The organism is Sandarakinorhabdus sp., from assembly GCF_040398665.1.
GTDB lineage: Bacteria > Pseudomonadota > Alphaproteobacteria > Sphingomonadales > Sphingomonadaceae > Sandarakinorhabdus.
Genome location: NZ_JBBATQ010000007.1, coordinates 111545 through 164991 on the forward strand (window position 1 = coordinate 111545; position 53447 = coordinate 164991).

A 53447-nucleotide genomic window follows, 5' to 3' on the forward strand; every position below is an offset into this window, starting at 1 on the left:
CGCGACGACAAAAGCTTCCCGTTCATCCTGCTGCGCGACGATCATGAATTTGCCCGCATTTCCAAACATCGCGGCGCGCGGGTGGCCAAGGGCAACTATTATGGCCCGTTCGCCAGCGCCGGTGCGGTCAACGCCACGCTGAATGCCCTGCAGAAAGTGTTCCTGCTCAGAAGCTGCACGGACAGTTTCTTTGCCAACCGCACCCGCCCCTGCCTGCTGCACCAGATCAAGCGTTGCTCCGCCCCCTGCACCGGGCGCATCGATGCCGAGAGCTATGCCGAGCTGGTCTCCGACGCGAAGGGCTTCCTGTCGGGCCGCACCCAGGAGGCGCAGAAGAAGCTGGCCAGCGCCATGCAGGGCGCCGCCGAAACAAGGGATTATGAACGCGCCGCCGTCATTCGTGACCGGCTGAAGGCGCTGACCTTCATCCAGGGCAGCCAGGCGATCCACGCCAGCGATGACACCAGCGACGCCGATGTCATCGCCATGGCGGTGGATGGCGGCGCGGTGTGCGTGCAGATCTTCTTCATCCGCGGCGGCCAGAATTGGGGGCATCGCAGTTTCTTCCCCAGCCACACCGATGGCGTCGATGAAGCCGAAGTGCTGCAAAGCTTCCTGGCGCAATTGTACGAGGATCTGCCGCCGCCGCGTGAGCTGCTGCTCGATCGCGCCCTGCCCGAAGCCGCGCTGCTCGCCGAGGCGCTGAGTGTGAAAGCCGAGCGCAAGGTGACCATCCGCCATGCCCAGCGCGGACCGGGCAAGCGCCTGGTGGAACAGGCGCAGCGCAACGCCGAAGAGGCGATCCAGCGCCGTCGCGCCGAAACCACCACCCAGGCGAAATTGCTGCGCGAACTGGCCGAGATTTTCGATCTCGACGCACCGCCGACCCGCATCGAGGTGTATGACAACAGCCATATCCAGGGCACGAGCGCGCTGGGTGCGATGATCGTCGCGGGGCCGGAAGGCTTCCGCAAGGGCGAGTATCGCAAGTTCAACATGAAGGACGAGGCGATCACGCCCGGCGACGATTTCGCCATGATGAAGGCCATGCTGTCCCGCCGCTTCACCCGGCTCGACCGTGAAGACCCGGACCGGGAGACCGGCAATTGGCCCGATCTGTGCCTGATCGACGGCGGCAAGGGCCAGGTGTCGGCGGTGCTGGCGGCACTGGAGGAGCTGGGCGTGGCCGACGTCGCCATCGTCGGCGTCGCCAAGGGCCCGGATCGCAACGCCGGCCGCGAGATTTTCCATCTGCCCTCGGGGCGCGAGATGACGCTGCCGCCCAACGCGCCCGTGCTGTATTTCCTGCAACGCCTGCGCGACGAAGCCCACCGCTTTGCCATCGGCGCCCACCGCGCCAAACGCAGCAAGGCCATCACGCAAAGTCTGCTGGATGACGTGCCCGGCATCGGCCCGGCCCGCAAGAAGGCGCTGCTGATGCATTTCGGCACCAGCCGATCGGTGAAGGGCGCCACCCTGGCCGATCTGGAGAAGGCGCCCGGCATTTCCAGCCAGATGGCGCTGGCGATCTGGCAACACTTCCACCCGAACGGTTGAGGGGGTAGGATGCGCGCATGGCCACGCAGCTGAAATCGCCAGACGACCTTGCGGACGATGCCCCGACCTCCGTGCAGCGCGGGCCGGAGCAGGATGCGGATCTTGCCGGCTGGGCCTTCCACCAGGCCATGCTGCTGCGTTCCGGCCAGCTCCACCTTGCCGATGCAGCGCTGATTGCCGAGGAACTGGAAGACGTGGGGCATGAACAATATGACAAGTTCGAATCCGCGCTGCGGCTGATCCTGGCGCACATGCTGAAATGGGATCATCAGCCGGAGCGGCGTTCGCGCAGTTGGCAGTTGACGATTGCGAACAACCGGGATCGCGCGAGGCGCCTGCTTGAGGCGAATCCAAGCTTCAAATCCCGTCGCGACGATGCGGTTCAAAATGCCTATCGCAGCGGCCGGCGAGAAGCCTATGCGCAAACCAAGCTGCCGCTGGCGACCTTCCCTGATGAATGCCCCTACGGCTGGGCCGATCTGATGAACCGCCGCCACATGTTGGATGGCGAGACGCTGGACCCATGACCCTCACCCTGTTCACCGCACCCACGCCCGATGGTTACAAGATCTCCATCGCGCTGGAAGAGCTTGGCCTCCCCTATGACGTGCGAACGCTCGATCTGGCCGGCGGCGAGCAGAAACGCGCCGAATTCCTGAAGCTGAACCCCAACGGCAAGGTACCGGCCTTGCTGGATGATGGCCACGCCATCATGGAATCCGGCGCCATCCTGATCTGGCTGGCCGAAAAGACCGGGCAATTGCTGCCCGCCGACCCGCGGGCGCGGTCCGAAGCGCTGCAATGGCTGATGCTGCAAGTCGGCGGGGTCGGCCCGATGATGGGCCAGGCCAATCTGTTCGTGCATTACTGGCCGGAAAAACTCCCCGCCGTCGTCTCGCGTTATCAAACCGAAGTGCGCCGCCTGTTCGCCATCCTCGATGCCCGCCTGGCCACGCGCGACCATCTTGCCGGCGACTACAGCATCGCCGACATCGCGCATTTCTGCTGGGTGCGCACCGCCACCTGGAGCGGCGTCGAACTGGCACCCTTCCCCAATCTGGCGCGCTGGAAAGAACGCATCGCCGCCCGGCCCGCGGTGCAGCGCGGCCTGTTGGTGCCGGAAACCTCGCCCGTGAAATACCCGGTCAAATCCGGGGACAGCACCAGCAGCGACAACCGCGCCTTCATCGAACGCACCCGCAAACTGATGGGGCTGGGGCCCAGAGAGGCATAGTCCGAAGCCTGACGCGAGGCGTGATGCCGCCTCAAGGGGCCAGCCGATTGGCAATCGCCCGTCGATAATTCTGCACAATGGCTGCATCCCCAAGGACCTGCACATCAAATTCGCACTGTTGGCGTGCGGCTGCCAGTGGCAACTCGGCACACAGCGCCTTGGCGCGACGCGCACCGATCTTGCGCTGGGATCGGCGATCGCCGATCGCCGGCACGTTGGCACTGCTGCACATGCCGCCCGGCGGCGAAGGCCAATCCCTGTCGGTAAAGGTCGCGGTGCTGGTCCCCGGCTGATAATCAAACAGGCTGGAAGCCGCATCGACCCGCCATGCATCGGCGAATTTGCGGTTGAGTGCCACGTGCCGGTCCGTCAGCGCAGCCGGACGCGGACCAAACCGGCCGCCATTCGGAGCCGACGGCAACCAATCGGGATTGCGAATCACCCCCATGACCCCTTCGCGCGCTGCTGAGCCAATCACATCGACGTCGAGATACCACACCGATTGCGACGGCCAGAAAGCCGGGGTCAACACCACCCGGTCGCCATCGCCGCTGCGCACGTCGAAGCCGGCCCCATCCGCACTGGTCCGCACGCTGGCGCCATTGCCAAGATCGAGCTTGCCCCCGGCGAGCCTGACCGGCCGGCCATCGATCAACAAGATCATCCGTTCCCGTTGCTGTCTGTCACCGGGTTGCACGCTCAGCCGGCGCTTGCCGACGCGTACGGCCGCAGCACTGTTGACACTGACGCAGCCATCGAGCCCGGTATGGGCATTGGGGCCGGCACGGAAACCGGTGAGCACGGGCGTTTGCCTTGTCTGCACTTCAAATCCGGTGGCGCTGTTTCGCAACGCCACGAACTCCCCGGCCGCATGAAAATCATAGGCCACATTGTTGGTGGTCACAATGTGCGGATCGCCCCGATCCGAGGGGCCAGCGGTCGGCGCGAGGTTGCAATCGGCGCGAAACGCGGTGACAGAAGGATCATTGGCCAACGTGCCGCCGGCAAACTGCGGCATGGTGCGGAACACCGCCGGCGTCAGCACCGAACCGCAATAATTGGGGCCATCGCGCAACTCGGTGGACAAATGCGGAAGCCTGCCGCCGCTGGCGCCCTGCTGATGACAGCCTTTGCAATCAGCCGGCACATAGGTCGGGCTGTGCGAAAGCTGGTTCTGCGGCCAGGCCGCCGGCACGATCGGATCATAACGTTGCGGCGCAAACATCGGATAGCGGCTGGCCATGGTTTCCCACACCACATTGCTGGTGCCGGTCGTGACCGCCGTCAGCGTCACTTCCGGATGGACGATATAGGCATTCTCGCCAGCATGGCAGCCGGTACACACGCCGCCGTCGCCGCCCAGCAATTCATTGCCACCCGCCTGATAGCGCCCGAGGGGGTCGATGGCGATGTTTGGCACGCCGATCGGAATCCGATCGGTCGCGTTGAATTCGAAACCGGCGCCGCCCATCTGATTGTCCCAAAAACACACTTTGGACGTGATTTTGGATTGGCAGATGACACCATCAAGCAGCACTCGGGTCTTGCCGGCCCCGGTGTAGCGGGGCAACGCTATGCACATGCCATCGGCGTTCGTGAACACCCGCACTTCGGCCGGCGTGTTGACAATGAACTGGCTGGCTGTGGGAATTTCCCCTTCGATCTTCCAGCCGGTGAGGCCGTTCACGTCCATCTGATTGATCGGCGGCGGGATCGGCACCCGGTTGTTGGCACATTCATTGATATAGGCTTGGCCGCTGTTGAGAGTAGCTAATGCCGCGACGCCCCCCGGCAGCCGCCGTGGTGCCAGCGTGACCCGATCCAGTTGCCTGGCCAGCGCCGCGCTCGGCGTGAAGCGGGCAAAATTCTTGTCGCCGATCACCGTCTGCAAACGATAGCTCAACAGCCGGATCACGCCGAGTTGCCGGTGGTCCACCGCTCCGGCTGGAAGCCGCAAGACCATCGCGTCCAGCACGCGCTGATTTGCAATCAGAGCCTCCTGGCCTTGCAGCGGCAAATTCTGCCGCAACTGCACCTCTTGTGCCAGCACGATGCGCCGGTCGCTGGCGGCAAGTTTGCCCAGCAGCAAACCTCGATACCAGCGCTGCGCCTGCACCGCGCGTTCCAGCGTCAGCTCAACAGGCGCGCCACTGGCATTGAAAAACATGCCGTGGCCGGTGCCGGCAAATGGCGGGGTGCCCTGAGCCTGCGCCTGCGTCGGCGCATCGGCCGTCCACAGCAGCGACGCAGAAACAAGGATCGAAGTGGCCAGTACCCATGATGTACGTCGCATGAAATATTCCCCATCCTGCTGGATGAATTATTCGACGACCCGTTCATCATGTTACATGCGCTAAATAAAGAAATGGTAAAATTTCCCGTGATCCCGGATTACGCTCCAAACCCGATCAGCATCGCGCCCGCGCACACCAGCAGCGCGCCCGCCCAGCGCCGGGCACCCACCGCTTCCTTCAACAACAGCGCCGCCAGCGCGGCCCCAAAAACCACCGATGTCTCGCGCAGCGCGGTGATCGCCCCGATCGGGGCCTGCAATTGCGCCCACAACACCAGCATGAACCCCGCGCTCGATACCGCACCGGCCAGCATCCCCGCCCGCCAACGCCCGGCCGCCGCCACCCGGAAGCCGCCCACGCCGCGCCGCGCAATCACGAACAGGCTGATCGGCAGGAAGGTGAACACTGCGCCCCAGCCCTTGTAGCTGAACACATCGCCATTCACCCGCACGCCCAGCGCATCGACAAGGCTGTAACCAGCAATGGCCACGCCGGTCAGCAGCGCCCAGAAGGTGGCCGCCGGCGGCGCCGCGCGGTTCAGCCCCACCAGCATCACGCCGGCACTGATCGCCGCGATGCCCAGGCCCTGTCCCCAGCTCGGCACCTCGGCGGCAAAGATCACCGCGCCCAGCGTGACCAGCGCCGGCGCCGTGCCGCGCGCGATGGTATAGACATGGCTCATGTCGCCGCTGGCATAGCCCCTGGTCAGCGCCGTCCAATAGACGAGATGGATGGCGCTGGAAGCCAGCACATAGGGCCAGGCCCCCGCCGCCGGTGCGCCGAACAGCAGGATCAGCCCCACGCCGAACGCAGTCCCGCCCAGACCCAGCACCGCCAGATCGATCATGCGATCGCCGGCACGGCCCTTCAGAAACAGATCCCACCCCGCGTGGATCAACGCCGACAGCAGCGTGGCAGCCAGGGCCGCGGCGGGAATCACATCCCGTGGAACTGCGCCCAATCCGCCACAGGCGCACGCGCCGGGCGGACGGCGTTGGCCTTGTCCTCCGGATCGATGAACCCGATCGCCATGCCGGTGAACAGCATGCGCTCGGCCGGAATGCCGATGAAGTCGCCGATGGTCTGCGGATACACCGCCCAGCATTCCTGCGGGCAACTGTCCAGCCCCTCTTCCTTCAGCAGCAGCATCAGCGTCTGCAGATACATGCCGAGATCGCTCCACTGCGGCGGCCCCATGGTGCGCGCCACGCTGCAGAACAGCGCCACTGGCGCACCGAAAAACTGGAAATTGCGGGCAAACCACATGCGCCGCCCGGCCTTGTCCTCGCGCGGAATGCCGAGCCGGGCATAAAGCTCCTCCCCCACGGCAAAACGGTAGCTATTATACGGCTCCGGCAGCACCTTGGGGTAGATGTCATACTCGGTCGGCTCCGGCCCGCCGCCGGCCATCAACTTGCCCATCATGATGCGCTTCAGCTCATCCAGCCGCTCGCCGCCGACCACGTCGATGTGCCAGGGTTGCAGATTGCCGCCCGATGGCGCCCAGGCGGCGCGCTCGACCACACGGCGGATCACTTGCGGCTCCACCGGCGTCGGCAGAAAGCCACGCACCGAACGGCGGCTGAGCACGGCATCAGAAACCTTCATCGCAAACCCCTTCAGCAATTTTCCCGTGTCCACCGGATTGCCCGTGAAGGGCGGTTGCTGTCCAGCCTCCCCAATCTGCGCAGACTCCCTCGCCTCACCGTTCGCCAGGCTTGCGCAGATTGGCCGGCGTATAACATTCGATCACCAGGCTGATGCCGCGCCCATCGGCCAGCCGCAGCACCGCCTTGTGCGACAGCACTGTGCCCGGCGGGCATTCCGCCGCGCGGCCCCGGCGGCTTGCCAACCGCTCACGACGGAAACCGAGCGGGCGCACCACCGTGCCAAAGGGGGTATCGGTGGCCAGCAGCGTGGCGTTCATCGCCGGGGTCAGGCGGGCGGGCACATACCAGTTCTTCGCTTCGGACAGGACCGCTGGCCCGCAGCGCAGGCGGACCTGGCGGAAGGCCACAGGCTCGTCGGCGCCGACGCCCAGCGCGGTTCGGGTCGCGGCGGACGGAGCTTCATGGGCGCTGCGATCGGCGATGGCGACGATCCTGGCGGGCGCTGCGATGCCGCGCGCGGCGCACCACTGGCCAAGCGCGGCGGTGGCACTGTCGTTGGCGGCCAGCGTGCGTTCGAAGCGGCTGAGCGTGGGCGTGCAGGCGGTAAGGGCAAGGGCGGGGGCCAGCGCCCGCATCGGCAGCAACCAGCGCACCGAACGGCGGCCGGGAACGGCATCAGAAACCTGGGCATCAGAAACCTTGATCGCCTGTCTCATCAGCAACTTTCCACTTTGCCCCGGATTGCCTATGAAGGCGCCGTGATGTCCAGCCTCCCCAATCTGCTCACGCTGTCGCGCATCCTCGCCGTGCCTGGCCTGGTGTGGCTGATGTGGGGTCGCAACCCCTGGGAATGGCTGGCGGCCTTCGCGCTCTATACGCTGGCGGCGGTCACCGATTATCTCGATGGCTATCTGGCGCGATCATGGGGCACGGTGTCGAAAATCGGCCAATTCCTCGATCCGATTGCCGACAAGATCATGGTCGCCGCGGTCATCGTCATGCTGGTCGATGCGCAGGTGCTGCACGGCTACAGCGTGGTGGCCGGCCTGATCATCCTGCTGCGCGAGATCATCGTGTCGGGCCTGCGCGAATATCTCGCCACGCTCGCCGTCTCCATGCCGGTCAGCAAACTGGCCAAATGGAAGACCGCCGCGCAACTGATGGCGCTGGGAGCGCTGATCCTGGTCGGCGTCGAGCCGCTGCTGCCCTGGCTGCCGGCGCAGGAGGTCGGTCTCGTCACCCTTTGGGGCGCCGCCATCCTGACGCTGATCACCGGCTATGATTATCTGCGCACCGGCCTGAGGCACATGTGATGCATGTTCCACGCCAGCCTGCGGCACATGTGATGCATGTTCCACGCCAGCCTGCGGCACATGTGATGCAGGTGCTTTACTTCGCCTGGGTGCGCGAAGCGGTGGGCGTGGACAGCGAAACCATCAGCCCACCCGCAGCCATCACCACCGTCGCTACCCTGCTCGATTGGCTCGCCACCCAAAGCGCCGGCCACGCCGCCGCCCTGGCCGATCGCAGCCGCATCCATGTCGCCGTGGACCAGCAGTTCGCGAAGCCCGAAACCCCGATCACCGGCGCGAAAGAAATCGCCATCTTCCCCCCGGTGACCGGCGGATGAGCGACGTGGCAATCCGGGCCAAACTGCAAGCCGAACCGTTCGACGCCGCCGCCGAACAAGCCGCGCTGATCGGCACCCGCACCGATCTTGGCGCCATTGTCAGCTTCACCGGCCTCGTCCGCGCCGACGATGGCCTCATCGCCCTCACCCTCGAACATTACCCCGCGATGACCCTGCCGCAGATGCAAGCCATCGCGGATCAGGCCGCCACCCGCTGGCCCGGCGTGTACGGCACCATCATCCACCGCCACGGCCGCTTGCGCCCCGGCGCCGCCATCGTCCTCGTCCTCACCGCCAGCCCCCACCGCGCCGATGCCTTCGCGGCGGCCGAATTCCTCATGGACTGGCTGAAAACCAAGGCCCCGTTCTGGAAACGCGAAGAACGGGCGGACGGCAGCGCCCGCTGGGTGGAGGCCAAGGCCGTGGACGAGTTGGCAGCGACGCGCTGGCAGCAACCCTGCTAGGCGCACAGAACCAACTCGGCTACACCATCCACAATGCACGCCGCGGCAACAATCGAGGATTTCATCGCCAATTGGCGCGATACCGGCGGGTCCGAACTGGCCAACACGCAAAGCTTCATCAATGGCCTCACCCAATTGATCGGCGTGCCCGCCCCGGCCGGCAGCCGCGCCGATGATACCCATAATGATTATGTCTTCGAACGCCGCGTCTTTCAAAGCAACGGCGACGGCACGCAAAGCTTTGGCCGCATCGATTGCTACAAGCGCGATTGCTTCATCCTCGAAGCCAAGCAGGGCAGCGCGGCTGACCGGGCAGCGGCGGATAAAGGCGAGGACGATCTCGATCTCTTCGGCCAGACCGCCAGCACCCGCATGAAGCGTGGCACGGCCCGGCGCGGCACGCCGGGTTGGGCGCGCGCCATGGTGCAGGCCAAGGGCCAGGCAGAACGCTATGCCCGCGCACTGCCCAGCGATCATGGCTGGCCGCCGTTCCTGCTGGTCGTCGATGTCGGCCATTGCATCGAGGTTTATGCCGATTTCACCGGCACCGGCCGCGCCTATGCCCAGTTCCCCGATCGCGCCCGTTATCGCATCATGCTGTATGATCTGCACGATGATAGCGTGCGGGAACGCCTGCACGCCATCTGGACCGATCCCAACAGCCTTGATCCCACTGCCCGCGCCGCGCGCGTCACCCGCGACATTGCCGATCTGCTCGCCACCGTCGCCCGCCGCATCGAAAAGCGCGGCCATAACCCTGAGCGCACCAGCGGCTTCCTGATGCGCGTGCTGTTCACCATGTTCGCCGAAGATTGCGGCCTGATCCCGGAAGGCAGCTTCACCGGCCTGCTCAAAAGCCAGCGCGCCCATCCGCAGCATCTCGCCCTGCAATTGTCGGCGCTGTGGCAGGCGATGGACGCCGGCGAATTTTCCCCGGCGCTGGGCGTGCCGCTGCGCAGGTTCAACGGCTATCTGTTCAAGGATCGCACCGCCATCGATCTCGACGGCGAAGAACTTGAGGTGTTGATCCGCGCCGCCGAACATGTCTGGACAGAGGTGGAGCCGGCGATTTTCGGCACGCTGCTCGAACGCGCCCTCAACCCGAAGGAACGCGCCAAGCTCGGCGCGCATTACACGCCGCGCGCCTATGTCGAACGGCTGATCGGCCCGACCATCATGGAGCCGCTGCGCGCCGATTGGGATGGGGTGCGCGGCGCCGCGGCCACGTTGATCGACGACGGCAAGGCCGATGAAGCCCGCGCGACGGTGCAGGCCTTCCACGCCCGGCTGGCGCAAACGAAAGTGCTCGATCCGGCCTGCGGCACCGGCAATTTCCTCTATGTCGCCATGGCGCGCATGAAGGAACTGGAAGGCGAAGTCGTCGCGCTGCTGGAGGCGCTGGGCGACACGCAATATGTCGTGGAATTGACCGGCCACACCATCACGCCGGAAAATTTCCTCGGGATCGAAATCAACTCCCGCGCCGCTGCCATTGCGCAACTGGTGCTGTGGATCGGCTATCTGCAATGGCATTTCCGCGTCAACGGCACGGAGCGCGCCCCGCCCGAACCCATATTGCGCGACGTGCGCACCATCGAAAACCGCGACGCGCTGATCGAGTGGAATGATCGGGTGCTGCAACGCGATGAGAATGGCGCGCCCGTCACCCGCTGGGACGGCGAAACCACCAAGCTGCACCCGGTGACCGGCAGACAAGTGCCGGACGAAACCGCGCGCGTGGAGGTGTATCGCTATATCCGCCCGCGCGCCGCCAAATGGCCGGCGGCGGATTTCATCGTGGGCAACCCGCCGTTCATCGGCGGCAAGGATGTGCGCGATCGGCTGGGCGATGGCTATTTCGAGGCGCTGTTCAGCGTGACCGATGTGCCCGAAAGTGCCGATTTCGTCATGCACTGGTGGGACAAGGCAGCGCTGGCGGTGCGCAAGGGCGGCACCCGCCGCTTCGGCTTCGTCACCACCAACAGCATCACGCAAGTCTTCAGCCGGCGCGTAGTGGCGAAGCATCTGGAGGCCAAGGACGGTATCAGCCTGATCTTCGCCACCCCTGATCACCCTTGGGTCGATGAAAAAGACGGCGCCGCCGTGCGCATCGCCATGACGGTATCTGCGCCCGGCAAACAGCAAGGCCGGCTGCTCAGCGTGACCGACGAAAACGATGCGCCGGAGCGCATCGACTTTGCCGAGGCGTTGGGCAGCATCACTAGTGATTTCCGGGTGGGAGCGGACGTAACCGCTACCTTGGCGCTAAAGTCCAATGAGCGACTATCGTCACGCGGTGTGCAGCTGATGGGCGACGGCTTCATTCTCACCCCAGAGGATGCGGCGCGGTTAGTGCCCGATGCTCCGTCCACCGCACGCATCCGCGATGGGTTGGACGCGCAACCGGCTGTGATCTTTGATTATCGAAATGGGTTAGATCTGACAGCACGGCCGCGTGATGTGAAACTCATTGATCTATATGGGCTGAGCGAAACGGAGGTGCGGGACGGTTACCCAGCAGTTTACCAACATCTGCTCGGTGCTGTGAAACCCAAGCGGGACGGCCAAGCTGCCAAGAGCAGTACAGCCGATTCCCGACAATATGCAGCGCAATGGTGGTTGTTCGGTAAGCCCCGTCCGGAACTTCGCAAAGCTCTACGTGGTGTAGAGCGCTACGTCGCTACTGTGGAAACTGCCAAACACCGGGTATTCCAGTTCCTTCCGGTGAATGTTGTTCCTGATAATCGCTTGGTGTGCATTGCACTCTCTGATGCCTATCATCTTGGAATTTTGAGCAGTTCCATCCATGTTTTGTGGACCCTAACGACAGGTGCCACACTTGAGGACAGGCCAATATACACCAAGACGGTTTGCTTCGACCCCTTCCCCTTCCCCGCCGACGTCCCCGAACCGCGCAAAGCCCGCATCCGCGCCGAGGCCGAAGCGCTCGACGCGTTGCGCAAGCGCGTGCTGGCCGCGCAGGACGATCTCACCCTGACCAAGCTCTACAATGTCCTGGAAGCGTTGAAGGCCGGCCGGGCGCTGACCGAGGCGGAGCGCGATATCCATGATCGCGGCCTCGTTACCCTGATCCGCCAGCATCATGACGCCATCGACGCGGCCGTGGCGCAGGCCTATGGCTGGCCGGACACCCTCGACGACGAAGCCATCATCACCCGCCTCGTGGCGCTGAACCAGGCCCGCGCCGCCGAGGAAGCCCGCGGCCTCGTGCGCTGGCTGCGCCCCGAATTTCAGGCGCCAGGCTGGCAGGCGCCCACCGCCATCGGCCTCGATCTGGGCGAGGCACAGCCCGTGCTGCCCAGCAACATCATCCCCTGGCCCGCCACCCTGCCCGAACAGGTCAGCGCCGTGCAGGCCATCCTCGCCGCGGCCCCCGCCCCGCTCGCCGTCGCCGACGTCGCCCGCGCCTTCAAGGCCAAACGCGCCGCCACGGTGAAGCCCGTGCTGGATGCGCTGGCCGGCATCGGCATGGCGCGGCGGCTCGCCGATGGGCGATATGCGGCATAAAAAACCCCTCTCCCTTGACGGGAGAGGCGACTCGCCGACTTCGGCGAGCGGGTGAGGGTGTCCTTCCGCAACCACGGGCGGATTCACCCTCACCCGGGCCGGCTACGCCGCCTCTCGCCTCTCCCGTCAAGGGAGAGGGGAAGGCCAGCCGAACATTGCCGCTGTCCTACAGTTGGCACTTTGGCATAGACTATTGCTCACCAACCGGCCCAGCCGATTGGCCAAAAACCAAGATTTTCAACGCCAGATTCCCGGCGGATTCGTCAAAACCGGCAAAATTGCCTGGCCCGGCACCCGTCATTGCAAGGATGTGAACGATCATGAAGTCCACCCGCGTGCTCGTTCTCGACGGCCATCCCGATGGTGCGTCGCTGTGTGCGGGGCTGGCCAAGGCCGCGGCCGAAGCCGCGCAGGCGCGCGGGGCGGAGGTTCAGCTGATGCAGCTTTCAGCGATGCGCTTCGATCCCAACCTTGCCCATGGCTACAAGAGCCGCATGGACCATGAGCCGGACCTGGCCGCGTTTCTGGACTCGCTGCGCTGGTGCGATACGTTCATCCTCGTCCACCCGATGTGGTGGGGCGCGGCGCCGGCCAAGTTGAAGGGGTTGATCGATCGGGTGTTCCTGCCCGGCATCGCCTTTGCCTATGAAGGCGACGGGCATTTTCCGAAAAAGCTGCTGGAAGGCCGCACCGCCCGCGTGCTGATCACCGCCGACACGCCGCCCTGGTATCTGTGGCTGGGCTATCGCAACGGCTGGCCGAACGTGCTGCGCCGCCAGATCCTGGATTTTGTGGGCCTTAAGGTGACGCAGCTGAAAGTGGTGGGCACCATCCGCGATGCGACCCCGGCGCAGATCGAGGGTTTCTTCGCCGCGGCGCGCAAGCTGGCCGGTTAGAGCGGATGGGCAGGGTTTGCCCATCCGATCCGCCGGAATTCAGAGTTTCGCGCTCAGTTCCTTGATTTCCTTGTTCAGGATGCGGTCGTTGTCGCTGTAATCCACCGGGCAGTCGATCAGGTGGACGCCGGGCGTGTTCAGGCAATGTGCCATCAGGCCGGGCAGCATTTCGGCGCTGGTCACGCGATGGCCCTTGGCGCCATAGGCCTCGGCATAGGCGACGAAATCCGGGTTGCCATATTCCAGGCCCCAATCCTTGAAGCCCATGTTGGCCTGTTTCCAGCGGATCATGCCATAGCTGCCATCGTTCAGGATCAGCACGGTGATGTTGAGATTGAGGCGAACCGCCGTCTCCATCTCCTGGCTGTTCATCATGAAACCGCCATCGCCGCAGATCGCCATCACCTTGCGATCGGGATAGACCATGTTGCTGGCCATTGCCGATGGCAGGCCGGCGCCCATGGTGGCCAGCGCGTTGTCCAGCAGCACCGTGTTGGGATGATAGGCGGTATAGTTGCGGGCGAACCAGATCTTGTACACGCCGTTATCCAGCGCGATGATGCCATCATCCGGCATCGCCTTGCGGATTTCGCTGACCAGATACTGCGGATAGATCGGGAAGCGCGCATCATCGACGGCGGCATCGCGGTGGGCAACCTCGGCGGCGCGGGCGGTGTGCATGGCGACGAAATCCCAGTGCGGCTGCACCATGATCGCCTCTTTCAATTGCCACACGGCGTTGGCGATATCACCGATCACCTCGATCTGCGGATAATAGACGGGATCGACCTCGGCCGACCGGAACGACATGTGGATGACGGTGGTGTCGTCGCCCGACATGAAGAACGGCGGCTTTTCGATGACATCATGGCCGACATTGACGATCACATCGGCACGGCGGATGGCGGCATGGACGAAATCGCCGGCCGAAAGCGCCGCGCAGCCCAGGAATTGCGGGTGACGTTCGTCGATGACGCCCTTGCCAAGCTGGGTGGTCAGGAACGGGATGCCGGTCTTTTCAATCAGTTCCAGCAGCATCTTGCTGGTCATGGTGCGGTTGGCGCCGGCGCCGATCACCAGGATGGGGGATTTGGCGGCCTCGATGGCGCGCACCGCCGCCAGGATCGATTTGGCATCGGCCAGCGGCCGGCGGGCATAGCTCGGCTTGAACGGCACCGCATCGGTGGGATCGTGGGCGATATCCTCCGGCAGTTCGAGGTGGGTGGCGCCGGGCTTTTCCTCTTGGGCGAGGCGGAAGGCTTCGCGGGTGCGCGCCGGGATATTGTCGGCCGATGCCAGTTGGTGCGTGTATTTGGTGATCGGCCGCATCATGTCGACCACGTCCAGAATCTGGAACCGGCCCTGCTTGCTCTTCTTGATCGGCTTCTGCCCGGTGATCATCAGCATCGGCATGCCACCCAGAAAGGCATAGGCCGCCGCGGTGACGAAATTGGTGGCGCCCGGCCCCAGCGTCGCCACGCACACCCCGGCCTTGCCGGTGTGGCGGCCATAGGTGGCGGCCATGAAGCCGGCGCCCTGTTCGTGGCGGGTGAGGATCAGGCGGATCTTGGTGGAGCGCTGCAAGCTATCGAGGAAATCGAGATTTTCCTCGCCGGGCACGCCGAACACATATTCGCAGCCCTCCTGTTCCAGGCATTGCACCAGCAGATCAGAGGCTTTGGTCATGGTTCGATCCCTCGTTGGTCAGGCTTGCTTCTGGTTGAATCTGGACCTGCCGCCGGCCTTCGGCGCGGGCCCGCGGGCCCGTGGCATCGTGGATGGTGCCGGCGCGGCCCAGGCCCCAGGCCGGCATGTTGTTGTAGACATTTTCATACTGGCCCGGATCGATCAGATAGGTTTCGTGCCAGATGCCGACATCACCATTCGATCCCACCGCCTTGTTGAAACGCTGCCAGGCCGGCAGATGCAGTTGATCACGCCCAGTGGCAAAGGCCTGCAGATGATCGTGGCTGCGCCAATATTGCACCAGCGTGGTGCCCGGGAAGCCAAAGTAGCTCCGGTTGTGCAGCAGGCCCAGTTCCGGCCGGCGCGACAGTTCGGCGATCATCGGCCCCATCGCCCTGAACGTCGGCAACCAGCTGCCGACCTTCCACAGCCGGTTGATGCGAATGCCGATCAGGAACAGCACGAACGGGCCATCGATTTCGGCGCACACCCGGCGATCGATGATCGGCCCGCTCATGGCTGGCACGCGAACACGCTGATGTACCAGGGCGTCTTTTGCGATGACTTGAAATAGCGGAACGGCCCGTCTACTGTGCCATTCAGGGCTGAAACAAGCGCCTTTGCCTGGCCGTCCTCGTCGCTCTCGCCGCGCACCTGATTGCCCAGTTGCCCCCATCCGCGCGCCGCCTGCTGCTCGACGGTCAAGATTCTCAGCCGCACACGCCCGATGGGGATGCCGCCCACACTGTCCACAGCCAATGTCCTTGCTGCGACGTCTGCCCGTTGCAGATTCTCCGATGCCTTGGCGCCCTCACACCAGAACACGTCGAGATCATAACCGGCCGGTTTGCCGGCGCTTAGTGTGACCGATCCAGGCTGCTTCAGTGGATCGAGTTGCTGGGCGGTCGCAGCACTCAAGGCCACTTCGACTTTGGTCTGTTGTTGAGCGGCAAGGCTGACCGACGGTGGCACATCCGTTGAAGCGCCGACGGCAGGCTTTGCAGGCTCGACCCGTTGGCGGGTCTCGCTGGCTTCTGCAGCGACGGCGCCCTTGCGCTGTTCCATGCAATCCACGGCGGCACTTGAAGCGGTCGCCGGGTTGCTCAGCATATTGACCAGACCCTTCCGCATTTCCGACGCGCGGTCAGAAGCAGCAATATGTTGAGAGGAGCGATGGTCGGCAATCGGCCACCCCAGCGGGAATTCGTGAAAATCAGATGCCGGACGGATCACGAGCCGACACAAAGCCTGAAAGCGCGCCTCTGCCACGGCAGCGCGGCCGTTCACTTCGCGATCGGCCAAAGCGCTGTAATAGAGCTCATAGAGCCGATTCCAGCGCGCCTCCTCCTGATCGACCGCCTGAGAAAAAACACGGGCGCGCTCGTTGGCCTGACTGCTCCAGGTGAACACCAGGCTGGGCAGGCCAACAACGAAGCCCAATATGGCGGTGACCGCCGTTGCGCTGGACGCAAAGCCTTTCAGACGTTCCCCAAACTCGCCCTCGGCCATGGCTGCGTCTCCCGCGCCGTTGCCCCCTTACACCACCCCGAAGGCCAGCATCGCGTCCGCCACCTTCTTGAAGCCGCCGATGTTGGCGCCCTTCACATAATCGGTGTGGCCATCGGCGCCGCGGCCATATTCCAGGCAGCGATCGTGAATGCCCTTCATGATGTCCTTCAGCATTTCCTGAAGCTCGGCCTCTTTCCAGGCCATGCGGGCACTGTTCTGGCTCATTTCCAGGCCGGAGACCGCGACGCCGCCCGCGTTCGATGCCTTGCCGGGCGCATAAAGGATGCGCGCCGCCTTGAAGACATGCACGCCATCCAGATCGGTCGGCATGTTGGCGCCTTCGGCCACGGCGATGCAGCCGTTTGACAGCAAAGTCCTGGCCTCTTCGCCATTCAGTTCATTCTGGGTGGCGCAGGGCAGTGCAACATCGCAAGCCACACCCCAGGGCCGTGCGCCGCCGCCATGGAAGGTTGCGCCCTTGAATTCGTTCACATATTCCGAAATGCGGCCGCGCTTCACGTTCTTCAGATGCTTCACCCAATCGATCTTGTCCTGGGTGATGCCGTCCGGATCGTGGATGAAGCCTTCGGAATCCGAAAGCGTCAGCACCTTGCCGCCCAGTTGCACGATCTTTTCAGCGGCGTGGGTGGCGACATTGCCCGAACCGGAAATCACCGCGCTCTTGCCGGCAACATCATTGCCCTTCGACGTCAGCATGTTCTGCAGGAAATAGACCGCGCCATAACCCGTCGCCTCGGTGCGGATCAGGCTGCCGCCCCATTCCAGCCCCTTGCCGGTCAACACGCCGGTGAACTGGTTGGTGATGCGCTTGTATTGGCCGAACATGTAACCGATCTCGCGGCCGCCCACGCCGATATCGCCGGCCGGCACGTCGACGTCGGCGCCGATATGGCGATAAAGTTCGGTCATGAAGCTCTGGCAGAAGCGCATGATTTCATTGCTGCTCTTGCCCTTGGGGTTGAAATTGCTGCCGCCCTTGCCGCCGCCCATCGGCAGGCCGGTGAGCGCGTTCTTGAACGTCTGTTCAAAGGCCAGGAATTTCAGCACGCTTTCGGTGACCGACGGGTGGAAGCGGATGCCGCCCTTGTACGGGCCGATGGCGTTGTTGTTCTGCACCCGCCAGCCGCGCTGCACGCGCACATTGCCCTTGTCGTCTTCCCAGCATACCCGGAAGCTGATCACCCGGTCCGGCTCGGCAATGCGGCGCAGGATCTGCGCTTCGTGATACTTCACCTTGTCGGCCATGAACTCGAAAATATCTTCGGCGACTTCGGTAACGGCCTGCACGAATTCCGGCTGGCCGGGATTGCGCCGCTTCACGCCCGAAATAAAGCCTTCCAGATCGACATGTTCAGAATTGGCCATGGTCCACCCCCCTTGAAACTCAACTGTTTCCACGTTTGGCAACCCCGGCCGCATTCCCCCGGACAGCCAGACTCAAGTAGTGTAACAGAATGTCGCAGGGGCAAAAGCCAAATTTTACTGCTTCTTCCACCAAGATGGTGGCCGCCGACAATTTGGCGAAACTTCAGCGTATGGCCAGCAATTCCACTTCGAACAGCAGGGTGGAATTCGGCGGGATGACATCGCCGCCGCCCGCTTCGCCATAGCCGGCCTGCGGCGGCACGATCAACGTGCGGGTGCCGCCCACCTGCATGCCGGCGACGCCTTCATCCCAGCCCAAGATCACCTCGCTCGCGCCCAGGGTGAAGACAAAGGGCTGGCCGGTGTCGCGCGAACTGTCGAACTTCTTGCCCTTGCCGCCATCGATGAACAGCCAGCCGGTGTAATGCACCGCGACCATGCGGCCGGGTTCCGCCACCGCGCCCGAACCGATCTTGCGGTCGATGGTGCGGGTGCCGCCGGGCAGCACGGCAGCGGCTGGTGCCGGGGCTTGCGCCAGGGCCGGGCTGGGAACGGCACTTGCGGCGAGCAGCATCGCAAGCATCATCTGGGCGGTCAGGGATTTCATCTTGGCTCCTTTGGCGTGCCGCTTCCCTGCCGTCACGAGGGTGACGGTGCAAGCCCCAGGCGTTGCCGCAGAAAGCCAATCACGCGCCGTTCGGCCTCCTTGCCGGGGCCAGCCTCGGGCAGATGCACGGTCAGCACCGAATGCGGGGCCATGCCGGTGCCAGAGCGGGCATCGGCATCATCAAGCTCGATCGTCTCCACCCGGCCGGGAAATTCGCGCTCAAACCTGCGAAACCGCGCATCGGGGACCAGCTTGTCGGATTTGTAGCGCAGCGCCAGCAGCGACAGATCCTCAGCCTCGAAGCGGCGGCGCGCGCAGGCGATTTCGGCCAGCGTGCAATCGATGCTTCCCGTGCCGCCACCGCGGATCGGCAGGCTGGGCTGGCTGAGCACCGGTGCGATCACGGCAGGTTCCGTCATCATGGCCAGTGCAAAACCGCCCGTGAAGCACATGCCAATCGCGCCCACCCCCGGCCCGCCACATTCGGCATGCGCCTGTGCCGCCAGCGCCCGCAGCCAATCGACGATGGGTGAGGACCGGCCATCGGACCAGGCCGAAAATTCCCGCCTGATGCAGATGTTGAGGAACAATTGCTTCACCGCCGCGGCCTTGGTTGGCACCGAACCGGGCGTGCCGAACAGGCTGGGACAGATCACCGTCATCCCGGCCGCCGCCAACCGGTCGGCAAAATCAATCACCAGCGTGTGCAGCGCGGGCACTTCGTGGATGACGATCACGGCCGGGCCTGAACCGCGACGATAGACCGGGCGGGTGTAGGGGCCAGCGGTGAAGTGGCTGAGACTGTAATCGGATAAGGGCATGATGCGATGGTGCGGCGGCGCGGCGCGGCGCGCAAGGGGTGGTTTGCGCAGGTGGTCCTTGTGCGCGGCGGGGAGCGCACGGCTCCCCTCCCGCTCGCGGGAGGGGCTGGGGGTGGGGCTGATGCTTGGGGAACCATGCCCCAGCTGGGACGATCGAAGTGAGGACGCGGTGTTTGCACATGTCGTTTGCGGCCGGCGGCAAAGCCGCCAAGTCCGCTTGGCATTTGAAAAAATAAGGAAGCAGGAGCGTGGCAGAGCCACGCCGTCGAAGCTGTTCTGCCGGCCTGAGGGCCGTCAGCCAGCCCGGCCGGCCTTGCGGGAGTCGCGTGGCAAGGCTGCGCCTTGCCACCACGCCGCGCAGCGCGGTGGTGGGTCCTTCGGGACTTGAACCCGAAACCTACCGCTTAAAAGGCGGTCGCTCTGACCGATTGAGCTAAGGACCCAGAACCACGTGTCGTCACGCGCGGGGCCGCCCTTTAGGGCGAAGCAGCCGCGCACGCAACTGTCTTGCCGTCAGCCGCGACACCGGGTGCCGCCAGCCGGGCGCCACCGCCACCAGCGGATCGAGCACGAACCGCCGCCGCGCCAGTTCCGGGTGTGGAACCCGCAAGTCCCGCCCGCGCAGCACCACGCTGCCGGCTGCAATGATGTCCAGATCGAGCGCCCGATCCCCCCAGCGCCGCCCGCGTCGCCGTCCGAAATCGCGCTCCATGCCCTGCAACAACGCCAGCAGTGCCGGCAGGCTGCCCGGCCACGCCAGCGCCGCCACCGCATTGGCATAGCGCCGCGTGCCCGGCCCCAACGGCGCCGTGGCGAGGATCGGCGATGCCGCCACCACGCCGGGCAACGCGGCCATCGCCGCGCGCAGCACGCCGGCCGGGCGGCCGAAACGGCCGTGGCAGCGGTTTGATCCGATGGCGACATGCACGATTGCCATATTGGCCCAAGTCCCTACAGCCTGCGACCATGACTGACGAGACAATTGGCGAAACCCCTTTCCCCGGCACGCCGCCCACCGATTGCCCCTTGTGCCCGCGCCTGGTCGCCTATCGCGCCGAACAACGGCTGCGCCACCCCGGCTGGTGGAACGCGCCGGTGCCGCCGCTGGGCGATCCGCAGGCCAGAATGGCGATCGTCGGCCTCGCCCCCGGCCTGAAAGGCGCCAACCGCACCGGCCAGCCCTTCCACGGCGACGATGCCGGCAAATTGCTGTTCGCCACGCTCGCCGAACTGGGGCTGGCGACCGAAACGCCGGAACGGTGGGATGTGCCCGGCCTGTTCATCACCAACGCCGTCGCCTGCGCGCCGCCGGGCAACCTGCCCGAAACGGGCGAAAAGCACGCCTGCCGGGCGTTTCTGGCCACGCAACTGTCCGCCCTGCCCGCGCTGCGCGTCGTCGTCGCCCTGGGCGAAACCGCGCACCAGGCCGCGATCAAGGCAATCGGCGGCAAATTGCCCAAATATCGTTTCGGGCACGGAGCAGTGCACAAATTGCCATCGGGCGTGCTGCTGGTGGACAGCTATCATCCCAGCCGTCTGAATCTGAACACCGGCACCATCACGCCAGAGATGTTGAAAGCTATCTTTGTTGCCGCTTTGGAATTGACCAACCACGGTAACTAACATAGCAAAACGAAATGCGAGACTACATCGTCATGGGCAGCCGGGGGCGCATAACATTGCCGGCAAGTGTGTTACGGCGCCTAGGGGTCAAAGGGCCGACGACTGTTCAATTGAAGTCCGTTGGTAACACTTTGGAAATTACGTTCCCTGAATTAGCAGACAAGGTGCTTTATGCACGACTTGATTGAGCGGATCAGGAACGTATTGCTGACTGGCGGCTATCCCAATGAGCGCGCTGTTTCCACCGGTATTGTTGTCCCTATTATGCGCGTATTAGGGTGGGACGATACTGACCCACGTGAGGTTCAACCAGAATTTGTCAATCCGCGAGGACGCGTTGACTATGCGCTTTCTGCGCGAGCCGGAGAACGCCCGATTATCTTCGTCGAAGTGAAAGGCGTCGGTAGATCGGCAGAGGCCGACCGCCAGTTGTTCGAATATGCATTTCACGAAGGTGTTCCGATGGCTGTGCTTACCGATGGCCGGACTTGGAATTTCTATCTGCCCGGCCAACACGGCAGCTATGAGGAACGCCGCGTCTATCAAATCGACATGATCGAACGTGAGACCGACGAGATCGTTGCGCGTTTTCGCCGTTATCTTCAAAAATCTCGGATCATTGATCGAACAGCGCTGTCTGATGCACAATCCGATTATCAGGAGCGTGCCAATGGACGGATTGCAGCAGACTCCATGCCGCGAGCATGGGCGGAAATTCTCCAGCTTCCAGACCGAGAGTTGATCCAACTGCTAAGCGAGCGGACGGAGGCCCTGTCAGGCCATCGTCCCTCAGAACAAGCCCTCGTAGCGTTTTTGCGAAACCAGATTGGCATTCTCGATGGAACGACCCCGGTGGCTTTGGCGCGGGTTCCAACCAGACGGGCGCATGTTTCGTCACCAGCGCCGGCTGAGTTGGCCATGGCGCCAACGCCTATTCAAGCGTCCCAGCCTGGCAAGGAAGGCGTGCGTTGGCGCATTCGCAATCAGTCCGGGGTCGGTCGTAACGCTGTTGAGGCCTTCGTCGCCGCATTAAGTGCCTTGTTCGGGCAATTCCCCAACGAACAAGAAAAAATCGCGGAAGCTGTCGCTACACGCGGACGCAACAACATCGCCAGGACGGTCGCCGACATTTATCCTAGCAAGCCTGAAATCGCAGCCCGCAATCACAGAGCCTTGGTTGACGGCTGGCTGGTCGGCACTAACGAGTCCAATGCGACCAAAGCGCGAATTTTCGCCGCTGCCACCCATGCTGTTGGCCTCGAGCCCGGCGTCGAAGTCGATCTGAATATCTGACCTCAGATGTCCTGCGCCAGCCGCCCATAAAGCTCCGGCCGGCGATCACGGAAAAAGCCGAACGCGGCGCGGTGCCGGGCTGCCAGATCGAGATCGAACGTCGCCTGCACCACGCCGGGCGTCGCGTCATCCAGATCATGAATAATGTCACCGCGCTGATCGCAGGCAAAGCTGGTGCCATAAAATGTCTGCGCGTGCGGTGTGCCGGCTTCTTCGGTGCCGATGCGGTTGCAGGCCAGCACTGGCACGACATTCGATACCGCATGGCCGACCATCGCGCGCCGCCACAACCGCCGCGTGTCCAGCGAGGGATCATGCGGTTCCGTGCCGATGGCAGTGGGGTAGAGCAGCACCTCGGCGCCCATCAGCATCATGGCGCGCGCGGTTTCAGGATACCATTGGTCCCAACAGATGCCGACGCCGATCACGCCATGCTTCGTCGGCCACACCTTGAAACCGGTGTTGCCGGGCCGGAAATAGAATTTCTCCTCATAACCCGGCCCATCGGGGATGTGGCTCTTGCGATAGACGCCCATCACATTGCCGCCATCGTCGATCATCGCCAGGCTGTTGTAATGGTGCGGGCCGTCCTTCTCGAAGAAGGAGCACGGAATATGGGTGCGCGTCTCCAGCGCCACCTCGCGCATCGCCGCCACTGCCGGATGCCGATCCAGTGGCATGGCATTGGCAAACAGGCCTTCATCCTCATGCCGGCAGAAATAATGGCCTTCGAACAATTCCGGCGGCAGCACGACCTGCGCGCCAGCCGCGGCGGCTTTGCGCGCGGCGGCGGCCGTCATGGCGATATCGGCGTCACGCTGGCCGGAAAAGGCCAGTTGCAAGCCGGCGATGGTGATGAGGCGGGTCATGGCGGCGATCTAGCGCGTGATTGTGGCGCGGGGAAGACCGACCAACCCGTCTCCCTTCAAGGGAGAGGGAGGGGCCCGCCGCACAGCGGTGGGCGGGTGAGGCCATGCGCCAGTTCCGCCATGCGTGAACCCGTCGCGGCCTGTCCTACACGGCCTGCACCTGTCATGATGGCCTTGCTGGCTGATCATCGACAGACGGCAGATTTTACGAAGATTCGTGCAATTTCAAGGCTGAATCCCGACGGATTCGTCCAATGTGTCAAAAGTCCAGACCGGATTCCTGCATCCGGAGGCTCTTTCTCATTCGAATGTACGGAAGCGATCCGGCGCAGACCGGTGCAGCTGTCTCGCTGCGGATTCCCCCTCCCCCCGGATCAAGTCCGGGGCAGGCTCCGGGGGCAGAAGGACTATTTCGGCTGCTGCTGGGTGATGCAGTGGAAGCTGCCGCCGCCGGTCAGGATATGGTCCGCCCGCATGCCCAGCACCTCGCGGTCCGGGAACAGCGCGGCAATCGCCTTCACCGCGTCCTCATCGCTGGCCGTGCCATACAAAGGCACCACCACCACGGCATTGGCGATGTAGAAATTCATGTGGCTGGCCGGCACAATCTTGCCGTCTGCCTCCACCCGCCCCGGTGACGGGATGGGCACGATGTCCAGGCCGAATTCGCGGGCACGATCGGCAGCATCTTCATACACATCGGCGTTCGGATCATCGCGCCCCGCCGCCACCGGCAGCGCCAGCCGGCCCGGCGCCACGAAGCGCGCCAGATTGTCGACATGGCCGTCGGTGTGATCGTTCAGCAGGCCCTCGCCCAGCCACAGCACCCGATCAATGCCCAGATCGCGGCGCAAATGGCTTTCCACCTCGATCCGGTCCATCCGGGGGTTGCGGTTGGGGTTGAGCAAGCATTGTTCGGTGGTCACCGCCAGCCCGGTGCCGTCGCAATCGATGGCGCCGCCTTCCAGCACCCAGCCATGGCGGGCGAGCGGCACCCCGGCGGCCTTGGCGACAAACGCCGCGACGCCATCATCGCCGGGCAGATCATATTTGCCGCCCCAGCCGTTGAAACGAAACCCCGCCGCCGCCGCGCCGACCGGGGAGGCCATGAACAACGGCCCGGTATCGCGCAGCCAGATATCGCCAAAGCCATAATCATGGATGCGCACATCGGCATCGGCCAGCAACGCCTCGGCCCGCGCCCGCGCTTCGGCATTGGCCACCAGCAGTTCGACCCGCTCACCGCGCGCCACCGCGCGCACCATGGCGGCAACTTCCGCTTGCGCCGGGGCAAGATCATCCTCCCACAGGTCGGCGGCGCTGGGAAACGCCGTCCAGGTCGCGGCGTGCGGCATCCATTCGGCGGGCTGGCGGGCGGTCATTGGCGCGTGCTCATCATGGCTGCTGCTTGCCGGAACCTGTGGCGCGACGCAACGGCAGCGTTATGGGGCAGCGTTATGGGGCAGCCTGTTGCGACCGGCGGCGATCCTGCCACATCAAGAGCCGGCCGGAGGCTATTCCTTGAACCCCGCCCGGCTCTGGTCACGGATGCTGCGGAACTCGCTGCCGGGCAGCCAGTTCGGCCAATCCTTGCCATCGGCCAGTTCGTGGCCGAATTCGGCAAACAGCGTCAGATCCTGCACCACGCCGCCCCAATCCCAATTCGGATCATATTCGTCGGACGGCTGATGGTAACGATGATCGACATAATCATTGGCAGCCGCCGCAGCCGCGCCTTTCGGCTTGCCGATCAGTTCGCCGCCGCCGATGGCCATCAGCATCGGCACCCCCAGCTTGGCCAGGCTGAAATGGTCGGACCGGAAATAACGGCCCTTTTCCGGTGAGGCTTCCGGCACCAGCCGGCGGCCCTGCACGGCCGCCAGCCGCGCCGCCATCGCCTCCAGCTCCGATCGCCCGGCCCCGGCAATCGTCAGGCCATCATGGGCACCGTAAAACCCAAGAATATCCATGTTGACGCCGCCCACCGTCTTGCCGAGCGGAAACAGCGGATGTTCGGCATAATATCGCGAACCGAGCAGCCCAGCCTCTTCCAGCGTCCAGGAAACGAACAACATGGACCGCTCCGTCCGCGGTGCCTTGGCCAGCGCCCCGGCCAGCGCCAGCACCCCGGCGGTGCCCGAGGCATTATCGAGCGCGCCGTTGCAGATATCATCGCCCGTTGCGTCGGCCTTGCAGCGGCCGACATGATCCCAGTGCCCCGAAAACAACACCACTTCGTCAGGGCGCTTGGTGCCCGGCAGGATGCCCACAACATTGTGGGAGAGCAACCGTTCCACCTTGTTGTCGGCGTCAAGCGACGCGGTCAGCTTCGTCGGGACGGCACGGAAGCCCTTGATCTTCGCCGCCGCCTCCAGCGCCTTCAGATCGAGGCCGGCCGCCGCAAGCACCCGGCCTGCCGCGGCCTTGGTGATCCAGCCTTCATAGTGCAGCGCCGGCGCGCCATTCGGCCCATGATCCAGATCCAGCGCCGGCCGCCCGACGCTGGTGCCGATCACGCCCCAGGGATAGCCGGCCGGTTCTTCATCATGGATGACCAGCGCGGCGGCCGCCCCCTGGCGCAGCGCTTCTTCATATTTGTAGGTGAAGCGGCCATAATAGGTGATGGCCCGGCCTTCGAATGGCCCGGCGTCCTTGCCGGCGGCCGGCGTCTGCCAATCGGGATCATTGACCAGCACGAGCACGGTCTTGCCGCGCACATCAAGGCCGGCATAATCGTTCCAGCCGCGTTCCGGCGCGACAATGCCATAGCCGACGAACACGATATCGGAGGCGTCCACCGCAATCCGCGGCTGCGCCCGCAGGCTCTTCACCGCCACATCGCTGTTCATCGCCAGCGACAGCGGCGCAGCGCCGCCTGCGATACGGATTGGCGCGGCGGGATCGGTGGTGATCGCCACCAACGGCACCGGTTGCAGCCATTGGCCGTTGTTGCCGGGCTTCAGGCCGATCGCCGCCATGCGCTGGGCGAGATAGGCAATGGTCTTGGCCTCCCCGGCGGTGGCCGGCGCGCGCCCTTCGAACTCGTCGGACGCCAGGGTCGCGATGTCGCGCTTCATCTGCTCGACATCGATCTGCGGAGGTGGCGCCGCAGCGGTGAGCAGAGCCAGGAGGGGGATCAGGGTGCGCATGGTCAAAGTCTGCCAGCCTCGCCCGTCCGGTGCAATGCCTGCGTCAGGGCACGATCGGTGCCGTGCTCTTGAAGCCCTGCGCCACGACATACCACTCGCTCGAACCCTTGCGACTGGCTGGCGGCTTCACGTGCTTTACGACGGTGAAATGCTGCCGCAGCGCCGCGGTCAGTTGCCCGTCACCGCCGCCGGCCAGCACCTTGGCGACAAAGCTGCCGCCCGGCCGCAGCAGCCGAGTCGCCATGTCGAGCGCGGCCTCGATCAGGCCCATGGTGCGCAGATGGTCGGTCATCTTGTGGCCGACCGTGTTGGCGGCCATGTCGCTCATCACCACATCGGCCGGCCCGCCCAGGGTGGCGAGGATCAGTGCCTCGCTGTCATCATCGGTAATGTCCTTCTGGAACAGATCGACCCCGGCCAGCGGCTCGATGGCGAGCAGGTCCATCCCCACCACCCGGGCCTTTGGCCGGCGTTCCTTCACCACCTGGCACCAGCCGCCCGGTGCCGCGCCCAGATCGACCACCCGCTCCACCCCGGCCAGCACATCGAATTGCTGATCAAGCTCCTTCAGCTTGAAGGCGGCGCGGCTACGATAGCCCTGCGCCTTGGCCGCCGCGACATAGGGATCATTGAGCTGCCGTTCCAGCCAGCGTGTCGATTGCGGGCTGCGGCGCCGCGCGGTTTTCACCCGCACCTTGCCGCCGCGCGAGCGGCCATCGCCACCGGTCGGTTGACCACTCACTGCATGGGATCCTTCATCGCGGCATCCAGACGCCGTCGCGGGTCATCAGCGTGCGCAATATGCCTTCGCGAATGCCGCGATCGGCCACCTTGACGTCACCGCCCGGCCACCGCGTCAGGATGGCCTCCAGGATGGCGCAGCCGGCGACGATCAGTTCGGCACGGTCCGGCCCCACACAGGCGATGCGGGCCCGATCGGCCACGCTGCGCAGCCCGATCGACCGGCACAGCGCCGACAATTCGTTGTTCCCCACCGCGCAGCCATCCACCCGGCGCCGATCATAGCCAGGCAGGCCAAGCTGCACGCTGGCCAAGGTGGTGATGGTACCCGATGTGCCCAGCAACTGCACCGTGCCCACGCCCCGTTCGGTCAGGCGATTGGCAAAGCCCGCCAGCAGTGGCTGCACTTCGCCCAGCATGCGTTCATAGGCGGCCAGGCGGTCGTGCGCGTCCGGCCATTGCGGCTCGGTTTCAGCCAGGCTGACAACGCCCCACGGCATCGAGATCCAGTCGATGATTTCCGGCGGGCCACCGCCATCGGTGGCATCGCCAACCAGCATCAGTTCGGTCGATCCGCCGCCGATATCGAACACCAGCGCCGGCGGGCCATCGGGATCGATCAGCACATGGCAGCCCAGCACCGCCAACCGCGCCTCTTCGGCCGGGCTGATCACATCAAGCGCGATACCGGTTTCGGCATAGACACGCTCGACAAAGGCCAGGCCATTGCTGGCGCGGCGACAGGCTTCGGTGGCGACATTGCGCGTCAGCCGCACATCACGCCGCGCCAGTTTCTCCGCGCAGGCGGCCAGCGCTGCCACCGTGCGGTCCATGGCGGCGTCGGACAGGCGCCCGGCCTCCATCAGGCCTTCCCCCAGCCGCACCACCCGGCTGTAGGCATCCACCACGGTAAAGCCATCCGGCGATGGGCGCGCGATCAGCAACCGGCAATTGTTGGTGCCCAGATCCAGCGCGCCATAGGAACGCCCGCGCTTGGCAACCGTGGCACCGTTGCGCGGCAGCGGCCCGCTGCGCGGCGCTGCCGGTTGTCGGCCGCCGGGTGGGGCCGACGGGCCGGGATCAATCCCGGCAAAATCAGTTCGGGCCGGCATCGGCAAGTCCAGTCAAGAATTTTCCCGTCTTGGCCGATGACCATCAATCTTGATGGGCATCGCGTCGCAACGGAACCTGCCACCAAGCTAACCACTTCACCCCACAAACGCAAATCCGCCCAACGGCAGAGCGAACCGTGCAGGAGTTGACCGACAGACCACCCGGCGCTAATGCCTTCCCTCTGGCCACTGCCCTGTCGTCTAAAGGTAAGACTCCGGTCTCTGACACCGTTAATCGAGGTTCGAATCCTCGCGGGGCATCCAGCCGCTTTCCAGCGTAATCTATGAAGCGGCGCGCTCGTCACTTTGGGTAGAATCCGCCACTCGCCCGGCGGCTGCGATAGCGACTAGACAGACTGTGCCAGGTGGGCCTGCCCAATCATCGCCCCCCGCGACCGTGGCATTGCCGCCTCCCCCGCGCCAATGCCTGATGCACAATCGCATCGGCGGCGCTCACCTGGTTCCAAGTTCGAAAAGCCGCCGGCTCGGCACTGGGGCAGCAGCGTCAGCCGAAGCCGATTGCGGCTGGATCGGCAAACATCACCAGGCGCGCCAGTTCGGGCAACGACCGGCAACCGCTGCGGCGCATGATTTCGGCGCGGTGATTTTCAACGGTGCGCTGGCTCAGGTCCAGATCGGCGGCGATGTTCTTGCTGGGGTGGCCCTGCAGCACCATGGCCATCACCTGACGCTGCCGCACGGTCAGCTTTGTAAGCCGGCCCAGCGCAGCGGCACGCTCTGCCTCGGCGGCGTTGCGACCTTCGCCACTGGCCAACGCGCGGCGGATGCTCTCGACGATCTGTGTCCCGCTGACCGGCTTTTCAATGAAATCGATCGCGCCGGCGCGCATCGCTGCGACGGCGGTACCAATATCGCCGCGCCCGGTGATCAGGATGGTGGGTGGCAGCGTGCCGGCCGCTTTCAGGCTCTTGAGCAAATCCATGCCGCTTTCGCCTGGCAGGCGCACATCGATCAGCAGACAGCCCGCCCTGTCCGGATGCCAGTTGGCGCGGAAATCCTCCGCCGACGCGTGCAACCGGATCGGCAGGTCTGCGGCCGACAACAGCAATCCCAGTGCGCGCAGCAGCGAAGGATCGTCATCGATCACATGCACGATATTCTGGCTGGCCGTGGTGGCCGAGTTGGTCGGCACCACCACCGCATCCGGCGCCTGGCGGCCCAGCAGCCCGGCAATGGCGCTGCGCAGCTCTGTCGGCCGCACCGGCTTCGACAAACGCACCACCTCGTGGGCCACAAAGCGCACCAGCGTGTCGATGGAGATATCGCCCGTCAGGATGATCACCGGCAGGTTGCGGCCACTGGACTGGTGCACCGACGTGCGCAGGGTCTGCGCAAGCTCCAGTCCGTCACGACCGTCGGCCAGTCGGAAATCCGAAATGACCAGGTCGGGCGCCGTGGGCAGCAGCGCTGCCAGCGCCTCAGCCTGATCGCGAGCCGTTGTTACGTTGTGGCCATCGTCACGCAGCATCAATTCCAGCAATTCCAGCAACTGCGGGTCGTCATCGATCACCAGGATGCGCGATCCGGTCGGCGGCGGCGATGGCAACGCGGCCACCGCCGGCATAGCATTGGTGCCGCTGGCCGGAACAGCGGCTGCATCGGTTGGCGCCAATGGCACGCTGATGCTGAAAACCGATCCACGGCCAACGCGGGAACGCAGGCTGACATGGTGGCCCAGAAGTTCGGCCATGCTGCGCACGATCGCCAGGCCAAGGCCGAGCCCGCGGCTGCGATCATCCGCGGCCGGGCCAAGCTGATGATAAGGCTGAAACACCGCTTCGAGTTTTTCGGGCGGGATGCCGATGCCCGTGTCCCACACTTCGATCAACACCTGATGGCCGCGCCGCCGTGCGCCAACCAACACCCCGCCGCGCGCGGTATATTTCAGCGCATTGGCCACCAGATTCTGCAGGATCGTCGCCAGATGCCGGCCGTCGGACACGATGGCCAGACCGGACCGCACCCAGCGCAGCCTGAGCCCCGTCGCGTCGGCCTGCAACGCCAGCCCCTGCACGGTTTCGCGCAGCAGATCATCCAGCACAACACTGCCTGCATCGATGGTCACGGCGCCGGCTTCGATGCGATTGATGTCCAGCATGCTGTCCAGCATCGCTGCCATGGCATCGAGCGTGCGATCAACGCGGGACAACAGGCTTCGGCATTCCGGGTCGGTCACCTTGTGGGACAAGAGTTCCTGCATCAGCACCAGGGCCTGCAGCGGCTGGCGCAGATCGTGGCTGGCTGCCGCCAGGAATCGCGACTTGGCGAGATTGGCGGCCTCGGCCACCTGCCGCGCCTCTTGCAAAGCGGCCGAACTGCGCTTGAGATCGGTGATGTCGGTATAGGTGATGATCGCGCCTTCGATCTGCTGATCGTGGCTGCGATACGCCAGCACGCGCCGGCAATAACAGATGCCGGCCGACGATTCGACCTCGCGTTCAATGGGCGGCGCGCCGCTGCGCACGCGGGCCATGTCGAGATCGAGCTGCGGATCAGGCGTGAACGGCGCCAGATCGGCCAGCGGCCGGCCAATATCGCCGGGCAGCATATTGAACAGGGCGCGCGTTGCGGGCGTGAAAAACCGGATCTGGCCATCCATGTCCAGGAAGATGGTCGCGACATCGGTGCTGTACAGGATGTTCTGCAGATCGTCCGAAGTCGTGCGCTGCCGATCGATGGTTTCCTGCAACTGACCGTTCAGCGCGACCAGTTCCTCGTTCAAGGATTGCAGTTCTTCCTGCGAGGTGATCAGTTCTTCGTTTGCGGCCTGGAAATCCTGGTTGCGCAACAAGGTGTCGGCATGGATGGCCATGCGTTCGACATCGGCCTCTTCGGGATGCAGGCTGGTGGCGGCCAGATCGGCGCGAATGCTCGCCAGTTCGGTTTCCAGCGCTTGCAACCGCGCCGACGGCAGGCTTGGCAAAGGCCGTGTCGACGGCAACTGGGCCACGCCCGGAAATCCAGCCGGCGTGGCGCCGGCGGCGGCCGCGGCCGCGGCCACAACCGGCCAGTTGCCGGGATTGCGCCGGTACAATTGCGCATCCTTGGAAATCAGGGTGAACGGTGATCCGGCAGTGCGCCCAGCGACGGGCCAGACGTTGGGCACCGCTTCGGCGCTGCCGAGCAGCAGCAGGCCGCCAGGCCGCAGCGCGAAATGGAACAGGCTGAAGGTGCGGGCCTGGGCGGCCGTCTGCAAATAGATCAGCAGGTTGCGGCAGACCACCATGTCGATGCGCGAAAATGGCGGATCGGTAAGCAGATCGTGGACGGCAAACACCACCGACGCCTGCAAGCCCGGCCCGATCCGCCAGCCATCGTCTTCGGCTGTGAAGAAGCGTTTGAGGCGCTCTTCACTGATATCGGCCGATATGCTGCCGGGATAAAGGCCGCGCCGCGCGGTGGCGATCACATCGGGATCGAGATCGGTGGCGAACAACTGCAATTTCAGCGTGGACTTGCTGCGCGACAGTTCTTCCTGCACCAGCATTGCCAGCGACCAGGCTTCTTCGCCGCTGCTGCATCCAGCGCTCCACAGCCGCAGAGGCCCGTCGCCGCTATGGGTGCGCACCAGTTCCGGGATCGTCTGTGCGCCCAACGCCGAAAACACGTCCTCGTCACGGAAAAAGCTGGTGACATTGATCAGCAGATCGTTGGCGAGCGCCTTGACCTCGAGCGGATCATGGTCGAGCCGCGCCACATAACGGGACACGACATCATCGCCCGCATAGCCGGCCAGCCGTGCCCGCCGTTCGATGCGACGCTGCATGGTGCCGGTCTTGTAACCGCTGAAATCATGCCCGCTCCTTTTCAGCCGGGCCAGCACCGGCTGCACCCAATCCTGATCCGGCACCGGTGTTGCGGTGGCCTTGTCGGCCGCAGATGTCCGTTCGGGGCTGGCCGCGATTTCGTGCCGGGCCATGATGGCAGCACCCATCGCAGCAACGGGCAACACTTCATCGACGCAGCCGGTGGCGATCGCAGCCAACGGCATGCTGTCATAACCGGCTTCGGTCGGCTCCTGCGCGATGACATGCCCGCCGGCCGCGCGGATGGCCCGCACGCCTTCGGCCCCATCAGCGCCATTGCCCGACAGCACAATCACCACGACCGGCAGGCCGGGCTCATGCGCCAATGACGCGAACAGAAAATCGATCGGCAACCGCGGCCCCCGGTTCTTGAGCGCAGCCGACAGGTGCAAGATGCCGTCCTTAACGGCGATGCGGCCGCCCGCCGGGATCACATGCACCCGGTCTGGCAGCAGCAGCATGTCCTGGCTCACCTCCACCACCGGAATTGGGGTGCCCGCGCCGAGCAATTCGGCAAGGATCGAGGGATGATCTGGATCGAGATGCTGAACCAGCACAAAGGCAATGCCGCTGACCGCTGGCAGGCCATCGATCAGGCCGCGAAATGCCTCAAGCCCGCCCGCAGAACCGCCGATGGCCACCACGAACTGGCCAGTGCCGCCAGGCGGGCGCTCAGCAGATATGCCGCTTGCCAGTGAGCCTTGCTCATCAGGTTGATCGGGTTTCAGATAGCGATGCTCCAGAAATATTCACGAAGGATAGCAGATTGGCGGGGCCGCGTCCTGCGTGCGGCAAGACCGTGCACATCTTGCCGGACGGGCCGGGCAATTTCAGCCAGGCCCGCATCGACAATCGGCAAATCAATCGTCCAGCGCGTGCTTGACCTTGTCGCTGGCCTTGCCGATCGCGCTCTGGATCTTGCCTTCGGTCTTTTCGACCTTGCCTTCGATTTCAAGGCCCTTGTCGTCAAACAATTTGCCTGTGGCTTCCTTGACACGGCCGGCAACCTGCTTGCCCGCGCCTTCGAAGCGGTTCTTGTCAATACTCATGCTGGTTCTCCTGGATGGGGCCGCACTTTTGGGGGCAGTACGGTGCTGCTCCGGCCAAAGGTCTGGATCGGGACCCGCTGGAAATGGCCGGAGCAACATTCCCTCATTAGCCGTCATGAGTATTGCCCGGCAGCTTCGGCTTCTACGCAGGCCTTTGGCCATGGCCCTGCCAGCCCAGGCCGCAGGCCAACGTGGATTCCGAACCTCGCCCCGGGCTGCGCCAGACTGGATATGCGTGAATGAAGCAGGTTGGCTTGGTTCGAAGCGTCGGGAGTGAAGCGTTGCAAAATCGAAGCGATCGGCTGTCATCGGCAACACGCGGATCCTGCGCCAAGCGGCTGACCATGGCAGAGCCCACCCCATGCTGATCCGCTGCGGCTACCAGATCGCCATAAGCTGCGCTCAGCCAACACCGCTGATATTGATGATGACGCCGCGTGATGATCAGGATCGCGCCCGCGTGCAGGTGGAAATGCGCCGTAACAGTTCCGCCGCGGCCGCCACTTTCTACACCGATGGCTTCGGTAACCGCTGCCAACGCTTGCTGGCGCCCGCCGGCCCATTGGTGCTGGAAGGTGATGCGATCGTGGCTTGCGAAGACCCCATCGATCCCAGCCATCCTTTTGCCGCCGAAGTGCCGGTCGCGCAATTGCCGGCCGATACACTCATCCACCTGATGGGCAGCCGCTACTGCGAAACCGATCGGCTCAGCCAGTTCGCGTGGGATCGGTTCGGTGCCGTCCCACCGGGCTGGAACCGGGTGCAGGCCGTGGTCGATTTCGTCCACAGCCACATCAGCTTTGATTACGGCACTGCCAGTGCCACCCGCACCGCGCTGGAAACCCTGGAAAACCGGGTTGGCGTGTGCCGCGATTATGCGCATCTCGCCATCGCGCTTTGCCGCTGTCTCAACATCCCGGCGCGTTATGTGAACGGTCATCTGGGCGACATCGGCGTGCCGCTGGCTGACCCGATGGATTTCAGCGCCTGGATGGAGGTCTATCTGGCCGGTGGCTGGTTCACGTTCGATCCGCGCAACAACATGCGCCGCATCGGCCGCATCGTGATCGCGCGCGGCCGGGATGCCGCCGACGTGCCGCTCATCAACAGCTTCGGGCCGCACATGCTGCAGCGCTTCCTGGTGTGGACCTATGACGTGACCGGCGACATGCCGGTGCACTGGCAGCCGATCGACCCGCCCCGCCCCTGATCAGCCCAGCTCTTCCGGCCAATAGAGCCGCATCGGATTGTCGACGAGCAGCGCCTGTTGCAGGGCCGCCGACGGCGCGATGCGCGGGATCATGTCGATCAACGCGCCATCGTCGGGGATTTCGGTGTCCATGTTGGGATGGGGCCAATCGGTGCCCCACAGGCAGCGATTGGGATAATCTGCGACCAGCGGCGCCACGGCATCGGCAAAGGCCTGCCACGGCGCGCCGGCGCCGCCGTCCTTGATGGCATCCAGCCGGTCCGGGCAGGTCGCCTTGAACCAGATATCAGGCCGTGTGTTCAGCAGGGCGCGAAAGGCCTGCATGTCAGGCCCACCAGGCCCCTGGCGCACATCCGGGCGGCCCATGTGATCGACGACAATCGGCACCGGCAGCGCATCCAGGAACGGCCGCAATTCGGCGAGGATATCGGCTTCGAAGTAAACCACCACATGCCAGCCCAGCCGCACGATGCGCTGCGCCACCGCAAGGAATTTGTCCTTCGGCGCATCATCGACCAGCCGCTTGAGAAAATTGAAGCGGATGCCGCGAATGCCGCCGGCATGCAGGGCATCCAGTTCGGCATCGCCAATATCGGGATCGACCACCGCCACGCCGCGCGCCCGCCCGCCCGATGCGGCGATGGCATGCACGGTGGCGCGATTGTCGGTGCCATGGCAACTGGCCTGCACGATCACGTTGCGCGCCAGCCCCAGCCGATCACGCAGTGCAAACAGCTGATCCGGCCCGGCATCCTCGGGCAGATATTTGGCCTTCGGGCTGAACGGGAATTGCGCCATCGGGCCAAAAACATGGCAATGCGCGTCGATCGCGCCCGGCGGCGGCACAAAACGAGGGCTCGATGGCGTGTCGGTCCAGCTCTTGATCCGTGCGGTCATGCGAACACCACTCCGTCCATCAATTTGCGCGCCGTGCGCAGCATGCCGGCGCCGATCACGTCGCCCGCATCATCCAGCGACACCACGCATTCGGTGACCCCGGTGGGATGCTCGATCACGATCGTCTTGTTCGGGCCATCGGGCAGCGCGGCAACCATGGCAGCGGCCGGGCTGCCGGGCAGCAGCGCGGCGGTGGCCACGCTGACCGCGCCAAGCACGCCGATGCTGGCGTGGCAGCGATGCGGGATGAAGCTGCGCACCGCCATATGCCCAGCGCCGGCCGGCGGCGCCACCAGCATCATCTTCGGGACGGATTTTTCGGCCACATCACCGAGGTTCATCAGCGGCCCGGCTGCCAACCTTATGCCCTCCAGCCTGGCCTTGAGCACAGTATCGGCATCGAGCGTCTCGCGGCTTTCATGGCCGGTGATGCCAAGGTCCGCCGCGGCGATCACCACGCATGGCATGCCATTGTCGATCAAGGTAACGGCCACGCCACCCACATCCTCCACCACGCGCCCCGTCGGCAGCAGCGCGCCGCAGCTTGAGCCGGCCGTGTCGCGGAACAACAACGGGATCGCAGCCGCCGTACCCGGCACGCCATCGATGGCGGCGTCACCAGCATAGCAGACATGCCCGCCCGGCGTCGCGACCTCGGCCACCGCGACCTGGCCCGTGTTCTCCATCCAGATCGTCACCGGCGTGATATCGCCGTGCGGCGCGACCAGCCCACGTTCGATGGCGAACGGACCGACGCCGGCCAGGATATTCCCGCAATTCTGCGCATCGGTAACGATGGCCTGATCAACGAACACTTGCAGGAACAGATAATCGACATCGACGCCGGGCCGGGCCGAACGCTGCACCACCGCGACCTTGGAGGTAAGCGGATCGGCACCGCCCATGCCGTCGATCTGACGCGAATCGGGTGATCCCATCACCCGCAGCAGCAACGCATCGCGCGCCGCCACATCGGCGGGCAGATCACCGCTGAGGAAATAGCCGCCTTTCGAAGTGCCCCCGCGCATCCACATGCACCGAACAGCATTGGTCACGCCATCAGACATATTTGAGACCCAATGCGGCGAGCTTCTCGCGCATGCCATAGATATCGAGGCCAAGCTCGCCAGCCGCCAGCCGCGCGCGTTTGCCGGTTTCGGCAGCTTCGCGTGCCTGCGCCGCGGCCAGCACGGCATCGGCGGTGGCACGCGACACCACGCACACGCCATCATCATCGGCGACGATCACATCGCCGGGATGCACCAGCGCCCCGGCGCAGACGATCGGCACATTCACGCTGCCCAGCGTCGCCTTGATGGTGCCCTGCGCGAACACCGCGCGCGACCACACCGGAAAGCCCATCGCCTGCAAGTCGCGCACGTCGCGCACGCCGGCATCGATCACTAGCCCCCGGCAGCCACGCACCTGCGCCGACGTGGCGAGCAGATCACCGAAATAGCCATCCTCGCATGGTGACGTCGGCGCCAGCACCAGAATGTCGCCGGCCTGCAATTGTTCGATGGCGACATGGATCATCCAGTTGTCGCCCGGCGGCGCCGAGATGGTGACGGCGCTGCCGGCAATGCGCGCGCCGGCATAAATCGGGCGGATGCGCGGGGCGAGCAGCCCGATGCGCCCCTGCGCCTCGTGCACCGTGGCCACACCGGCCGCCGCCAGCCCGGCGATGGTGGCGGCATCGGCCCGGTCGATCTTCTGCACCACGATGCCTGCCATGCCCTGCTCCTGCCAATGTCAGCCTCCGCGCTGCCAAAGCCCCATGCTCCGGCAAAGACGGATTTGCACCAAGGCCATAAGCCATGGTTAAGTCTGGTGATGGAATTGCTGTTCGGCCTCAATCTGCGCCACCTGCGCGCCCTGCCCGTGGTGACGGCGCGCGGCGGCCTGAGCGCGGCGGCGGCGGCAATCGGCATCAGCCAGCCGGCGCTGGCGCAAGGCCTGGCCCAGTTGGAAGCGCGGCTGGCGGTGCGGCTGTTTGATCGACTGCCTGGCGGCATGGTGCCGACCCTGGCGGGCAGCGCGTTGATTGATCGCATCGTGGCGGCGGAGACGCGGCTGGCGGCCGGGTTGGTGCGCGCCAACCGCCGCGGCTTCAACCCGGTCAATCATCTCGGCATGGCGCAGTTGCGCGCCTTCATCGCGCTCGCCGAAGCCGGCAGCTATGCCGAAGCCGCCAGCCGCCTGGGCCTGTCGCAGCCGGCGCTGCACCGCGCCGTGGCCGAAACCGAGCGACTGGCCGGGCATGATCTGGTGGAACGGCGCGGGCGCGGCGTGGCGCTCACTGCGCCGGGCCGAGCGCTGGCGCGGCAATTCCGGCTGGCGGCGGCCGAATATCGGGCCGGCCTGGAAAGCCTGATGCCTGCCGATGGCCCGATCCGGCTGGTGATCGGCGCCATGCCCTTATCGCGCGCCCGGCTGTTGCCAGCCGCGCTGGCCGCGTTGCTGCCGGCGTGGCCGGGCATGCAGGCCGAGGTGATCGAAGGCGCCTGGGCCGATCTGGTCGAAAAGCTGCGCGATGGCGCCATCGATCTGATGATCGGTGCGCTGCGCGAACCGGCACCGGCCGATCTGGCGCAATTGCCGCTGATCCATGATCGGCTGGCGGTGATTGCCCGCGCCGGCCATCCGCTGGCGGCACAGGCTGGCACGCTGGCGGCGTTGGCGGATTATCCGTGGATCATTGGCCGCCCCGGATCGCCGCTGGCCGCGCAATGGCAGGCCTTGTTCGGCGCGCACCCGCCGGCCGCACCAGTTGCCTGCGGATCGGTGATGACCATCCGCGAACTGCTGATCGCCACCGATTGCCTGACCTTGCTGTCGCCCGATCAGGTCAAGGTCGAACTGGCGGCCGGATTGTTGACGGCGCTCGATCTGCCGTTGCCGTTGCCGCCCCGCCGCATCGGGGTGGTGCTGCGCGACGGCTGGCGGCCCAGCCCGGTGCAGCGCGATTTTCTGGCCCGCATTGCTCAGGTTGCAGTCATCACCACGACATAGCCACTTCCGTTTTTTGAATGACCGCTTGGGTAAACCGATTTGGCAGCCCCGCAGCACGGCGGGCATCGACACGCCATGGAACCCCCCATCGAACCCATCGTGCGCATGATCGGCTTTGGTGAGGCCGCGATGGCCTTTGCCGGTGATGAAGCCCGCGGCATCTGGGCCGTGAGCGCCTATGACAGCAAGACTGACGATCCCGGCGAATGGGCCCGCAAGCGCGCCGATTATGACCGCATGGATGTCGATGGCGCCGCCACGCTCGGCGATGCGCTGTCCGGTGGCCGGCTGATCCTGTCGCTGGTCACTGCCGGCCAGGCACTGGTCGCGGCCCGCCAGGCGGCGCGCGTGTTGATGCCGGGCGCACTCTATCTTGATATGAACAGTGTCGCGCCAGCCACCAAACAGGCCGCCGCCGCCGCGATCAGCACGGCCGGCGGCCATTATGCCGATGTGGCGGTGATGGCGCCGGTGCACCCGGCCCGCCGCGCCGTGCCGCTGCTGGTGTCCGGCCCTGCCGCGCACGCCGCCGCTGACGCGCTGGCGACGTTGGGGTTCACGGATGTGACGATCGTGGGCGATGCCGTCGGCCAGGCCAGCGCCATCAAGATGATCCGATCGGTGATGATCAAGGGGCTGGAGGCGCTGACCGCCGAATGTGCCGTCGCCGCAAGCCGCGCCGGCGTGCTGGATCAAGTATTGACCTCCCTGGGGCCGGCCGCGCCAGCGGATTTCGCCTATCGGCTGGAACGCATGACCAGCCACGGCCGCCGCCGCGCCGAGGAAATGGCCGAGGTTGCCGCCACCTTGGCAACGCTGGGCGTGCCGCCGGCCATGGCCAGCGCCACCCAGGGCTGGCAGCAGCTTCTGGGTGAAATCGACATCCCGGCCGTCACCGATGCGGCAGTTCGGCTTGCCGCCATCGATCAGGGCCTGGTCCAAGAAAACGCCATCCGGGCAGACAGTGGAAGAAACGCAGCATGACCCGAAAGCCATTGGTGATCGATTGCCACGGCCATTACACCACCGCACCGGTGGCGCATGATGCGTGGCGCGAGGCGCAGAAGGCCGCCTACAAGGCCGGCATCCCCAGCCCGGACTGCCCGGCCATAAGCGATGACGATATCCGCGAGACGATCGAGAAGAACCAGCTGCGGCTGATCCGCGAGCGCGGCGCCGACATGACGATCTTCTCGCCGCGGGCCAGTGCCATGGCCCCGCATGTCGGCGATCAGACGATGGCCGTGCCGTGGGCGCGCGCCTGCAATGATCTGATCGCGCGGGTGGTCGGCCTGTATCCCGATGTGTTCACCGGCGTGTGCATGTTGCCGCAATCGCCGGAGGCTGATCTTGCCTCCTCGATCGCCGAACTGCGGCGCTGCGTCGAACAGCTTGGCTTCATTGGCTGCAACCTCAATCCCGATCCGGGTGGCGGCCATTTCAAGCACCCGCCGCTCACCGATCCCTACTGGTTCCCGTTCTACGAAGTAATGTGTGAACTCGATGTGCCGGCGATGATCCATGTATCGGGCAGCTGCAATCCGGCCCTTCACGCCACCGGCGCCTATTATCTGGCGGCTGACACCATCGCCTTCATGCAACTGCTGGAAGGCGATCTGTTTGCGCGCTTTCCCACCTTGCGCTTCATCATCCCGCACGGCGGCGGCGCGGTGCCCTATCATTGGGGGCGGTTCCGCGGCCTGGCCGACATGCTGAAAAAGCCGGCGCTCGACACTCACCTGATGGACAATGTGTTCTTCGATACTTGCGTCTATCATCAGCCGGGCATCAACCTGCTGGCCGAAGTGATCAACACCAAGAACATCTTGTTCGGCAGCGAGATGGTCGGTGCCGTGCGCGGGATCGATCCGACGACAGGGCAGTATTTCGACGATACCAAACGCTATGTCGATGCCCTGCCGATCAGTGACAATGCACGCGCGGCAATTTTCGAAGGCAATGCCCGCCGCGTCTTCCCGCGCCTCGATTCGCAATTGAAGGCACGCGGCCTGTGAGCCAGGATATCCACGCTGATCCCGCCGGGCTCGAGGATATTCCCGGTACCTGCAGCCACACCGCTTACCACGCGGGCGCCGTGGCCAGCATCCCTGAGGATCGGGACATGCAGTTGTGGGGCACCAGCGGCTTGCGCCGCCAGTTGCAGGCTCCACGCGCCGGGCTGATCAACCAGGAATGGGACACGATGGCTTCGCCGGCAGCAACGACGCGTGGCGCAACGTTCCGCACATCGAAGTTCTGCACGAATCCGGCAGTGAAGGCATCGAATGCCACCGTCGGCCATATCCAATTGGAGCCTACCCCATGAGCCTGAAACCCGTTCGCGTCGCACTGGCCGGCGCCGGCGCCTTTGGCGAAAAGCATCTTGATGCGCTGCAACTGATCGAAGGTGTCAGCGTCACCTCGCTGGTTGGCCGCCAGTTGGAGCCGACACAGGCCATCGCCGCCCGATATGGGATCGGCCACGCCTGCACCAATCTGGCCGACACGCTGGCGCGCGATGATGTCGACGCGGTGATCCTGTGCACGCCTACCCAGATGCACGCGGCGCAGGCCTTGCAATGCATGGCATCGGGCCGTCACGTCGAAGTGGAAATTCCGCTCGCCGACAGCCTTGCCGATGCCGAGGCGGTGCTGGCGATGCAGCAGGAAACGGGCCTCGTCTGCATGGTCGGCCACACCCGCCGCTTCAACCCCAGCCACCAATGGGTGCACCATCGCATCACGGCCGGGGATTTCGCCATCCAGCAAATGGACGTGCAAACCTATTTCTTCCGCCGCCGCAACATGAACGCCAAGGGTGACCCGCGCAGCTGGACCGATCATCTTCTGTGGCACCACGCCGCCCACACCGTCGATCTGTTCGCCTGGCAGACCGGCGAGCCGATCGTGGCTGCCAATGTGCTGGCCGGGCCGCTGCACCCTGAACTGGGCATCGCCATGGACATGTCCATCCAGTTGAAATCGGCTGGCGGCGCCATCTGCACCCTGTCGCTCAGCTTCAACAACGAAGGGCCGCTTGGCACCTTCTTCCGTTACATCGGCACCACCGGCACCTATCTGGCGCGCTATGATGATCTGTTCACCGGCAAGGATGAGCGCATCGATGTGAGCGCGGTTGATGTGTCGATGAACGGCATCGAATTGCAGGACCGGGAATTCATCGCCGCCATTCGCGAAGGCCACGCGCCGAACGCCAGTGTTGCCCAGGTACTGCCCTGCTATCGGACGCTGCACGCGCTGGAACAGCAGCTCACATGATCACGCGCTGGGTGGCAGCCGCTCTCCGGCTGCCACCCCGGCCGAGATCGCGACGAAACGCGCGTGACGGACGCGAACAGCTGACCCTGGCGACACGCTTGCGCTGGCAAGCCAGAAGCCGCTAACTAAGGCCATGGCCGAACGACCGTCAAAACAGATCACCGAAGCCGACGCCCAAAAGGGGCGCAGCAACGATGCGGATGCGACGCGGGCCGATATCTTGCGCGTAGCCGCCACCGAATTTGCCGCCAAGGGCCTGGCCGGCGCGCGCATTGATGAAATCGCCGAACAGACCCGCAGTTCAAAGCGGATGATCTACTATTATTTCGGCAGCAAGGAAGAATTGTACCGCGCCGTGCTTGAGCAGAATTATGCCGGCATCCGCGAAGCCGAGGCCGACCGCCATTTCGAGGATCTGCCGGCATTGGTGGCCTTGCAGGCGCATGTCGAACACACGCTGGATTACCATATTCTCCATCCCGAATTCGTGCGCATGGTGATGAACGAGAATATCCACCGTGCCGAACATCTTGGCAGTGTCGACGGCATCCGCGACCGCAACAGCCGTGTGGTGGCATCGATGCAGGCGATCATCGACAAGGGCGTGGCCGAAGGCGTGTTCCGCACCGGGCTTGATGCGCTGGAACTGCATCTGCAAATCTCGTCGCTGTGCTTTTATGTCGTGTCGAACCGCCACACGATCAAGGTGATCTTTGGGGTGGACATGTCGGTAGCCGAAACCATCGCCCGCCGCCGCGCCGCCATCGTGGCAACGGTGCTGGCTGCCGTGCGACCGCCTTCCTGAACTGACCGCCTGAACTGGCCTGTCCCGCCAAAGGACGGGCCGCCGCCAACGCTTGCACCCGGCCGTTGCCAGGATTACGGACGAACCAGTTAATATAACAAACATGGGGAGGATTTGATGCGATCGTGGCTGATGTGTGCCCTGCTGGCCCTTGCCGGGGCGCCTCTGGCATCGGGGCAGGTTTCGGCCCAGCAGCCGAGTATGCCGCGCGATCTGGCTACGGCCGGCGCCGGCCCGGCGCTGGGCGATGCCATGCCCGATCGCGCCCTGACCTTTCCCGGTGGCATCACCGCGCTGGCCGATGTGCCCTTCTCCACGCCGGTCGGCTATCGCCCGGTCACGCTCGATCTCTATCACAAGCCCGGCGCTGGCCCGAAGCCGCTGATCATCTATGTCCACGGCGGCGGCTGGGTGGCCGGCAATACGCGGGCGGCCGGGGCCATCCAGGATTTCCCGGCGGCGCTGGCGAAACTGGCCGGCGAGGGCTTTGTGGTCGCCAGCCTGGAATATCGCCTGGCCGGTGAAGCCCCGCATCCGGCGCAATTGCAGGATGTGCGAGCGGCGATCCGCTTCCTGAAGGCCAATGCTGCGCGCTATGGCATCAATCCGCAGCGCATCGCCCTCTGGGGCGGCTCGGCGGGCGGGCATCTCGCGGCGCTCGCGGCCACCAGTTGCCAGGATACCAGCTCTGATCCTGCCACGCGCCCCGGCCAGCCGGCATTTCCGGCGGGCGATACCTGCGTGCAGGCCGCCGCCATCTGGTATGGCGTGTTCGATTTCGCGCCGATTTTGGCCCGTCAGGCCCAACCCGGTGCGCCAGCGGCGGAAAACCAGCTATTGCGCTGCACCCCCGCCACCTGCCCGCCCGATCGGGTCGCCAACGCCAGCCCGGCCACCTACTTCAGCCGGCAGAGCCCGCCGTTCCTGCTGATCCACGGCAACGATGATCGCACCGTGCCGGTTGAACAATCCCATCTGGCAGAAACCAAGCTGAAGGCCCTGGGCGTGCCGGTGAGCGCCATCTACATCCCGGCGGTCGATCACAGCTTCATCGGCCGCGACGCCGCCACCACCCATGCCGCGACCATGACGGCGGTGAACGCCACGTTCGATTTCTTCCACGCGCAGTTTGGAGGCCGCAAATGACTGGTCTGGCCCGGATCATCCTCGCCCTGTTGCTCGGCGCCTCACCGGCGGCTGCGCAGCAGGTGACCGTGGACAGCGGCACGATTGCCGGCACCACCATCGCCGGCGGCGTGAAGGCCTGGATGGGCGTGCCGTTCGCGGCGCCACCGGTGCGCGAACTGCGCTGGAAGCCGCCGCAGCCGGCGGCGCGCTGGGCCGGCACCCGCGCCGCCACGATGGCAGCGCCAATGTGCCCGCAGCCGGGTCGCGGCCGCACCATGAACCATTATTTCGGCAACGAAGCCGTTTCTGAAGATTGCCTCTATCTCAACGTCTGGACCCCGCCAGGCAGCCCGCCTGCCGGCAAGGCCTGGCCGGTGGTGGTGTGGATCTATGGCGGTGCCTTCAATGTCGGCTCCACATCGATGGCCAATTATTCCGGGGCGGAGCTGGCGAAGAAGGGCGTCGTGCAGGTCAACATTGCCTATCGTGTCGGGCCGTTGGGTTTTCTGGCCCATCCGGAGCTCACCCGCGAAGGCGGCGGCCACAGCGGCAATTACGGCCTGATGGACCAGATTGCCGGGCTGGAGTGGGTGAAGCGCAACATCGCGGCCTTTGGCGGCGATCCCGGCAATGTCACCATCGCCGGCCAATCGGCGGGATCGATGTCGGTGGCGATGTTGCAGATCTCGCCGCTGGCCAAGGGCCTGTTCCACCGGGTGGTGGGCATGAGCGGCAGCCCGTGGCGTCCGCGCGGCGGGGTCGGCCTGGCGGAAGCCGAACAACAGGGCCTGAATGTGCAGAAGGCGCTGGGCGCCGCCAATATCGAAGCCATGCGCGACCTGCCCAGCGACCGCATCCTGGCCGGCAGTGCCAGCGTCCAGCGCGATGCCACCATCATCGATGGCCGGGTGATCACCGGCGATGCTGCCGCCACCTTTGCAGCCGGCGGCCAGAGCAAGGTGCCGTTGCTGATCGGCTTCACCCGCGATGAAGGCAATGCCAACCTTGGCACCATCACCAGCAAGGCCGAATATGAAGCCGCGGTGCGCGCGCGTTTCGGCGCGCAGGCCGATGCGGTTCTGGCCGGCTATGCGCCGGCCAGCGATGCGGATCTAACCCGTGCCACCAACGATCTGCAGCGTGACATGAGCCTCGGCCAGCAGGTGATGCGCTGGGCGACAGCGCAGGCAAAATCTGGCGCGCCAGCCTATGTCTGGCTGTTCGCCCGCCGCCAGCCCTATGCCGATGGCATCAGCTTCGCCGATCATGACGCCGCCACGGCCGGCGCCTATCACACAGGCGATGTGCCATACTGGTTCCAGACGCTGGACAGTTTGAACCTGTTCCGCACCACGCGCAATTGGACGGCGGCCGACCGGGCCCTGGGCGAGCAGATGTCGGACATGCTGGTACGCTTTGCGCGCGGCGATGCCCCGGATGCCGCCTGGCCGGTGTTCGATCCCGCCAAGCCCAAGCTGATGTGGCTCGATCTGCAATCGAAACCCATCGACTGGCCGCGCGCCGCGCTGGTGAATGCGCTGAATCCCACCCCTGCACCGCTGCGTGCGCCGCAGGCGAACCGACCGCGTGATTAAGGCGCTGCTCGCCCTTCCCTTGCTCACCGCCGCAGCGATCAGCGTCGCGGCGGCGCAAGAGCCCGCGCCCGATCTGTCGTTGCTGCCGGCCGGGACGGGCCGCGAACGCGTCGGCGCAAAATGCGGCACCTGCCACGCGCTGGCGATCGTCGTCAGCCAACGGCGCGACCGCGGCGCCTGGGAACAGGCGATCGACCAGATGATCGGCCGCGGCGCCGAGATCAGCGACGCCGAATATGAGGCGATCGCGGCCTATCTCGGCACGAATTTCGCGCCATAGATTGGATTGCGAACAGGTTGACCCGTGCAACTCCCTCCCCCTTGCGGGGAGGAAGTTGAAGTGCTTCAATCAAAAAACGCGTTTCGCGCCGTAACCTCACTTCGGCAATGCGAACGCCATCACCACGTCGCTGGCCAACGGACTGTCCAGAAAACTGCCGCCGGTTGCGGTAATCGCCACATATTGCCGGCCATCCTTGCCACGATACGTCACCGGCGTGGCGTGGGCAGCGGCCGGCAGGCGATATTCCCATAACATCTTGCCGGTCGCGCTGTCGAAGGCGCGGAAGCGGCCGTCGTCGCTGGCGCCGATGAAGGTCAGGCCGCTGGCCGTGCTGATCGGGCCGCCGATGTTGGGCCGCCCGGTCAGTTGCTTGCCGGCCGGCAGTTCGTCGGTCAGGCCCAGCGGCACCGTCCAGGCGATCTTGCCGGTGCGCGTGTCGATGGCCGAAAGCTTGCCCCACGGCGGCTGCTGGCACATCAATTTGGTGCCGGGCAACTGGAAGCGCCCGCTCACCGGGCCGCGTTCGACCGGCAACGGGCCTTTCGATGGCACCAGCGCCGTCACCTGGCCCAGTTCCGACGTGTTGACGATGATATAGTTTCGATCGGCCGCAAAGGTGCCGCCGCCCCAGTTGGCGCCGCCCTGCAAGCCGGGGAAGCTGATGGTCACCTCGTTGAAGCCGACCGGCACATAGAGCCCGCCCGACACCATCTTGTTGGTGGTGATCCAGTCGGTGCATTTCTGCTTCAGTTCCGGTGTCACATCGGCGACGTCGGCCATGGTGAAGCTGGTGCGCGACAGCGGCAGCGTGACCTGCGGGATCGGCTGGGTCGCCGCGGTGACTTCGCCGGGCACATTGCTCTTCGGGAACGGCTTGTCCTTCACGGCAAAGATCGGTTTGCCGGTGGTGCGATCCAGGATGAACACCAGGCTGTTCTTCGACATGATCGCCACGGCAGGGATGGTCTTGCCGCCCTTCTTCACATCGAACAGCAAAGGCGGCGCCTGTAGATCATTGTCCCAGATGTCGTGGCGCACCACCTGATAATGCCACAGTCGCTTGCCGGTGGCGGCATCGGCCGCGACCAGGGTGGTGCTGTAGAGATTGTCGCCAGGCCGGTCGCCGCCGAAACGGTCAAAACTGGGCGCGGCAAACGGCATGTAGACAATGCCGCGCGCCGCATCGACAGTGAGGAAGCCCCAGACATTCGCGCCCGACCGCGCCGTGGCACCATCCGGACCCCACGTGTCGCGATAAGGTTCACCGACGCGCGGCACGCTGTGGAAGCTCCAGACCAGTTTCCCGGTGCGGGCATCCCAGGCGCGCACATCGCCAGCCGCGCCGCGCGGCGGAAATTCCTGCACGGCAGCGCCAGTGATCACCAGATTGTTCCAGACGATCGGCGGCGAGGTCATGCCATATTGGCGCACCGCCATGCCGTTCAGCACGTCCGGGGTCTTCATCTCGACCACACCGTTGATGCCGAACTCGGCCGACGGCTGGCCGGTGCGCGCCTCCAATGCAAACAGGCGACCATCGCGGGTGCCAAAGAACAGGCGCGCACCGACCGTGCCGTCCCCCGGCCAATATTCCACACCGCGCACGCTCGGCTGGCCGGGGCCAGGGATGGTCGCCGTCCAGAGCTCGCGGCCCGTATCCGGCTCCAGCGCCACCACCTTGCCATAGGGCGTGGTAGTATAGAGCACGCCATCGACAATCAGTGGGGTGGCCTGCGATCCGGCAAAGCGGCCGCGCTGCCGGGTGAAGGCGCCGCCTCCCGGAGGCGCACCGGAAGGAGGCCCCACGCCTTCGGCAGCACGCTGCACCACAGCGGTCGCGTCCGGTGCTGCATCAGCAGAGGCGGGGCGCATGTGATAGGTCCAGGCCGGCACCAGGCTGGCAACGTTGGCGGCGGTGATGTCGGTCAACGGCGAATGGCGCTGGCCGCCCTTGTCGCGGCCATAGGTTGGCCAATCACCGGCGGCAGGAGCGGCCGATTGCGCCACTGCCAGCGTGCTGATCAGGCCACAGGCTGCCGCACTCGCCACAAATCGTGCCATCTGGCGCATTGCCAACCCTTCCCCGCTTTTATATGTACCAGTTCGTACACAGCGGGCCGAAAGATCGCAACCCCTTGCCGCGGCCGCAGCGCTGGGCGACAGGGAAAGCGACAGCCGGCCTCTTGGGGATGATCAGATGACCGCAGCAATAGCAGCAATATATGTGTTGAACGGGCCCAATCTCAACCTGCTCGGCGAGCGGGAACCCGAGATTTATGGCCGCGACACGCTGGCCGATGTGGAGGCGCTGTGCCGCGCCGCAGCCGGCGACCTGCCGCTGATCTTCAAGCAGACCAACAACGAACATGAGATGGTGGAATGGGTGCAGGCCGCCCGGCGCGGCCAGATCGGCATCGCCATCAACCCGGCGGCCTTCACCTACGCCGCCTATCCGGTGCTCGATGCGTTGAAGATGGTCGATTGCCCGGTGATCGAAGTGCATATTTCCAACATCCACCGCCGCGAGGCGGAATGGCGCAGCAAATCGATCATGACGCAGGTGGTCACCGGCATCATTTCGGGCCTTGGCGTGGCCGGCTATGGCCTCGCCGTGCGTGAACTCGCGCGCCGCTGGGCACTGCGCTGATGACGGCGTCCGCCAGCCGGGTGCGGATGGGCATATTGGCGCTGATCAGTTGCGCCACCATGCTCAACTATCTCGATCGTTCGGTGCTGGGCGTCGCCAAACCGGCCTTGACCGCCGAGCTGGACATCAGCCCGGCGGTGATGGGCCTGATCTTCTCGGCCTTTTCCTGGACCTACGCCCTGGCGCAGGTGCCGGGCGGCTATGTGCTCGATCGCTTTGGCACGAAACTCACCTATGGCTTCTCGCTGGCCTTGTGGTCGATCGCCACCGCGCTGCACGGCTTTGCCAGCGGCGTTGCCGGCCTGCTGGCGTCGCGGCTGGCGCTGGGCCTGGCCGAATCGCCGTGCTTCCCGGCGAACAGCCGGGTGCTGGCGAGCTGGTTCCCGCAAGGCGAACGCGCGCGCGCCAACAGCGTCTATGCCGTTGGGCAATATGTCGGGCTGGGCCTGCTGATTCCAGTGCTCGGCTGGATCGTCGGCACCTGGGGCTGGCGATCGTTGTTCTGGCTGGTCGGCGGCATCGGCGTGGTCTTCGCCGGCATCTGGTTTTTGGCTTATCGCGAACCGCTGGACAGCAAGGCCAATGCAGCCGAACTCGATCATATCCGCGCCGGCGGCGGGCTTTCCACCGGCACCGCGCCGCCGTTCAGTTGGTCGATGCTCGGCCGGCTCATGCGCAAGCGCCAGGTGCTGGGCGCCTCCATCGGCCAGTTCTGCGGCAACTCCACCTTGGTGTTCTTCCTCACCTGGTTTCCCAGCTATCTGGCGGATGAACGCGGCATGGACTTCCTGAAATCCGGCTGGGCCGCCGCCCTGCCCTATCTGGCCGCAAGCGTCGGCGTTCTGGTCGGCGGGCAACTGTCGGACTGGCTGATTCGCCGCACCGGATCGGCCACACTGGGCCGCAAGCTGCCGATCATTGTCGGCTTGCTGCTCACCTCCACCATGGTCGCCGCCAATTTCACCGACAGCAACGATATGGTGATCGCCATCATGAGCCTCGCCTTCTTTGGCCAGGGCATGGTGAATCTGGGCTGGACGCTGATCACCGATGTGGCCCCAAAGGAGGCCGTGGGCGTCACCGGCGGCCTGTTCAGCCTGTGCGCCAATCTGGCCGGCATCGTCACGCCGCTGGTGATCGGCTTCACCGTCGATGCCACGGGCAGTTTCTATGCGGCGCTGGCCTATATCGCCGCTCTAGGGCTGGTCGGTGCGCTGGCCTATGTGGTTGTGGTCGGGCCGGTTGTGCGGGTCACGCTGGACTGACGCAACCCGGCTTCGGGGCGAACTTGACGCCTATCGCTCTTTTCGCCTATGCACGCACTAGTTGGTACATAAACAAGAAATCGATCCAGGGGAGAATATCATGGTGCTGTCTGCACGGCTGTTGCCGCATGTTTCCGTCTTGGCGCTGGCCATGGCCATTTCTGCAGCGCCGCTTGCCGCGCAGGTCGCTGGTGGCGATCAGGCCGCAGGCGCTGCTGCCGAGCCGGAAGAAGCCGCTGAAATCGTCGTCACCGGTTCCAGCCTGAAGGGCGTTGCGCCGGTCGGCTCCAACTTGATCAGCGTTACCGCTGAAGCCATTGAAAAGACCAACGCGCAGACGGTGCAGCAGATCCTGCGTTCGGTGCCGGCGGTGGTCGGCCTAGGTTCCGCGGGCCAGGGCTCGTTCAACTCGGCGTCGCAATCGGGCACCAACGCGCCGACCATCCACGGCCTTGGCGGCTCGGCCTCCAACTCCACGTTGAACATCATTGATGGCCACCGCATCCCGCTGTCGGGCGTCAACCACAGCCTGGGCGATCCGAACATGGTGCCGGTCACCATGATCGAGCGCGTCGAAGTGCTCGCCGAAGGTGCGTCGTCAATCTATGGCTCCGACGCAGTGGCCGGGGTCATCAACTTCATCACCCGCCGCAAGTTCGACGGCATCCAGACCTCGGGCCAACTGGGCTTCGGCGATGATTATCGCACCTATCAGGCCGGTTTCGTCGCCGGCACGAGTTGGGACAGTGGCTGGGTGACCATAGGCTATAATTTCTCCGACCGTTCGCGCCTGAAGACCGCCAGCCGGCCGTTCCTGGCCGCCGATCAGCGCCAGCGCGCCACCGATGCCGGGCTCGACCTCAGCACCGCCACCGCCCAGAATCGTGCCAATTTCGCCAGCTTCAACTGCGATCCGGCCTCGGTGCAGCCGGGCGGCACCACCAACATCTTCCGCAACACCGGCGGCAGCTATGGCAATCCGGTGTCCAACGCCCAGGCCAACGCGTTCTGCGACATCAACCAGATCGGTGATCAGTTGCCCGAAGAGCGCCGCCACAATGTGATGATGAAGGTTGAACAGAAGGTCGGTGACAAGCTGACCCTGGGCAGCGACATCCTCTATTCCAACCGCAAGAACAATCAGCAGGTGTCGCGCGGCCAGGGCGGCACCGGCGGCGGCGCCGTGCTCGCCACCGTGTTCGGCCCCGGCGCCTCGCCAACCGGCGGTGCGGGACAGATCAACCCCTTCTATGTCGCAATGCCAGGCCAGACCTCCACCAGCCAGCAAGTGCGTTTCTCCGGCGATCAGTTGCTTGGGCCGGGCGCCGAGATCAATTCGGGCGAAGAGCATTTCTTCGTCAACACCCGCGCCGAATATGAACTGAGCGAAAAGTGGGCCGTTTCCGCCCTCGCCCTGATCGGCACGTCGAGCAGCTTCGTGCGCGACACCGGCCGCCTCAATCAGTCGGCGGCGCTGCTGGCACTGAATGGCACCACCAACCAGGGTGGCAACCCGGCGACGATTTCGGTGCCGGCCACCGGTGTGATCGTCACGCAATTCCCGCTCACGGCCGCCAACGCGCTCGATGTGTGGAACGCCGGTTCGGCCAACCGCACGTCGTCGGCGGTGCGTGCGCGACTGACCGATACCACCACCTATCGCTTCACGCGGCAGGGCATCCAGAATTACCGGATGCAGGTTGCCGGTGAATTGTTCGATCTGCCCGGCGGTGCCGCACAGGTCGCCGTGGGCGGCGAATATATCGGCTATACCATCCGCCAGAATGCCGCCTTCCCCAACGGCACCGGCCCGGCTAGCAGCGGTTCGACAACGATCAATCTCGATTATCGCCGCAACGTGAAGGCGGCCTATGCCGAAGTGCTGTTGCCGTTCATCGGGCCGGAACAGGAAATTCCCGGCATCTACAAGCTGGACCTCAACCTGGCCGGCCGCGTCGATGATTATTCGGATTTCGGTTCGACCAGCAATCCCAAGATCGCGGTGAACTGGGAGCCGGTGCGCGGGATCCGCGTGCGCGGCAACTGGTCCAAGAGCTTCGTGGCCCCGGCGCTTACCAGCTTCGGCGCTGACGGCCGCGGCACCACCGCCGAAACCTCGGTGGCCGGCGGCCCGAGCAACCTGGCCGTGCCTTTGGCGGCCTATCCGGGCGTGAACACCATCCCCGGCGTGTCGTGCACAACCACCACCTGCACGATCGGCACGCCGACCATCCAGGGCCTGCAGATCAATGGCGGCAACAACGATCTGGTGGCGCAAAAGGGCACCAGCTGGGCGCTGGGCGTGGATTTCACCCCCAGCTTCGCGCCGGGCCTGCGCGTGTCCGCCACCTTCTGGAACAATGAATTCTCCGGTGGCGTGACGGCTCCGGTGTCGGGTTCGGCGGTGAACATCACCGGACTGCAATCGTTGCTGCGCGTCTTCCCGACCGGCGCCACCCCGGCGCAGATTGCGGAGATCGTCGGCAACCGGCCGCTGACCACCACCATTCCGGGCACTGTCCATTATGTTTATGACTTCCGGCAGCGCAACGTGCTCAACCTGAAGGTACAAGGCATCGATGCCGATGCGCGCTACAGCCACTCCATGGATTGGGGCAGCTTCAGCGTGGGTGCGGCGATGTCGCTGAAGACGAAGTTCGATCAGAACTTCGGCGGCGGCCCGACCTTTTCCGTGCTGGGTACCACCGGCTTCAACGGCACCTTCCCATCGATCAAGCTCGATCTGCGTGGCGATGTCGGCGTGAAGGTCGGCGATTTCGCCGCCGATCTGTTCATCAATCACACCGGCGGCTACAAGAACTTCAGCGGCAATGCCATCAATCCGGTGGTGTCGGTGGGCGGCGTGCCGACCGGTGCCGGCGGCGATCCGGTGAAGCCCTATACCACCTTCGATGCGCACCTTGCCTACACCTTGCCGGAAGGCTGGATGAAGGATGGCGAAGTCTTCATCGACGCGCAGAACCTGTTCAACGTCAAGCCGCCTTACTACAACAATGCGCAGGGCTATGACACGTTCGCGGGCAATCCGATCTTGCGGGTGGTCAGCATCGGCGTGCGGACCCGGTTCTGATAACGGCGGCGAGTGCGAGGCAAAAGGCGTGGACGGAATCGACAATGCAGGCAGGGCATCGGCAGACAATGCCGCCTTCCTGGTTGGGCTGATCGGCCGCGACATCGGTGCCTCGCGCTCGCCGTGGCTGCATGAGCGCGAAGCCAGCGCCCAAGGCTTGCGCATGCTCTATATGCTGTTCGACTTCGCCAGCCGCGGCTGGGGGGAGGCGCGGTTGCCGCAATTGCTGGCGGCGCTGGGCACGCTGGGCGCTGCCGGTTGCAACGTCACCTACCCCTACAAGCAGACGGTGCTTGGCCTGCTCGATGAGCTGTCACCGCAGGCCGCTGCGGTGGGCGCGGTCAACACCATCGTCTTCCGCGATGGCCGCACCACGGGCCACAACACCGATATCATCGGCTTTGGCGATGCGCTCGCCACTGGCCTGGGCGATCGGCCGTTCGGCCGCGTCGTTCAGGTCGGCGCCGGTGGCGCCGGCGCGGCCACGGCGCAGGCGCTGATGCTGCATGGTGTGGCGACGCTCAGCCTGTTCGACGCCGAGCAATCCCGTGCCGAAATGCTGGCCGATCGCTTGCGCCAGCAGTTCCCCGGCCGCGACATCCATGTGGGCGGCGATCTTTCCAAGGCGTTGGCAAATGCCGATGGCCTGGTGAACGCCACACCCATGGGCATGGTCAAATTGCCGGGCCTGCCGGTGCCGGCCGACGCGCTGGGGCCACATCTATGGGTGACTGATATCGTCTATTTCCCGTTGGAAACCGAACTGATCGTCCAGAGCCGCCGGCGCGGCTGCACAGTGATCAATGGCAGCGCCATGGCGGTCGGCCAGGCGGCGGCGGCGTTCAGCCTGTTCACCGGCCATGCCGCCGATCACCGGCGCATGCAGTCCAGCTTCACCTGCTTCGCGCCTGCGCAAAGCGGTTGAACCGGGCAGCGGCGATGCGGACCTCGATCGCCACCGTCTCGATCAGCGGCACCCTCGAACAGAAACTCGCGGCGGTGGCCGCCGCCGGCTTTGGCGGGGTCGAGATTTTCGAAACCGATCTGCTCACCTTCCCCGGCCGGCCGCGCGATGTGGCGCGGATCGCCGCCGATCTTGGCCTTGCCATCACCTTGTTCCAGCCGTTCCGCGATCTGGAGGGCCTGCCCGATGCCCAGCGCAGCCGCGCCTTTGAACGGCTGGAGCGCAAGTTCGACGTGATGGCCGAGCTGGCCGCGCCTTTGCTGCTGCTGTGCTCCAACTGCTCGCCGCTGGCCCTGCCGGATCGGCCGCGCATCATCGCCGATCTGTGGGAGGCCGGCGAGCGCGCCCAAGCGCGTGGTCTGCGGGTCGGTTATGAAGCGCTGGCC

General features: G+C 65.0%; 48 protein-coding genes and 2 tRNA genes (1 of these 50 cut by a window edge). 26 read left to right on the plus strand and 24 right to left on the minus strand.

Annotation, left to right across the window (positions count from 1 at the left end; all coding sequences use genetic code 11):
* The 3 genes in view from uvrC to ABWP22_RS10675 are tightly spaced (at most 17 nt apart) and all read left to right on the plus strand, a layout consistent with a single transcriptional unit that may run on beyond the window.
* Window positions 1–1557: the 3' portion of an excinuclease ABC subunit UvrC gene (uvrC, locus tag ABWP22_RS10665; protein WP_353199952.1), read on the plus strand. 366 nt of this gene lie to the left of the window's left edge; only the last 1557 of its 1923 coding nucleotides appear in the window; its start codon lies beyond the left edge, outside the window; it ends in the stop codon at window positions 1555–1557.
* Window positions 1558–1574: 17 nt separating this feature from the next.
* Window positions 1575–2084 (plus strand): DUF29 domain-containing protein, encoded by a 510-nt coding sequence (locus tag ABWP22_RS10670; protein ID WP_353199953.1) that lies wholly within the window; start codon window positions 1575–1577, stop codon window positions 2082–2084.
* The gene (locus ABWP22_RS10675) at window positions 2081–2791 is read left to right on the plus strand and encodes a glutathione S-transferase family protein (RefSeq protein ID WP_353199954.1); all 711 of its coding nucleotides are present in this window, start codon (window positions 2081–2083) and stop codon (window positions 2789–2791) included. Before ABWP22_RS10670 ends, ABWP22_RS10675 begins: the two co-directional genes overlap by 4 nt.
* Window positions 2792–2822: 31 nt before the next feature.
* Here ABWP22_RS10675 and ABWP22_RS10680 read toward each other — a convergent pair whose 3' ends face one another.
* From ABWP22_RS10680 to ABWP22_RS10695, 4 genes are all read right to left on the minus strand, one after another.
* A complete protein-coding gene (locus tag ABWP22_RS10680; protein ID WP_353199955.1) occupies window positions 2823–5084 on the minus strand; it encodes a hypothetical protein in 2262 nt (753 codons plus the stop codon).
* 98 nt (window positions 5085–5182) lie between these two features.
* On the minus strand, window positions 5183–6025 hold the full coding sequence (locus ABWP22_RS10685; protein WP_353199956.1) for an EamA family transporter: 843 nt from the start codon (window positions 6023–6025) through the stop codon (window positions 5183–5185).
* Entirely contained in the window at window positions 6022–6693 is a 672-nt protein-coding gene (locus tag ABWP22_RS10690; RefSeq protein ID WP_353199957.1) for a nitroreductase, read from the minus strand. Before ABWP22_RS10690 ends, ABWP22_RS10685 begins: the two co-directional genes overlap by 4 nt.
* A 94-nt stretch (window positions 6694–6787) precedes the next feature.
* Window positions 6788–7411 carry a hypothetical protein gene (locus ABWP22_RS10695; protein ID WP_353199958.1) on the minus strand — a complete coding sequence of 208 codons (624 nt, stop codon included), beginning with the start codon at window positions 7409–7411 and terminating at the stop codon, window positions 6788–6790.
* A 45-nt stretch (window positions 7412–7456) separates the two neighbouring features.
* Between ABWP22_RS10695 and pgsA the strand changes: the two genes are divergently transcribed.
* The 4 genes from pgsA (at window position 7457) to ABWP22_RS10715 (ending at window position 12317) form a co-directional block, all read left to right on the plus strand.
* Window positions 7457–8008 (plus strand): CDP-diacylglycerol--glycerol-3-phosphate 3-phosphatidyltransferase, encoded by a 552-nt coding sequence (gene pgsA, locus ABWP22_RS10700; RefSeq protein WP_353199959.1) that lies wholly within the window; start codon window positions 7457–7459, stop codon window positions 8006–8008.
* Window positions 8009–8073: 65 nt separating this feature from the next.
* A complete protein-coding gene (gene moaD, locus ABWP22_RS10705; protein WP_353199960.1) occupies window positions 8074–8325 on the plus strand; it encodes a molybdopterin converting factor subunit 1 in 252 nt (83 codons plus the stop codon).
* A complete protein-coding gene (locus ABWP22_RS10710) occupies window positions 8322–8789 on the plus strand; it encodes a molybdenum cofactor biosynthesis protein MoaE (protein ID WP_353199961.1) in 468 nt (155 codons plus the stop codon). Before moaD ends, ABWP22_RS10710 begins: the two co-directional genes overlap by 4 nt.
* Before the next feature lie 33 nt (window positions 8790–8822).
* Window positions 8823–12317, plus strand: coding sequence for a class I SAM-dependent DNA methyltransferase (locus ABWP22_RS10715; RefSeq protein ID WP_353199962.1), 3495 nt, complete (start codon window positions 8823–8825; stop codon window positions 12315–12317).
* 190 nt (window positions 12318–12507) lie between these two features.
* Here ABWP22_RS10715 and ABWP22_RS10720 read toward each other — a convergent pair whose 3' ends face one another.
* On the minus strand, window positions 12508–12639 hold the full coding sequence (locus ABWP22_RS10720; RefSeq protein ID WP_353199963.1) for a hypothetical protein: 132 nt from the start codon (window positions 12637–12639) through the stop codon (window positions 12508–12510).
* Here ABWP22_RS10720 and ABWP22_RS10725 point away from each other — a divergent pair.
* A complete protein-coding gene (locus ABWP22_RS10725) occupies window positions 12638–13213 on the plus strand; it encodes an NAD(P)H-dependent oxidoreductase (protein ID WP_353199964.1) in 576 nt (191 codons plus the stop codon). The two genes, ABWP22_RS10720 and ABWP22_RS10725, sit on opposite strands and share 2 nt — an antisense overlap.
* A gap of 39 nt (window positions 13214–13252) precedes the next feature.
* On the opposite strand, the gene ABWP22_RS10730 is transcribed toward ABWP22_RS10725, so the two are convergent.
* The 8 genes from ABWP22_RS10730 to folK all read right to left on the minus strand — a co-directional run bounded on the left by ABWP22_RS10730 (window position 13253) and on the right by folK (window position 20159).
* Entirely contained in the window at window positions 13253–14899 is a 1647-nt protein-coding gene (locus tag ABWP22_RS10730) for an acetolactate synthase large subunit (RefSeq protein ID WP_353199965.1), read from the minus strand.
* Window positions 14883–15416: a DUF4188 domain-containing protein gene (locus tag ABWP22_RS10735; protein ID WP_353199966.1), complete on the minus strand. Its 534-nt coding sequence runs from the start codon at window positions 15414–15416 to the stop codon at window positions 14883–14885. Before ABWP22_RS10735 ends, ABWP22_RS10730 begins: the two co-directional genes overlap by 17 nt.
* Entirely contained in the window at window positions 15413–16408 is a 996-nt protein-coding gene (locus tag ABWP22_RS10740; RefSeq protein ID WP_353199967.1) for a hypothetical protein, read from the minus strand. Before ABWP22_RS10740 ends, ABWP22_RS10735 begins: the two co-directional genes overlap by 4 nt.
* 27 nt (window positions 16409–16435) lie before the next feature.
* Entirely contained in the window at window positions 16436–17794 is a 1359-nt protein-coding gene (gene gdhA, locus ABWP22_RS10745) for an NADP-specific glutamate dehydrogenase (protein WP_353199968.1), read from the minus strand.
* A 163-nt stretch (window positions 17795–17957) separates the two neighbouring features.
* Window positions 17958–18401: an FKBP-type peptidyl-prolyl cis-trans isomerase gene (locus ABWP22_RS10750; RefSeq protein ID WP_353199969.1), complete on the minus strand. Its 444-nt coding sequence runs from the start codon at window positions 18399–18401 to the stop codon at window positions 17958–17960.
* A gap of 32 nt (window positions 18402–18433) precedes the next feature.
* Window positions 18434–19222 (minus strand): dienelactone hydrolase family protein, encoded by a 789-nt coding sequence (locus ABWP22_RS10755; RefSeq protein ID WP_353199970.1) that lies wholly within the window; start codon window positions 19220–19222, stop codon window positions 18434–18436.
* A gap of 366 nt (window positions 19223–19588) precedes the next feature.
* Window positions 19589–19665, minus strand: a tRNA-Lys gene (locus ABWP22_RS10760).
* A 14-nt stretch (window positions 19666–19679) separates the two neighbouring features.
* Window positions 19680–20159, minus strand: a complete 480-nt coding sequence (gene folK, locus ABWP22_RS10765; RefSeq protein WP_353199971.1) for a 2-amino-4-hydroxy-6-hydroxymethyldihydropteridine diphosphokinase — start codon at window positions 20157–20159, stop codon at window positions 19680–19682.
* Window positions 20160–20188: 29 nt separating this feature from the next.
* Here folK and ABWP22_RS10770 point away from each other — a divergent pair, with 29 nt between their 5' ends.
* A complete protein-coding gene (locus ABWP22_RS10770; protein WP_353199972.1) occupies window positions 20189–20845 on the plus strand; it encodes a uracil-DNA glycosylase in 657 nt (218 codons plus the stop codon).
* A gap of 171 nt (window positions 20846–21016) precedes the next feature.
* Window positions 21017–22138 carry a hypothetical protein gene (locus tag ABWP22_RS10775; RefSeq protein ID WP_353199973.1) on the plus strand — a complete coding sequence of 374 codons (1122 nt, stop codon included), beginning with the start codon at window positions 21017–21019 and terminating at the stop codon, window positions 22136–22138.
* A gap of 2 nt (window positions 22139–22140) precedes the next feature.
* Here the strand turns inward: ABWP22_RS10775 and aguB are convergent, their stop codons facing one another.
* The 5 genes from aguB to ABWP22_RS10800 form a co-directional block, all read right to left on the minus strand.
* Window positions 22141–23007: an N-carbamoylputrescine amidase gene (gene aguB / locus ABWP22_RS10780; protein ID WP_353199974.1), complete on the minus strand. Its 867-nt coding sequence runs from the start codon at window positions 23005–23007 to the stop codon at window positions 22141–22143.
* Between the two features lie 407 nt (window positions 23008–23414).
* Window positions 23415–24389, minus strand: coding sequence for an agmatine deiminase family protein (locus ABWP22_RS10785; RefSeq protein WP_353199975.1), 975 nt, complete (start codon window positions 24387–24389; stop codon window positions 23415–23417).
* Between the two features lie 132 nt (window positions 24390–24521).
* Window positions 24522–26156 carry a M28 family peptidase gene (locus ABWP22_RS10790; RefSeq protein WP_353199976.1) on the minus strand — a complete coding sequence of 545 codons (1635 nt, stop codon included), beginning with the start codon at window positions 26154–26156 and terminating at the stop codon, window positions 24522–24524.
* 43 nt (window positions 26157–26199) lie between these two features.
* Window positions 26200–26898, minus strand: coding sequence for an RlmE family RNA methyltransferase (locus ABWP22_RS10795; protein ID WP_353199977.1), 699 nt, complete (start codon window positions 26896–26898; stop codon window positions 26200–26202).
* Window positions 26899–26911: 13 nt separating this feature from the next.
* Window positions 26912–28009 (minus strand): Ppx/GppA phosphatase family protein, encoded by a 1098-nt coding sequence (locus tag ABWP22_RS10800; protein WP_353199978.1) that lies wholly within the window; start codon window positions 28007–28009, stop codon window positions 26912–26914.
* A gap of 190 nt (window positions 28010–28199) precedes the next feature.
* Here ABWP22_RS10800 and ABWP22_RS10805 point away from each other — a divergent pair.
* Window positions 28200–28273: transfer RNA gene (locus tag ABWP22_RS10805), tRNA-Gln, on the plus strand.
* A 241-nt stretch (window positions 28274–28514) separates the two neighbouring features.
* Here ABWP22_RS10805 and ABWP22_RS10810 read toward each other — a convergent pair.
* Both ABWP22_RS10810 and ABWP22_RS10815 read right to left on the minus strand, forming a co-directional pair.
* Window positions 28515–32480 carry a CheR family methyltransferase gene (locus ABWP22_RS10810; RefSeq protein WP_353199979.1) on the minus strand — a complete coding sequence of 1322 codons (3966 nt, stop codon included), beginning with the start codon at window positions 32478–32480 and terminating at the stop codon, window positions 28515–28517.
* 216 nt (window positions 32481–32696) lie between these two features.
* On the minus strand, window positions 32697–32885 hold the full coding sequence (locus tag ABWP22_RS10815; RefSeq protein WP_353199980.1) for a CsbD family protein: 189 nt from the start codon (window positions 32883–32885) through the stop codon (window positions 32697–32699).
* 424 nt (window positions 32886–33309) lie between these two features.
* Between ABWP22_RS10815 and ABWP22_RS10820 the strand changes: the two genes are divergently transcribed.
* Window positions 33310–34095 carry a transglutaminase-like domain-containing protein gene (locus ABWP22_RS10820; protein ID WP_353199981.1) on the plus strand — a complete coding sequence of 262 codons (786 nt, stop codon included), beginning with the start codon at window positions 33310–33312 and terminating at the stop codon, window positions 34093–34095.
* On the opposite strand, the gene ABWP22_RS10825 is transcribed toward ABWP22_RS10820, so the two are convergent.
* From ABWP22_RS10825 to ligK, 3 genes are read right to left on the minus strand one after another with little or no spacing between them, the layout of a single operon-like run.
* Complete coding sequence (locus ABWP22_RS10825) at window positions 34096–34992, minus strand: amidohydrolase family protein (RefSeq protein ID WP_353199982.1); 897 nt, start codon at window positions 34990–34992, stop codon at window positions 34096–34098.
* The gene (locus ABWP22_RS10830) at window positions 34989–36059 is read right to left on the minus strand and encodes a 4-oxalomesaconate tautomerase (protein ID WP_353199983.1); all 1071 of its coding nucleotides are present in this window, start codon (window positions 36057–36059) and stop codon (window positions 34989–34991) included. The genes ABWP22_RS10825 and ABWP22_RS10830 overlap by 4 nt, the downstream gene beginning before the upstream one ends.
* A complete protein-coding gene (gene ligK / locus ABWP22_RS10835) occupies window positions 36052–36726 on the minus strand; it encodes a 4-carboxy-4-hydroxy-2-oxoadipate aldolase/oxaloacetate decarboxylase (RefSeq protein WP_353199984.1) in 675 nt (224 codons plus the stop codon). The genes ABWP22_RS10830 and ligK overlap by 8 nt, the downstream gene beginning before the upstream one ends.
* Window positions 36727–36825: 99 nt before the next feature.
* Between ligK and ABWP22_RS10840 the strand changes: the two genes are divergently transcribed.
* The 9 genes from ABWP22_RS10840 to ABWP22_RS10880 all read left to right on the plus strand — a co-directional run bounded on the left by ABWP22_RS10840 (window position 36826) and on the right by ABWP22_RS10880 (window position 45091).
* Window positions 36826–38004 carry a LysR family transcriptional regulator gene (locus ABWP22_RS10840; RefSeq protein ID WP_353199985.1) on the plus strand — a complete coding sequence of 393 codons (1179 nt, stop codon included), beginning with the start codon at window positions 36826–36828 and terminating at the stop codon, window positions 38002–38004.
* A gap of 75 nt (window positions 38005–38079) precedes the next feature.
* Window positions 38080–38988 (plus strand): NAD(P)-dependent oxidoreductase, encoded by a 909-nt coding sequence (locus ABWP22_RS10845; protein WP_353199986.1) that lies wholly within the window; start codon window positions 38080–38082, stop codon window positions 38986–38988.
* On the plus strand, window positions 38985–40019 hold the full coding sequence (locus ABWP22_RS10850; protein ID WP_353199987.1) for an amidohydrolase family protein: 1035 nt from the start codon (window positions 38985–38987) through the stop codon (window positions 40017–40019). The genes ABWP22_RS10845 and ABWP22_RS10850 overlap by 4 nt, the downstream gene beginning before the upstream one ends.
* Window positions 40016–40330, plus strand: a complete 315-nt coding sequence (locus ABWP22_RS10855) for a class III extradiol ring-cleavage dioxygenase family protein (protein ID WP_353199988.1) — start codon at window positions 40016–40018, stop codon at window positions 40328–40330. The genes ABWP22_RS10850 and ABWP22_RS10855 overlap by 4 nt, the downstream gene beginning before the upstream one ends.
* Window positions 40327–41283 (plus strand): Gfo/Idh/MocA family oxidoreductase, encoded by a 957-nt coding sequence (locus ABWP22_RS10860; RefSeq protein WP_353199989.1) that lies wholly within the window; start codon window positions 40327–40329, stop codon window positions 41281–41283. Before ABWP22_RS10855 ends, ABWP22_RS10860 begins: the two co-directional genes overlap by 4 nt.
* A gap of 133 nt (window positions 41284–41416) precedes the next feature.
* A complete protein-coding gene (locus ABWP22_RS10865; RefSeq protein WP_353199990.1) occupies window positions 41417–42088 on the plus strand; it encodes a TetR/AcrR family transcriptional regulator in 672 nt (223 codons plus the stop codon).
* A gap of 201 nt (window positions 42089–42289) precedes the next feature.
* The gene (locus ABWP22_RS10870; RefSeq protein WP_353199991.1) at window positions 42290–43234 is read left to right on the plus strand and encodes an alpha/beta hydrolase fold domain-containing protein; all 945 of its coding nucleotides are present in this window, start codon (window positions 42290–42292) and stop codon (window positions 43232–43234) included.
* Window positions 43231–44811 carry a carboxylesterase/lipase family protein gene (locus ABWP22_RS10875; RefSeq protein WP_353199992.1) on the plus strand — a complete coding sequence of 527 codons (1581 nt, stop codon included), beginning with the start codon at window positions 43231–43233 and terminating at the stop codon, window positions 44809–44811. Before ABWP22_RS10870 ends, ABWP22_RS10875 begins: the two co-directional genes overlap by 4 nt.
* Window positions 44804–45091 carry a c-type cytochrome gene (locus ABWP22_RS10880; protein WP_353199993.1) on the plus strand — a complete coding sequence of 96 codons (288 nt, stop codon included), beginning with the start codon at window positions 44804–44806 and terminating at the stop codon, window positions 45089–45091. The genes ABWP22_RS10875 and ABWP22_RS10880 overlap by 8 nt, the downstream gene beginning before the upstream one ends.
* Window positions 45092–45187: 96 nt before the next feature.
* Here ABWP22_RS10880 and ABWP22_RS10885 read toward each other — a convergent pair whose 3' ends face one another.
* Window positions 45188–47155 carry a pyrroloquinoline quinone-dependent dehydrogenase gene (locus tag ABWP22_RS10885; protein ID WP_353199994.1) on the minus strand — a complete coding sequence of 656 codons (1968 nt, stop codon included), beginning with the start codon at window positions 47153–47155 and terminating at the stop codon, window positions 45188–45190.
* A 136-nt stretch (window positions 47156–47291) separates the two neighbouring features.
* On the opposite strand from ABWP22_RS10885, the gene ABWP22_RS10890 reads away from it, so the two are divergent.
* The 5 genes from ABWP22_RS10890 to ABWP22_RS10910 all read left to right on the plus strand — a co-directional run.
* Window positions 47292–47741, plus strand: coding sequence for a type II 3-dehydroquinate dehydratase (locus ABWP22_RS10890; protein WP_353199995.1), 450 nt, complete (start codon window positions 47292–47294; stop codon window positions 47739–47741).
* A complete protein-coding gene (locus ABWP22_RS10895; protein ID WP_353199996.1) occupies window positions 47741–49006 on the plus strand; it encodes an MFS transporter in 1266 nt (421 codons plus the stop codon). The genes ABWP22_RS10890 and ABWP22_RS10895 overlap by 1 nt, the downstream gene beginning before the upstream one ends.
* 100 nt (window positions 49007–49106) lie before the next feature.
* Window positions 49107–52097, plus strand: coding sequence for a TonB-dependent receptor domain-containing protein (locus ABWP22_RS10900; RefSeq protein WP_353199997.1), 2991 nt, complete (start codon window positions 49107–49109; stop codon window positions 52095–52097).
* A gap of 28 nt (window positions 52098–52125) precedes the next feature.
* Window positions 52126–53022, plus strand: coding sequence for a shikimate dehydrogenase (locus ABWP22_RS10905; RefSeq protein ID WP_353199998.1), 897 nt, complete (start codon window positions 52126–52128; stop codon window positions 53020–53022).
* 14 nt (window positions 53023–53036) lie between these two features.
* A partial coding sequence (locus ABWP22_RS10910; protein WP_353199999.1) for a TIM barrel protein occupies window positions 53037–53447 on the plus strand: 411 nt, incomplete at its 3' end.

Excerpts from the sequence above, each read along its gene's own strand:
- ABWP22_RS10670 (WP_353199953.1), top strand. The coding sequence starts at position 1,575 with ATGGCCACGCAGCTGAAATCGCCAGACGACCTTGCGGACGATGCCCCG.
- ABWP22_RS10675 (WP_353199954.1), top strand. The coding sequence starts at position 2,081 with ATGACCCTCACCCTGTTCACCGCACCCACGCCCGATGGTTACAAGATC.
- ABWP22_RS10680 (WP_353199955.1), bottom strand. The coding sequence starts at position 5,084 with ATGCGACGTACATCATGGGTACTGGCCACTTCGATCCTTGTTTCTGCG.
- ABWP22_RS10690 (WP_353199957.1), bottom strand. The coding sequence starts at position 6,693 with ATGAAGGTTTCTGATGCCGTGCTCAGCCGCCGTTCGGTGCGTGGCTTT.
- ABWP22_RS10695 (WP_353199958.1), bottom strand. The coding sequence starts at position 7,411 with ATGAGACAGGCGATCAAGGTTTCTGATGCCCAGGTTTCTGATGCCGTT.
- pgsA (WP_353199959.1), top strand. The coding sequence starts at position 7,457 with ATGTCCAGCCTCCCCAATCTGCTCACGCTGTCGCGCATCCTCGCCGTG.
- moaD (WP_353199960.1), top strand. The coding sequence starts at position 8,074 with ATGCAGGTGCTTTACTTCGCCTGGGTGCGCGAAGCGGTGGGCGTGGAC.
- ABWP22_RS10710 (WP_353199961.1), top strand. The coding sequence starts at position 8,322 with ATGAGCGACGTGGCAATCCGGGCCAAACTGCAAGCCGAACCGTTCGAC.
- ABWP22_RS10715 (WP_353199962.1), top strand. The coding sequence starts at position 8,823 with ATGCACGCCGCGGCAACAATCGAGGATTTCATCGCCAATTGGCGCGAT.
- ABWP22_RS10725 (WP_353199964.1), top strand. The coding sequence starts at position 12,638 with ATGAAGTCCACCCGCGTGCTCGTTCTCGACGGCCATCCCGATGGTGCG.
- ABWP22_RS10720 (WP_353199963.1), bottom strand. The coding sequence starts at position 12,639 with ATGATCGTTCACATCCTTGCAATGACGGGTGCCGGGCCAGGCAATTTT.
- ABWP22_RS10730 (WP_353199965.1), bottom strand. The coding sequence starts at position 14,899 with ATGACCAAAGCCTCTGATCTGCTGGTGCAATGCCTGGAACAGGAGGGC.
- ABWP22_RS10735 (WP_353199966.1), bottom strand. The coding sequence starts at position 15,416 with ATGAGCGGGCCGATCATCGATCGCCGGGTGTGCGCCGAAATCGATGGC.
- ABWP22_RS10740 (WP_353199967.1), bottom strand. The coding sequence starts at position 16,408 with ATGGCCGAGGGCGAGTTTGGGGAACGTCTGAAAGGCTTTGCGTCCAGC.
- gdhA (WP_353199968.1), bottom strand. The coding sequence starts at position 17,794 with ATGGCCAATTCTGAACATGTCGATCTGGAAGGCTTTATTTCGGGCGTG.
- ABWP22_RS10750 (WP_353199969.1), bottom strand. The coding sequence starts at position 18,401 with ATGAAATCCCTGACCGCCCAGATGATGCTTGCGATGCTGCTCGCCGCA.
- ABWP22_RS10755 (WP_353199970.1), bottom strand. The coding sequence starts at position 19,222 with ATGCCCTTATCCGATTACAGTCTCAGCCACTTCACCGCTGGCCCCTAC.
- folK (WP_353199971.1), bottom strand. The coding sequence starts at position 20,159 with ATGGCAATCGTGCATGTCGCCATCGGATCAAACCGCTGCCACGGCCGT.
- ABWP22_RS10770 (WP_353199972.1), top strand. The coding sequence starts at position 20,189 with ATGACTGACGAGACAATTGGCGAAACCCCTTTCCCCGGCACGCCGCCC.
- ABWP22_RS10775 (WP_353199973.1), top strand. The coding sequence starts at position 21,017 with ATGCACGACTTGATTGAGCGGATCAGGAACGTATTGCTGACTGGCGGC.
- aguB (WP_353199974.1), bottom strand. The coding sequence starts at position 23,007 with ATGACCCGCCTCATCACCATCGCCGGCTTGCAACTGGCCTTTTCCGGC.
- ABWP22_RS10785 (WP_353199975.1), bottom strand. The coding sequence starts at position 24,389 with ATGACCGCCCGCCAGCCCGCCGAATGGATGCCGCACGCCGCGACCTGG.
- ABWP22_RS10790 (WP_353199976.1), bottom strand. The coding sequence starts at position 26,156 with ATGCGCACCCTGATCCCCCTCCTGGCTCTGCTCACCGCTGCGGCGCCA.
- ABWP22_RS10800 (WP_353199978.1), bottom strand. The coding sequence starts at position 28,009 with ATGCCGGCCCGAACTGATTTTGCCGGGATTGATCCCGGCCCGTCGGCC.
- ABWP22_RS10815 (WP_353199980.1), bottom strand. The coding sequence starts at position 32,885 with ATGAGTATTGACAAGAACCGCTTCGAAGGCGCGGGCAAGCAGGTTGCC.
- ABWP22_RS10820 (WP_353199981.1), top strand. The coding sequence starts at position 33,310 with ATGATGACGCCGCGTGATGATCAGGATCGCGCCCGCGTGCAGGTGGAA.
- ABWP22_RS10825 (WP_353199982.1), bottom strand. The coding sequence starts at position 34,992 with ATGACCGCACGGATCAAGAGCTGGACCGACACGCCATCGAGCCCTCGT.
- ABWP22_RS10830 (WP_353199983.1), bottom strand. The coding sequence starts at position 36,059 with ATGTCTGATGGCGTGACCAATGCTGTTCGGTGCATGTGGATGCGCGGG.
- ligK (WP_353199984.1), bottom strand. The coding sequence starts at position 36,726 with ATGGCAGGCATCGTGGTGCAGAAGATCGACCGGGCCGATGCCGCCACC.
- ABWP22_RS10840 (WP_353199985.1), top strand. The coding sequence starts at position 36,826 with ATGGAATTGCTGTTCGGCCTCAATCTGCGCCACCTGCGCGCCCTGCCC.
- ABWP22_RS10845 (WP_353199986.1), top strand. The coding sequence starts at position 38,080 with ATGGAACCCCCCATCGAACCCATCGTGCGCATGATCGGCTTTGGTGAG.
- ABWP22_RS10850 (WP_353199987.1), top strand. The coding sequence starts at position 38,985 with ATGACCCGAAAGCCATTGGTGATCGATTGCCACGGCCATTACACCACC.
- ABWP22_RS10860 (WP_353199989.1), top strand. The coding sequence starts at position 40,327 with ATGAGCCTGAAACCCGTTCGCGTCGCACTGGCCGGCGCCGGCGCCTTT.
- ABWP22_RS10865 (WP_353199990.1), top strand. The coding sequence starts at position 41,417 with ATGGCCGAACGACCGTCAAAACAGATCACCGAAGCCGACGCCCAAAAG.
- ABWP22_RS10870 (WP_353199991.1), top strand. The coding sequence starts at position 42,290 with ATGCCGCGCGATCTGGCTACGGCCGGCGCCGGCCCGGCGCTGGGCGAT.
- ABWP22_RS10875 (WP_353199992.1), top strand. The coding sequence starts at position 43,231 with ATGACTGGTCTGGCCCGGATCATCCTCGCCCTGTTGCTCGGCGCCTCA.
- ABWP22_RS10885 (WP_353199994.1), bottom strand. The coding sequence starts at position 47,155 with ATGGCACGATTTGTGGCGAGTGCGGCAGCCTGTGGCCTGATCAGCACG.
- ABWP22_RS10890 (WP_353199995.1), top strand. The coding sequence starts at position 47,292 with ATGACCGCAGCAATAGCAGCAATATATGTGTTGAACGGGCCCAATCTC.
- ABWP22_RS10895 (WP_353199996.1), top strand. The coding sequence starts at position 47,741 with ATGACGGCGTCCGCCAGCCGGGTGCGGATGGGCATATTGGCGCTGATC.
- ABWP22_RS10900 (WP_353199997.1), top strand. The coding sequence starts at position 49,107 with ATGGTGCTGTCTGCACGGCTGTTGCCGCATGTTTCCGTCTTGGCGCTG.